The organism is Aggregatibacter sp. oral taxon 513, assembly GCF_018128305.1.
Classification (GTDB): domain Bacteria; phylum Pseudomonadota; class Gammaproteobacteria; order Enterobacterales; family Pasteurellaceae; genus Aggregatibacter; species Aggregatibacter segnis_A.
This window is the reverse complement of record NZ_CP072381.1, coordinates 459,123-516,793: the sequence shown is the minus strand read 5'-3', so window position 1 is coordinate 516,793 and position 57,671 is coordinate 459,123. Positions and strand designations below refer to the sequence as shown.

The window sequence follows — 57,671 nt, the reverse complement described above, 5'->3', positions numbered from 1 at the left end:
CTGCGGCATCGGTTTTACCATGTCGATGTTCCTAGCAGGTCTTGCTTTCGGTGAAGCGGCATATAACAGCTTTGATACGCTATCTCGATTAGGGATTTTATTGGGATCAGGTGTGTCCGCTGTTGTTGGCTATGTTTTATTAAGAAAAACAACCGCTCAAGCTTAAGCGGCAAAAAGAAAGCCTTGCTAATCAGCAAGGCTTTTTTATATCGATGAACTATCTGCGACAAACATTTTCACAAGGAATCCCATCATTATCCCGATCAAGACGCCCCTCACCACAGACATTAAAGTGGTATTTCGCTTCAGCACAAGAACGCATTTCTTTGCAATACTTCCGCTCATCACAACTGAACTCCTCATGATGATTTGATTTCGCAACGGCAAACTGTACCAGACCAAGTGCAACAAAAATGAAAAATATCTTCTGCATAATAAATTCCTTTATTAGGATTTTAAGATGAAATCAGAATACAGACTCAATTAAAATCAGTGACTGCAAGCACAATTATAGGTAAATCACTTCAGAAAGGAAATTTTAGAAAAGGAGAAAAAAGAAAACCTAGCATTTCTGCTAGGTTCTGTTTTTGGTGCTCTGAGCGAGACTTGAACTCGCACGACCTACGGTCACTACCCCCTCAAGATAGCGTGTCTACCAATTCCACCACCAGAGCTTAATTTGATAAATTTTATTGTTGAGGAATATCGCTATTTTTTGTGTCTAACACAGCAGGTGCTTTTTGCTGTTGTTGCTGAATTTGTTCAGCAGTTCCGGATAAGTCATCAAATGCGCCCTGTTTTGCATTGTTTTTGTGCGAATTGATGTTACCGATAACGATACTAATAACAAAGAAAATAATCGCTAAAACAGCTGTTGTTCTAGAAAGGAAGTTACCTGCACCGGCAGAACCAAAAACGGTACCGGATGCGCCACCACCGAAAGATGCACCGGCATCCGCACCTTTACCTTGTTGTAACAGGATAAAAGCGATAAGGGCAATGGAAACGACCAAATAAATGATTAACAACGCTGAGTACATTTTATCTTCTCTGATTTAGCAAATTCTAATGAAAAATAACGGCGCAGATATTAGCGGATATCTCGGCGCTCCGCAAGTTGTTTTATGTATTTTTACGCTGTTTGGTGCAAATTCGATCAGTAAAAAAACATTTTGAAAAACGACCGCACTTTTAGGCCTCATTAACTTTTCTTTGCCCTCGGTACGGTCTTGTTCACACCTGGATTATGCCGACTCAACTCGCGTAAAGCGGAAAAATTAATGTAGTGCAATAATTCAGGCAAAAGCTGGGTGAGGTTTTGCATGAATTGCTGATAACTTGCTTGTTTACGGCTAATGCCATCAAGCTGTGACTCCCAATGTGCCGTCATGTCAGGCTGCGTTGCCATATCTGGTAAGGCGTTAATTAAAATTCGTCCCGCCTCGGTGCTGTGAATATTACGGCCTTTTTTATAGAGAAAACCACGCTTAAACAATAATTCAATAATTCCTGCACGCGTCGCTTCCGTGCCTAACCCATCGGTTTCACGCAAAATTTTTTTCAATTCTTTGTCTTGCACGAAACGAGCAATGCCTGTCATTGCAGAAAGCAAGGTCGCATCTGTAAAAGGTTTTGGCGGTTGCGTTTTTTTACTGATAATTTCACCCTTTTCGCAATGCAACATTTGCCCTTTTTTGACGACCGGCAGCAGCGTATCTTGCTGTTCATCGTCGCTGTCTTCTTTACCCCAAAGCTGTTTCCAACCGGCAATTTGCAAATTACGCGCCTGCGCGATAAAAGTTCCTCCGGCAATATTCAAGGTGATTTTACATTTACGGTATTCTGCATCCGGGCAGAACTGCATGAGGTATTGTCGAGCAATCAGAAAATAAATATTTTGTTCCGCCGGAGTCAAACTCACCGGGCGGTTCTTTGCCGTCGGGATGATGGCATGGTGCGCTTCGACTTTTTTATCATTCCAACAACGATTTTTTTGTTCAGGATCAATAATTTCCGGCAAAGGTTGAAATTGCGTTAAATGGGTAGAAATAGCATTCATCACCGCCATGCGATCCGTAAAATGTTCTTTTGGCAAATAACGACAATCAGAACGTGGGTAAGTGATCAATTTATGGGTTTCATACAAACGTTGACAGGTATCCAGCACTTCCTGTGCGGACATCCCGAACCGCTTGGCAGCATCAATTTGCAACGCTGACAAGGAATAGGGCAACGGTGCTGTTTCTTTTTCCTGTTTATCCGAATAATCCGTCACTTCCGCCGGTTGGTCGGTAATGCGCTTCACCACATTTTCTGCCAGTGCATGAGATAATACGCGCCCATCCTCGTCCAGATAATCTTCACAGGCTTTGCTCGGCTGCCACAACGCAGAAAAAAGTGCGGTCGATTTCTTCGGTGTTTTTTCCTCTTTTGGGTCACGCAACCAAGCCAACACCTCAAAGAAATCCTTTGGTTGGAAATGTTCAATTTCCAAATCACGGCGTACGATAAGGCCAAGTACGGGCGTTTGTACCCGCCCAACGGAAAGCACGCCGTTATAACCAGCCTGTCTGCCTCGAATGGTATAAGCCCGTGTCATGTTAATGCCATAGAGCCAATCGGCGCGCGCACGTGCCAACGCGGAGGTGGCAAGTGGCACAAAATCACGATTCGGTTGCAATTTTTTGATGGCTTTTTCTACCGCACTTGGGTTCAAGTCGCTGATTAAACAACGCTGAATCGCATTGCGCTTTTCTGCTGGTAAATTGAGATAACTGAATACTTCGTCCACCAGCAACTGCCCTTCACGATCCGGGTCACCTGCGTTAACGAGGATGTCCGCTTGTTGCACCAACTTTTCAACGGTTTTTAGCTGTTTATAGGTTTCTTTTTTCGGGATCAACTGCCACTTTTGCGGCACGATAGGCAAATCCTCTAAGCGCCATTGTTTGAAACGCGCATCATAGGCATCGGGTTCTACCTGTTCCAGCAAATGCCCCACGCACCATGTTACGCAATCATTATCGCCACATTTGATAAAGCCATCACCACGTTGGTGCGGTTTCGGCAAAACATCCGCAATCGCACGCCCAAGGCTCGGTTTTTCTGCTATAAAAAGTCGCATAAACAAGAAAATGCAGAAGAGAAAAGATTAGCCGATTTCGCGGCGGCCTAAGAAAGAATGGGTCAGTGTGGTGCCATCCACCATTTCCAACTCGCCGCCTACCGGAATGCCGTGGGCAATACGGCTGACTTTGACGTTTTGTTGCAAACACAATTCTGCAATGTAATTCGCCGTGGCATCGCCTTCAACAGTGGGATTGGTCGCCAAAATCACTTCCTTGAAGGATTCTGTTTGTAAGCGTTTTTGCAATAAATCCAAGCCGATCTCCCGTGGGCCAATGCCGTCCAATGGCGACAAATGCCCCATAAGCACAAAATAACGCCCGGAAAATTGCCCGGTTTGCTCAATGGCAAGAATATCTGCCGGCATTTCCACCACACAAAGCAACCCCGAATTTTGACGGCGAGGATTGTTGCAAATATGGCAAACCTCTTCTTCCGTGAACGTACGGCAATGTTCGCAATGGCCTATTTTCGACATTGCTTCAGTCAGCCCTTGTGCCAAACGCATACCACCACTACGGTTACGTTGCAATAAATGATACGCCATACGTTGTGCAGATTTAGGGCCAACGCCCGGTAATACACGTAAGCTTTCGATCAAATTTTCTAACAAGGGACTGGTTTGCATAAGGTTCTCGGTGAATTGACTGAAAAAATAAACCGCACTTTAGTCATAAAGTGCGGTAAGTTTTACGGATGTTTTTTTAGAATGGCATTTTGAAGCCCGGCGGCAATGGCATGCCGGCGGTAACAGACGCCATTTTTTCTTTTTGTAATTCTTCAGCACGGCGTACTGCATCATTAAATGCCGCGGCGATTAAGTCTTCCAGCATTTCTTTGTCGTCTTCCATTAAAGAAGGATCAATGTCAATACGACGGCAGTTATGCGCACCGTTAATCGTGATTTTCACCAGCCCTGCGCCTGACTCGCCGGTCACTTCTAATTGTGCAATTTCTTCTTGCATTTTTTGCATACGATCTTGCATTTGCTGGGCTTGTTTCATCAAGTTGCCCAAACCGCCTTTTCCGAACATAAATTTTCTTCCGTTATTAAAAAGTTGAGTAAAAAAAGTGTGGGCATTTTAGCGAAAAAATTGCCGATTGGGAACGATCAATTTACCGTGCCGTTGCGCGGCGCCTTTATCCATATTATTATCCGAGCCCTCTCCTCTTCTGATAAAAAAGCACTGCTTTTTGAAGATGAACGCACAATAAAACAACCGCACTTTTAACAGAAAAATTATGGAAACCCGACACTACATCACCATGACCGTTGCCGTGCTAGCCTTACAATTCATGTTATTCGGTTTTAGTCGTACGCTCGGCTGGCTTTTTAATCTCAACCAAAAAACACGCACCAAGCTGAGCATCATCCTCTTTTTGCTCTTCAATATTTTGGTTTCTACCGCGCCATTGCGTCTTTATGCCGAAAGTTTTCGAGTAAGCGCCTTGCTTCTTACTCTATTGTTATTTTCAACATTTAGCAGCCTGATTGTGGCTTTTCTTTATCTGCTTCGCAAACAATGGCGTAATCAAATAAAATGGCTTTATCCTGTGATTTTTCTCAGTTTCATCGCTACCGCCTGTTACAACGCTTATGTGCCTACCATTCACCATTTTCAGGTGAAATTAGATAAACCAATGCAACCTTTACGCATTGGCATGGCAAGCGATTTGCATTTAGGGCGTTTGTTTGGCTCAACACAGTTAGATACGTTAGCTGACATCATGCGGCAGGAAAAAGTGGATATTATTTTGCTCCCCGGCGACATTATGGATGATAACGTCAACGCCTATTTAGCAGAAAAAATGCAACCGCACTTTGCCAAACTGCAAGCCCCACTTGGCGTGTATGCCACACTGGGAAACCACGATTTCTTTGGCGATCAACAACGCATTGAAGCGGAAATGCGCAAAGCGGGGATCATTCCCGTGATGGATGAAAGTGTCGTGATTGATGGACGTTTTACCCTCATTGGGCGCAATGACGACCTCGTGAAAAACAGACCAACGACGGCGCAGTTACTGAAAGGCGTCAACACTGCATTACCAGTGATTCTAATGGATCATCGTCCAACAGAGATTGAACAACACGCCAATTTGCCGATTGATATTCAGCTTTCCGGTCATGCCCATAATGGACAAATTTTCCCGGCAAATTTTGTTGTAAAACTGATTTATCGCTTAAGTTACGGCTATGAAAAAATCAATCAAGGGCATTTTTTTGTCACATCAGGTTATGGCTTTTGGGGCGTGCCGATGCGATTAGGGTCGCAATCGGAAGTGATGATTATCGACCTGGTCGGACATTAAAAAAGAACTATTCTCAATACCGATCCCTGTGTATAATTTACCCCATTACACTTATGTTTTTATGATGACAGAGGACTCGAAAATGAAAAAATTAGTCAAAGCAACCCTTACTTCTCTTTTTCTTATGACTTCTGTGACGGCAAGTGCTGTGACCGTCAAAGATGCTAAAGGTGAATTCACTATAGATAAAACCCCAAGTCGTATTGTCGCGTTAGAATATTCTTTCGTTGATGCCCTTGCTCAAGTTGGTGTTAGCCCGGTCGGCGTTGCCGATGACAACGATAAAACCCGTATTTTGCAGGAAGTGCGCGATAAGATTCAACCTTGGGAATCTGTCGGTACCCGTTCGCAACCAAGTCTTGAAGCGATTGCCGCATTAAAACCCGATTTAATTATCGCGGATCCTTCTCGTCACACAGCAGTGTATGAAGAATTAAAAAAAATCGCCCCGACCATGATGTTTGACTCCCGCCATGAAAGCTATCAGGAGAATCTTGATACGGCACAAAAAATCGGCGATGTTGTCGGTAAAGGCAGTGAAATGAAATTGCAAATTGATAAACACAATAAAATTATCGAAAGCATTGCGCAAAATATCAATGTGAAAGGCAAAAAAGGGATTTTCGGCACCTCTCGCGAAGATAAATTCAATTTACAAAATGACAGTGGTTATGTTGCCAGCTTCCTTGGTGTTCTGGGGTTTAACTCGCCAAAATTACCCAACGCCACTCAAGCCTTTGCTGAAATCAATCTTGAGCAACTCGTGATGGAAAAACCGGACTATATGTTTATCGCCCACTATCGTCAAGAAAGTATCGCCCGCAAATGGGAGGCAGAACCTTTATGGCAAGCCATTCCTGCCGTAAAAGCCAAGCATGTATTTAGCGTCAATGCCGATATGTGGGCGCGCGGACGCGGCATTACGGCTAGTGAGATCATGGCAAAACAAGTTGAACAATTCGTTAATCAAAAATAATGTTTGGCACAGCTTTTCGTTGGGGTTTTCCCCTGCTAGGACTGGCTTTCCTGTTATGGGGAAGCCTGTTTTTATACTACCCTATTGAAATTTCACCATTAGATGCGCTAAACGCCTTTTTCCCTAATGGCGATGAATTAGCCAAGATCACCGTGGTCGATTTACGCTTTCCGCGGGCATTAGTGGCGATCGCATTAGGCGCCAATTTGGCGGTAGCCGGGGCATTATTACAGACCATCACCCGCAACCCACTGGCCTCACCAACGCTATTAAGCGTTAATTCCGGCGCAAGTTTGGCCATGGTAACGGCGAGTGCCATTAGCCCTGCCTTATTATCAGGCTACAGCATTGCCTTGGTGGCAAGTATCGGTGGTGGAATCAGTTGGTTGGTTGTAATGTTGATCAGCAACGCGTGGAAAGACAGTAGTGGCGATCGCAGTCGCGTGATTTTGGCGGGGATTGCCGTGTCGTTATTGTGTACTGCTCTCACCAAGTTAGTGTTAATTATGTCGGAAGATCATGCCTTTGGCGTAATGAGTTGGCTTGCCGGCGGCATTTCTCACGCCCGTTGGAACGAATGGCACGCTATTTGGCCGTTTCTGCTATCGAGCGCGCTCTTTTGCCTCTTCTTTGCCAGCCGTTTAAATTTACTCAATTTGAGCGACGAATCCGCTCAATCCTTGGGAATTAACCTGTTCCGTCTGCGTTGGTATGCCAATATCATAGCATTATTAATTGTGGGTTCAGCCGTTAGCGTAGCCGGCCCGGTCGCCTTTATCGGTTTGTTAATTCCACACTTAGCGCGTTATTGGATAGGCTATGATCTACGAAAATCATTACCCATGTCCATGTTATTAGGCGCTATTTTAATGTTGGCGGCGGATACCGTTGCCCGTGCTGTTGATTTCCCAAGTGAAGTGCCTGCCGGTGCCATTTTGGCCTTAATCGGTGCGCCAATCTTTGTATTATTTGCCAGAGGAAAACACTAATGCGCCGTTCTCATTCAGGATTCCGTGCAATCGGCTTTTACTTATCGGCACTCTGTACGGTCGCGCTATTATTTGTATTAAGCATTCGTTACGGCACTTACACGCTATCCATTGGTGAAATTAGCCAGGCTTTTCACCCTGACGATAAAAACTATTTCACTTTAATGGAATACCGTCTGCCACGCGCGCTACTCGCCATTATTATCGGCGGTGCATTGGCCATTTCTGGGGTATTGGTGCAAAGTGTCGTGCGTAATCCGTTGGCCTCTCCTGATATTTTAGGAATCAATAACGCCGCCGGTTTAGTCGCCGTCACCGTATTAATCTTCCTACCGAATTTAGCCTTTTACTGGCTACCGATTTTCGCCTTTATCGGCGGTGTCCTGTCTTTCATTTTGTTATGGGTGATATGTGGTTTTAACTTCCGCCCAATCAAAATGGCCATTATCGGCGTAGCGCTTTCTGCCCTATGGGCGGCAATCAGCCATTATTTAATGCTAACCAATCCGGTAGAAATCAACACGGCTATGCTTTGGCTCACCGGAAGTTTGTGGGGCAGAAGTTGGGCTTATGTCGATGTCGTTTTGCCTTGGTTGTTGGTGTTATTGCCGTTACCGTTTATTTTCTGTCGAGATTTGGACACTTTAGGTTTAGGTGAAAACAAAGCAGCCACCTTGGGAGTAAGCGTAAATAAAACGCAGATCTTGGTATTAGTGTTGGCTGTTGCGCTTTCCACCACAGCTGTCGCCATTTGTGGCCCCATCGCATTTCTCGGTTTAGTTGCACCGCACTTAGCACGCAAATTGGTCGGTGGACGTCACCGCACATTATTGCCGGCGGCCATGCTAATCGGCACGCTGTTGTTACAAATTTCCGATATTTTAGCGCGGGTTATCGATCCCCCGACAGAACTGCCCGCCGGTATTATCACCGCCATTATCGGCGCCCCTTACTTCTTCTATTTATTGATGAGAACGAAATAATGAGCATTGAAATCAATAAGTTACAATTAGGCTATCAAGATAAAACTATCGTACGGGATTTATCTCTCACCTTTCCGAGCAATCAAATTATTGCCTTAATTGGCCCGAACGGATGTGGCAAATCCACAACACTGAAAGCCGTGGCTCGTTTGCTCAAGCCTCGCCTAGGAACAATTACTCACAAAGGCAAAGATATTTGGCAAAGCACCCCAAAAGAATACGCCAAACAATTAGCGTTCTTGCCACAACAACATTTGGTGCCGGAAGGCATTAAAGTACGCGAATTAATTGCTTACGGCCGTTCGCCTTATTTGAATTTGTGGGGTAAATTAAGTGATAAAGATGAGCAATTAGTGGCTTGGGCTATGGAACAAACCCACACCACAGAATTAGCGGAACATTTGGTATCGGATTTATCCGGCGGGCAACAACAACGGGTTTTCCTAGCCATGACATTAGCGCAAGATGCAGAGCTTGTTCTGTTAGATGAGCCAACCACTTATTTGGATCTCAACCGACAGGCGGAACTCATGGGCATGATGCGTCAAATGCAACAAAACGGCAAAACCGTCATTACGGTACTCCATGATTTAAATCAGGCTTGTCGTTATTGTGATTATTTAATCGTTCTCAAAGACGGCAACCTTATGGCCCAAGGGACCCCTGACGAAGTGATGACAGAGCGGCTGTTAAAAGAGGTGTTTGATTTAGAGGTGGTGATTCACCGCGATCCGATTAGCCAAACACCAATGTTTATTTTGAAGTAAACAAAAAGTGCGGTCATAAAAAACATTTTATTTTTCGACCGCACTTTTAGCATTTAAAAAATATCGCCATTTATGACCGCACTTTACGCATTGTCTATCGCAAAGGAAATCACCTCTTTAATACTCTCCGCATCCATGGCAATCATGAGCAAGCGATCCACACCGAGAGCGACGCCCGAACAATCCGGGATTCCAGCTTGTAACGCTCCCAACAAACGTTTATCAATATCACGCACCGGCAGACCGGCTTTTTCCCGTTGACGATTATCCAACTCGAAGCGATGTAATTGTTCCCGCACATCCGCCAATTCATGGAAACCATTAGCAAGCTCTAGCCCTTTGTAATAAAACTCAAAACGCTCTGCAACGCGCAGATCCTCCGAGCTAATTTGTGCCAACGCTGCTTGGCTTGCCGGGAAATGATATACCACGACTGGGCTGTCATGCCCAATTTGTGGTTCCACCACCGCACTAAAAAGAAATTGCAACAACGTATCGCGATTCTCTTTTTCAGCATCAACCAACTGATATTTTTTCGCTTTTTCCACAAGTTCGGATAATTCCGCCGACAACGGATCCAATCCGACATATTGTTGAAAAGCGAACTGATAACTCATGCTTTCTGCCGGCGGACATTCCAATATTTGTTGTAATAAATCATCTACTTCATTGATTAAGCGGTACATATCAAAGTGTGGTCGATACCACTCCAACATCGTAAACTCCGGATTATGGCGATTACCCGCTTCTTCGTTACGAAACACTTTGCCAATTTGAAATATCGGACCACTGCCGGCGGCCAATAAACGCTTCATGTGATATTCCGGACTGGTGGAAAGCCACAATGTTTTAGATTGCTCTCCGAAAGGAGAAACAAATTCAGTGCTGAATGTGGCAAGATGAAGATCTGTCACGCCAAATTCGCTTAACACCGGCGTTTCCACTTCCAACAAACCGCGATCAGTAAAAAATCGACGAATTTCTGCAATTAATTTCGCTCGGTCAAGTAAGTTTTTGATGGATGCCGTTGGTTGCCATGCTTCTTGTTCAAACATAAATATGCCTTTTCTGAAGATAATTTGAAAAATTTGCGACTTATTCTAAAACAAGTGAATCAAAATTCATAAATGAATCCTTTTTCCACCGCACTTTTATGCACTTTTTAGTTAATTCAACGTTAATGACTTGTTAACAATAAGACAAAATGTAAACAACTGGTTCTGTTTGTTAACTTTTTTGAGGTAGATCACGAAATCGCGACAAAGTTTGAGAAAAAAGGTTCTAATCACAAAAAATAATGGCAAAATGACTTCACCCTAACAGTACCAAAAGTCTATTTGGTGTTTTTATTATCATCCCTTTACTTGGAGGAATATCGTGCAAACTGTTAACGTCGATATCGCTATTGTTGGCGCAGGTGGCGGTGGTTTACGTGCGGCGATTGCTGCAGCCCAAGCTAATCCAAATCTTAAAATTGCTTTAGTATCAAAAGTTTATCCAATGCGCAGTCATACTGTTGCGGCTGAAGGTGGTGCTGCGGCAGTGATTAAAGAAGAAGACTCCTACGATAAACACTTCCACGATACCGTTGCCGGTGGCGACTGGTTGTGTGAGCAAGATGTCGTGGAATATTTCGTGGAACACTCTCCGGTGGAAATGACTCAACTTGAACGCTGGGGTTGCCCTTGGAGTCGTAAAACTGATGGCGATGTAAACGTACGTCGTTTCGGTGGGATGAAAATCGAACGTACTTGGTTCGCTGCCGATAAAACCGGTTTCCACTTACTTCACACGTTATTCCAAACCTCCATTCAATACCCACAAATCATTCGTTTCGATGAACACTTTGTATTAGATATTTTAGTAGATGATGGTCATGCACGTGGTATGGTTGCCATGAACATGATGGAAGGTTCTTTAATACAAATTAACGCTAATGCCGTTGTTATCGCAACTGGTGGTGGTTGCCGCGCTTTCCGTTTTAACACGAATGGTGGCATTGTAACCGGAGACGGTTTATCAATGGCGTATCGTCATGGTGTGCCATTGCGTGATATGGAATTCGTGCAATATCACCCAACCGGTTTACCAAACACCGGTATCTTAATGACCGAAGGTTGCCGTGGTGAAGGTGGCATTTTAGTCAATAAAGATGGCTATCGCTATTTACAAGACTACGGTTTGGGACCGGAAACACCAATCGGCAAACCGGAAAACAAATACATGGAATTAGGCCCTCGTGATAAAGTATCACAAGCATTCTGGCAAGAATGGCGTAAAGGCAATACATTAAAAACAGCTAAAGGCGTTGATGTCGTGCACCTAGACTTACGTCACCTTGGTGAAAAATACTTACACGAACGTTTACCATTCATTTGTGAATTAGCGAAAGCCTATGAAGGTGTCGATCCGGCGAAAGCGCCAATTCCCGTACGCCCGGTAGTTCACTACACCATGGGAGGAATTGAAGTTGACTTCAACAGTGAAACTCGTATTAAAGGTTTATTTGCGGTAGGCGAATGCGCTTCTTCCGGTTTACATGGCGCGAACCGCTTAGGTTCCAACTCCTTGGCTGAATTAGTCGTATTAGGCCGAGTTGCGGGTGAATATGCTGCACAACGTGCACTTGAAGCCCCCCCGGCTAACCAAACTGCGCTTGATGCTCAGGCACAAGATGTTGTAAAACGTTTGACTGACCTCTATAGCCAGGAAGGTACTGAGTCTTGGTCTGAAATTCGCGACGAGATGGGGCAAGCTATGGAAGAAGGTTGCGGTATCTATCGTACCCAAGAAAGTATGCAACAAGCCGTTGATAAAATTGCAGAACTTAAAGAGCGCTACAAACACATTCGTATTACTGACCGCTCTAGCGTATTTAATACAAACTTATTATATACCGTTGAATTGGGTTACATTTTAGATGTAGCACAGTCTATTGCGAACTCTGCGATTGAACGTAAAGAGTCTCGTGGTGCGCACCAACGTTTAGATTACACCGAACGTGATGATGTGAACTACTTGAAACATACCTTGGCGTTCTATAATGAAAACGGTGCACCACGCATTGAATACAGCCCGGTGAAAATCACTAAATCACAACCGGCAAAACGTGTTTACGGTGCAGAAGCAGAAGCTGCAGAAGCCGCCGCAAAGGCAAAAGAACAAGCGGGTAAGGAGTAATTATATGGCCGAACAATCAATCATGAACGTTGAAATTCTACGTTACAATCCGGAAGTTGACAAAGAGCCACACTTGAAAACTTATCAAGTGCCTTATGACAGCCAAACCTCCTTACTTGATGCGTTAGGTTACATTAAAGACAAGCTTGAACCGGAACTTTCTTATCGTTGGTCATGCCGTATGGCAATCTGCGGTTCTTGCGGCATGATGGTAAACAACATTCCAAAATTGGCGTGCAAAACTTTCTTACGTGACTACAGTGGCCACATGCGTATTGAAGCCTTAGCCAACTTCCCGATTGAACGGGATTTAATTGTGGACTTAAGCCATTTCATCGAAAGCTTAGAAGCCATCAAACCTTATGTTATCGGCAACCAAGCACCTGAGTTAGATGGCAAGCCACATCCGTCTAAAGAATTAGCGAAAAGCCGTACCAAACAAACACCGGCGCAATTGGAAAAATACCGCCAGTTCTCTATGTGTATCAACTGTGGCCTATGCTATGCCGCCTGCCCACAATTCGGTTTAAACCCGGAATTCGTTGGCCCGGCCGTATTAACTTTAGGTCATCGTTATAACTTAGATAACCGCGATCACGGTAAAGCAGAACGAATGAAAATCATGAATGGCAAAAATGGGGTTTGGTCTTGTACCTTCGTAGGTGCCTGCTCTGAAGTATGTCCAAAACACGTAGGCCCTGCCACCGCCATTAACCAGGGCAAATTAGAAAGCGCCAAAGATTACCTCATTTCCATGCTTAAACCGAAGGCGTAAGGGGAAAGATTATGACTACAACAGTAAGTAAACGTAAAAAATACGTTCGTGAAATTACGCCGACTTGGTGGAAAAGTTGGGATTTCTACAAATTCTATATGCTACGTGAAGCCACAGCCGTGCCAACGGTTTGGTTCAGCTTAGTATTGCTTTACGGTGTGATTTGTTTAGGCAAGGCAGAGGGATTTGTCATGAATTTCATTCCGTTCCTACAAAATCCAATTGTCGTGATTCTTAACATTATCTCACTGGCCGCTTTATTGCTCCACGCTGTCACATTATTCGACATGACAGGCGAAGTGATGTCAGGCACCACCGGTTTGCCGGCAAAACTCATTAAAAATGCTTTACGTGGCGCATTTGTCGCCGTCACCGTATTGGCTTTAGTGTTAGTCTTTATCTAGGGGGAAGTTATGGTTAATCAAAATCCAAAACGTTCAAACGAACCACCTGTCTGGTTAATGTTCAGTGCAGGCGGCATGGTAAGTGCTTTGGCTTTCCCTGTGTTAATTCTTATTCTCGGCTTCCTATTGCCTTTCGGTATCATTAGTCCGGAGAATATCATTGCCTTTGCACACCATTGGCTAGGGAAATTAGTTATTCTCGTTCTCACAATTTTTCCAATGTGGGGAGGCTTACACCGCGTTCATCACGGTATGCATGATATTAAAGTTCATGTACCGGCCGGCGGATTTATTTTCTACGGTTTGGCAACACTTTATAGCATTATCGTGTTATTTGCCGTGTGCAATCTATAATCTCCCATCACGAATAAAAAACTCCCTCACTGTAGGGAGTTTTTTTATTTCCAGCTTCTCTTTCAGTATATAAAACATTCAATTCGTACATATTACGAACAACAAAACCTTATTTTTTATGTGACTTCAATCACAGTTCATCAAAAAAATCATTTACTAATAAACACTCCATCTATATTTTGTTAACAATTATATAACAAAAGGAGGTTTTATCATGCAATTCACACTATCAAAACAATATAGTCCTATTCGCCAAGCGATCACTGCAAACTATCGTTTAGATGAGAAAAGTGCGGTCGATTCTTTAGTGAAAACATTAGATTTTTCTCCAGAACAAGAACAACGCATCACAGACAATGCTATTAAGTTAATTAAAAAATTACGCCAACTTAAACAAAAACAATATGGCGCAGATGCCTTAATGCAAGAGTTTTCATTAAGCAGTGAAGAGGGAGTGGCGTTAATGTGTTTGGCAGAAGCCTTGTTACGTATTCCTGATGCACAAACTCGTGATGATTTGATTTATGAGAAATTACAGGAAGGGAACTGGAAATCTCACATTGGCAATTCCAATTCATTCTTCATCAATGCAGCCAGTTATGGCCTACTGTTTGGTAAAAAAATTAGCGAAAGCCTGGATGAAAACAGTTTATCGAATGCGCTCACCCGTAGTTTCTCCCGTTTGTCTGCGCCCATTATGCGTATGGCAATTATCAAATCTATGCAGATTTTGGGTAAACAATTCGTCACCGGCGTGACCATGCAAGAGGCGCTACAAAACATCAAACCACGCTACGAAAAAGGGTTTACCTTCTCTTTTGATATGTTGGGCGAAGCTGCCATGACAGAAGCCGATGCACAACGCTATTTTAATGACTATTTACACGCCATTGAAGAAGTGGGCAAAGACGCAGCCGGCAGAACCATTTATAACGGCAACAGTGTTTCCGTTAAACTTTCTGCGATTCATCCAAAATATAGCCGTTCCAAATACGATCGCACCATCAATGAACTTTACCCTCGCTTAAAAGAACTCTTCTTATTAGCGAAAAAATACAACATCAGTATCAATATTGATGCGGAAGAGGCCAATCGTTTAGAGCTTTCCCTCGATCTTGTGGAAAAATTATTAGATGAACCGGAATTACAAGGCTACAAAGGCATTGGTTTCGTAGTACAGGCTTACTCCAAACGTTGTCCATTTGTGTTGGATTATTTGATTAATTTAGCTCGAGAAAAACAAGGCTATTTGATGATTCGTCTTGTTAAAGGGGCTTATTGGGACAGCGAAATCAAATGGGCACAAGCAGATGGTTTGGACGGTTTCCCACTTTACACACGTAAAAATCACACCGATATTTCTTATATTGCTTGTGCAAAAAAATTATTTGCCGCGCAAGATGTCATTTATCCGCAATTTGCCACCCATAACGTGCAAACCATGTGCACGATTCACGAATTAGGACAAGGTAAAAACTTTGAATTCCAATGTTTACACGGCATGGGAGAATCCCTTTATGACAATATTGTGGGGAAAGACAATCTGAATCGACAAGTGCGTGTCTATGCACCGGTGGGTACACACGCTACCTTGTTAGCCTATTTAGTCCGCCGCCTCTTAGAAAACGGTGCAAACTCCTCTTTCGTTCACCAGCTGGTTGATGAAAACATTCCGGTCGAACAACTTGTGACACCACCATGGAAGCTTTATGCCAAATCTCATGGCGAGCCGAATAAGTCGGTTCTCAAACCGTTAGAATTATTTAAAAACCGTAAAAACTCTGCCGGTTTCGATCTGAGTAATGAATTGGAATTAGCAAAATTAGAACAAGCGCTGAATGCGGCAACCATCGAAAACGCTACCTCTTTAGTCGCATTTGACAATGCTGAAAATGCGCCTGCACATCAAGTCACCAATCCGGCCAATCTCAATGAAACTGTCGCAGAAGTCGCCTTTTTAGCCGTAAATCAAGCGGAAAAAGCGTTTACCGCTGCCGACAATACCCAATGGAAAGCTAAAAGTGCGGTGGAAAAAGCCAATGTTTTACGCAATGCTGCCGACTTATATGAAGAACATTTCGGCTTATTGATGAAACTCGCTGTGGTTGAAGCGGGTAAAACCTTGCCAAACGCCATTGCCGAATTGCGTGAAGCCGTGGATTTCTTACGTTATTACGCCGTTCAATTAGAACAACTGGCAACACAAAATCACCTTGCCGAGCCCCGTGGAAAAGTGCTTTGTATTTCTCCATGGAACTTCCCATTAGCCATCTTTACCGGCCAAATTGCCGCCTCTTTAGCGGCTGGCAATGCTGTGATTGCAAAACCGGCTGAACAAACCTCATTAATTGCGTATGCCGCAGTGAAACTCTTACACCAAGCCGGTATCCCGAAAGAAACCCTACAACTGGTGTTAGGTGCCGGAGATTTAGGAGCAGCGTTAGTCCAACAAGCTTTTGATGGCGTCGTATTTACCGGCTCAACCGAAGTGGCCAAACTCATTGAGCAACGTCTGACATTAGCAGATAACGATCCTGTGTTGATTGCGGAAACTGGCGGTCAAAACGTGCTTGTTGTTGATTCTTCAGCCTTACCGGAACAAGTCGTTGCTGATGTTCTCAGCTCCGCCTTTGACTCGGCAGGTCAACGTTGTTCCGCATTACGCATCTTATTATTACAAGAAGATGTGGCAGATCATTATTACAAAATGATCACGGAAGCCATTAAAGAATTAAGTTTAGGCGACCCACGTCTATTGGCTACCGACATCGGTCCTGTGATTGATGAAGAAGCTAAACAAAATCTAGAAAACCACAAGGCAGCCATGCGCAAAGTCGCCCGCGCTTATGCGGAAATCGACACGCCGACTCAAGGGCATTTTGTGGCACCAAGTGTGTATCTGTTGGATAACCTCGATCAAGTACAGCGTGAAGTCTTCGGTCCGATTCTACACATCGTACGTTATAAAAAAGATAACTTACTCAATGTCCTCAAAGCGGTAAATGAAAAAGGTTATGCGCTGACCGGTGGTTGCCATACCCGTATCCGCAAACATATGGATATTGTGGAACGCCACTTAAACTGCGGCAACTTCTATATCAACCGTAATATTGTAGGCGCGGTAGTTGGTGTTCAACCGTTCGGCGGACATGGATTATCCGGCACAGGGCCGAAAGCCGGCGGTGAGTTCTATTTGCAACGTTTAACCCGTACGCCTCGCTATTACAGCCAATTTGGCGATGAAAATACGCTAGGCACAACCAAACCGGTATTAGAAAGTATCACCGGTGAACACAACTCCTTAGCTTATCTGCCTTGTGAAGTAGCCATTCTCAACGGCGACTTAGCGGCAGCAGAAAAAGCGGCAGAAAAATTGCTTGCCAAAGGTTTTAGCATTTTGGTGGAACCACAGCATCCATTAGCCGCCAAAGCCAAACCGGGCATTCGTGTGGATACGAAGTTAGGTTATTGTCAAAAAGGCATTTATTTGACCGCACTTGATAAAGCTAAACGTCAATGGTTGGCTGAAAACAGTCAAGCTATTTTCAAATGTTACGACTGGCAAGATACCCAAGATTTACTGCCATTGTATGATGAGTTTTCTCGCAGTTATAACACCACTGCGGCAGGTGGAAACACCTCATTAATGTCCTCTCAAGAAGAATAAAAGGAGTGTTTTATGCAAATCTACATCACCTTTGGCCTCTATTTGGCAATTATTTTAGGCATTGGGTTATACGCCTATCGTTCCACCAAAAATTTTGATGATTACATTTTGGGTGGACGAAAAATGGGAAGTTTCGTGACCGCCATGTCAGCCGGTGCTTCCGACATGTCCGGTTGGCTATTAATGGGGTTACCCGGCGCGATTTTCTTATCAGGCCTTTCCGAAGCATGGATTGCTGTCGGCTTAACCGTTGGCGCCTATCTGAACTATCGCGTTGTGGCAGGACGCTTGCGGATTTTCACTGAGAAATATAGCAATGCGCTGACCTTACCTGAATTTTTTGCACAACGTTTTCCGCGTCAGAAAAAAGCGTTAAAGATTATTTCTTCAGGCATTATTCTCTTCTTCTTTACCATTTACTGCGCTTCCGGCGTGGTAGCGGGAGCGAAGTTATTCCAAAGCTTATTGGGCTTAGAATATTCCACCGCACTTTGGTTAGGGGCATTAGCGACCATTACGTATACCTTTATCGGTGGCTATTTAGCGGTTTCATGGAGCGACACCATCCAAGCCTCATTAATGATTTTCGCCTTGATTTTGGCACCGGTCATGGTATTGCTCAACATCAGCTGGGATGAAATCACGATGTCTTTGGAAGCCAAATCTGCTGTCACCGGCATTCCTTACAGCAACTGGCTGCACAATGTTTCCGGTATCGGCGTTGTCTCTGCGTTGGCTTGGGGCTTGGGTTATTTCGGACAGCCACACATTCTTGCCCGTTTCATGGCAGCAGACTCTGTCGCCTCTCTCGAAAAAGCCCGTCAAATCGGAATTTCTTGGATGTTCCTCTGTCTTGGCGGCGCCGTTGCAGTAGGGTATTTCGGATTGGCCTATTTCACCACCCAAAATATTCAACTATACAATGCAGAAGCGGTTTTCATTGAGTTAAGTAAAGCAATGTTTAACCCTTGGATTGTCGGTATCGTTTTATCCGCGATCTTAGCAGCGGTGATGAGTACCTTGTCCGCCCAATTATTAATGTGTTCCGCAGCAATTACAGAAGATTTCTATAAAGGTTTCTTCCGTAAAGGCGCTTCCAGCCTTGAATTGGTCTGGGTCGGTCGTTTAATGGTATTGTTAATCTCGGTGGTTGCCATCGCTATCGCACAAGATCCAAACTCTAAAGTAATGGGCTTGGTTTCCTATGCATGGGCGGGCTTTGGTGCCGCATTCGGTCCGGTTGTTATCCTCTCTTTATTCAACCGCAATATTAGCTCCAAAGCGGCATTATGGGGAATGTTATCCGGCGCTATCACCGTGGTGGTCTGGAGTCCACTAATGAAATACTTGGGCTGGGAAGATTTGTCTCACCTCTATGAAATCGTCCCAGGTTTCTTGGTATGTTCTTTCATCACCATTACCTCTTCCGTGTTCGCACCGGTACATCCGAAAGTGATGGAACAATTCGATGCTGCTTTAGCTGAATTTGAAGCAAGACGCTAAAAAAGTGCGGTCATTTTTAAATGTAAAATAGGGCGGAATTTCCGCCCTTATCTTTTTCTATTCTCTTTAGGTTATTCCTATCTAAATAGCATTGCTTAATTTATAGCCATCATTTTCCCCTTTATATTTACTCACTATTCGGTAATATACTGCCTCTTTAAATCCGATATAATTAGTCGGGTATTTTACTTTCAATCGTAAAATCTGAATGTGTTTGACACAAATAATTAAGTTATCTACCTCTAATTTTCTCAAGGAGTGATCAAATGGGACAATATAAGAAGTTCTGGTACCTATTAGTCGCCGTATTAATAGGGGCGTTCTCTATTCTCGGCTACTATGGCTTTGAAATCTATCGTGAAGCACCGCCAATTCCAAAACAATACGTGACGGAAAAAGGCGAACCTGTTATCACACATGACAATATTTTACACGGTCAAACCGCTTGGCAAACTACTGGTGGTATGCAGTTAGGTTCCGTCTGGGGCCATGGCGCATATCAAGCACCGGACTGGACCGCCGACTGGTTACACCGCGAATTAACCAACTGGTTAGACATTGTTGCAAATCAAGAATACGGCAAAAACTTCGTCGATTTAAATGATGACCAACAAACCATCTTAAAAAGCCGTTTAACCAAAGAATACCGCGGCAGTAAAGTTGACGAAAACGGCACAGTAGTGCTTTCCGCCAACCGTTTAGCGGCAATCGATAAAACAGCACAATACTATATTTCTTTATATGGTGATGATCCGGCGAGCAAAGCAACGCGTGAACACTTCGCCATGAAAGACAATACCTTGCCGAGCTTAGAAGCCCGTCAAGATTTAGCAAAATTCTTCTTCTGGACAGCATGGACTGCCTCCGCAGAGCGTCCGAATACCCATGCCACTTACACTAACAACTGGCCGCATGAGCCGTTAATCAATAACGTCCCGACACCGGAAAACGTCATGTGGTCTATCGCCAGTATCGTCTTCCTCATTGCCGGTATTGGTTTCGTGGTGTGGATTTGGTCATTTAAACATCGTGAAGATGAAAAAGATCCGATTTCCCCGGAAGTTGATCCGCTAACCAAATTGCAATTAACGCCATCACAAAAAGCCTTAGGTAAATATTTATTTACCGTACTTGCGCTTTTCTTCGTGCAAGTGAACTTAGGTGCCGTTGTGGCGCACTACACGGTTGAAGGTCAGGAATTTTATGGTTTGGATATTTCCCAATATCTTCCATATTCTTTAGTACGTACATGGCACATTCAAGCGGCATTATTCTGGATCGCCATGGCATTCTTGGCCGGTGGTTTATTCCTTGCACCGATTATCAACGGTGGTAAAGATCCGAAATACCAAAAACTTGGCGTAGATGTTCTCTTCTGGGCGTTAGTCGTCTTGGTTGTTGGCTCCTTCACCGGTAGCTATTTGGCCATCGCGCATATCATCCCTGAAGAATGGAGCTTCTTGTTCGGTCACCAAGGTTATGAATTCATCGACTTAGGTCGTTTCTGGCAAGCAGTTAAATTCGCCGGTATCTTGTTCTGGTTGGTATTAATGCTACGCGGCACCGTGAATGCGTTCAAACAACCGGGCGACAAAAACTTACTTGCCTTGTTCTTCGCCTCCGTTATCGCCATCGGCTTATTCTATGGTCCGGCATTATTCTACGGCGAACATACACACTTATCCGTGATGGAGTACTGGCGTTGGTGGGTAGTTCACCTTTGGGTAGAAGGCTTCTTTGAAGTATTCTCCGTGGCGGCACTATCCTTCATCTTCGTAAGTTTAGGTTTAGTTTCCCGTCGCACAGCGACTGTGGCGACCATCACCGAAGCGGCATTGTTCTTAATCGGCGGTATTCCGGGAACCTTCCACCACCTATACTTCGCCGGTGCGACAACCCCAATTATCGCTGTGGGTGCATCCTTCTCCGCGCTTGAAGTTGTGCCATTAGTTTTACTTGGTCATGAAGCCTGGGAACACTGGGAAATGAAACAAAAAGCGCCGTGGATGGATCGCTTAAAATGGCCTATTTACTGCTTCGTTGCCGTTGCCTTCTGGAATATGTTGGGTGCGGGTGTGTTTGGTTTCTTAATCAACCCACCGATTTCCCTCTACTACATCCAAGGACTAAATACCACCGCAGTACACGCCCACGCAGCATTGTTCGGGGTATATGGTTTCTTGGCATTAGGTTTCGTGTTCTTAATTGCACGTTACTTACGACCAAACACACCATTCAACGACAAATTGATGAAATGGGGCTTCTGGTTGCTTAACGGCGGGTTGGTCTTAATGATTGCCTCCAGCCTATTACCAATCGGTATCATTCAAGGTTACGCGAGTATCTCTGAAGGCTTATGGTATGCCCGCAGCGAAGAATTCATGCAACAACCGTTATTCGACACCTTACGCTGGGTGCGTTTAGTCGGTGACGTTGTATTCATCTTTGGTGCGCTTGCATTCTTCTGGCAAATTTTCACCATGGTTTTCTTCAAACCAAAACATATTGCCAATTAAGTAAATTGAGCAAAAAACAAAGCTGCTGATTTTAAATCAGCAGCTTTTCATATAAAGATATACAAAAACAGGGCGAAATTTCCGCCCTGTTTTGTTTTCTTATTTCAACGTCACCAGCCAACAATTATGAATTTGCTTATTGCGTTCAAAGTCCAACGGCAAGGTTTTGTGAGAAATTTCCACCGCACTTAAACCTAATTCTTCCAACTTAGCAAAATCCATTTTGAAACCGCGTTTGTTGTTAGAGAACACAATGGTGCTGTTCGGGCGCAGAATGCGTTTTAAATTCGTCATTAACTTAATATGATCCCGCTGTACGTCCCAACTGTCTTCCATACGTTTGGAGTTAGAGAATGTCGGCGGATCAACAAAAATCAAATCAAACTGCCGATCGCATTTTTCTAACCACTGCAGGCAATCTGCTTGAATCAGTTTATGTTGTTTGCCTTCAATGTCGTTCAACAACAAATTCTGTTCCGCCCAGTTGAGATAGGTATTTGACATATCCACGGTAGTGGTAGATTTTGCCTTACCCAACGCTGCATGTACCGTTGCCGAACCGGTGTAAGCAAACAAATTGAGGAAATCCTTACCTTGCGCCATTTCACCCAACATTTTACGGGTCAGGCGGTGATCCAAAAACAAGCCGGTATCCAAATAATCCGTTAAATTCACCCACAACTTCGCGCCGTATTCGTTCACATAAAAATACTCGCCTTTGTTTGCCAATTTTTCATATTGATTAGTGCCTTTTTGTTTTTGGCGCACTTTCAGAATCAACTTATTGGTTTCAATGCCGGTCACTTGCAAGGTAGCATTCACCGCATCCAACAACCGTTGGCGGGCTTTATTTTCATCAATATTTTTCGGCGCGGCATATTCCTGCACCACAATGTGATCGGCATAACGATCCACTGCCAAATTGTATTCCGGCAAATCCGCATCATATAAGCGATAAGCGTCTAGCCCTTGCTGCTTCGCCCATTTCTCAATTTTCTTGATATTTTTTTGCAGGCGATTAGCGAAATCCACCGCGACTTCAGACGTTACCGAAGAAGTGCGATCAAATTCTAGGGCATTTTCTACCGCACTTTGCTCTGTGCGCTCGGCAATTTGATAATTTTTCTGGACACAATCTAACGGGCCGTTTTTCGCTTTAAACTGACGGTGAGAACGTAAACGCAAGCAATCTAATAGACTTGGTTCACCGCTAAAAATGGACGCATTCCAGCCGGCAAATTGTTGTTTCAAGCGTTGCCCAAACACAGAATATAAGGCAATCAGCGCCGGTGTTGTGCCTAAACGTTCGCCGTACGGCGGGTTACAAATCACCGTGCCTGCTACGTTCGGACTTGGATTTTTTATCGCCGCCACATCGCCCTGTTGCCATTGCATCAGATGCGCCACGCCCGCATTTTTGGCGTTTTGTTTGGCTTTTTGCAATACACGATGATCCAAATCGAAACCATAAAAGTGCGGTGGGTTTTCACGTTGTTTTTCGGCTTCCGCCAAGGCTAAAGCCTCTTCTTTCACCTTTTCCCACGCTGCCTGATTATGCCCTTGCCAAAAATCAAAGCCCCAATGCAGACGATATAATTGCGGTGCAATTTGCGCTTCCATCTGTGCGGCTTCAATCAATAGTGTACCCGAACCACACATCGGATCCACCAACGGCGTACCTTTTTGCCAACCGGAACGCAACACAATCGCGGCAGCCAAGGTTTCACGCAACGGCGCTTTGCCCGTGTCTTCACGATAGCCTCGCATGTGCAACGCATCGCCGCTCAAATCAAGCGACAGCACCACATCATCACGATTCAAATACGCATGAATACGAATATCCGGTTGCTCTTTATCCACGTTAGGACGGGCGCGACCATGACGCTCAAAATAATCCACAATACCGTCTTTCACACGCATCGCGCCAAATTGGGTATGGCGAATTTCTTGGTTCGTACCATTAAAATCCACGAAAAAATGGACTTTTTCATCAAAATAATCCAACCAATTCACACCCACCACAGCAGAATATAAATCCAAATCGCTAAAGACTTTCGCTTGCACGATAGGCAATAAAATGCGTGAACTCAAACGGCTCCAAAGCAAAGTGCGATATAGGGTTTCGTCATCCGCCCAATAATGCACGCCGCCTTGCGCGACTTTAGCATCCTGTGCGCCTAATTCGGTCAATTCGGATTTCAAAAGCTCTTCAAACCCACGGGCTGTCGTGGCAAAAAGTTGTTTCATAAGGTCTCAATGGTTGGAAAAAATTGGCGGGAATTATAGCAGTTTTAAACGACCAAGTGCGTTGAAGTGCGGTGGATTCTAATAAAAAATAAAGGGGATAAAAAATCCCCTTTAAAAAATGACCGCACTTTTCAACAATTAATAACCTTCAACCTGCATATTCGGTAAAAAGGATGCCTGTTGAATACGTTTTACACGGGTTTCAATATGCCCGTCAGCATGTAAATCAATTTCGCGCCAGCCGGGTTGTGCAACATCCAGTGCAAAAGTGTTGCTGTCCGCTTTAAATTGGATACACGTAGAAGGCGTTGCCATCACTTGATAACCAAGCCATTCACTATCCACTTGTTGGTGAATGTGTCCGTATAGTAAGGCTTTGACATGCTTAAATGGCGCTAATACTTCCACCAATTCATTGGCATTACGTAAGTTATGTTGATCCAACCAAGCAGAACCGGTGGAAAGAAGATGATGATGCAATACAACCAAAGAATAGCGTTCAGGATATTCCTGCAATTTTAGCTTTAACCAATCCAGCTCTTCCGCTTCTAATTGTCCGTGTGGCACGCCCTGCACTTGGCTATCCAAAAGCAAAATTTGCCACTTATCCCCTAACAAAATATGTTTTTTCGCGCTGACAGTCTCTTCCTTTAGAATTTCAAACATTTTCGGCTGAAAATCATGATTCCCGGGGATCCAAAAGACCATTTTGTTGTTGAGCGCTTTCACGTCTTGACGAAAACGCAAGTAGCCCTCATCACTATTATCCTGTACTAAATCGCCTGTTGCTAACACAAGATCATAGTCGTATTGCTGTTGTTGAATTTCACTTAAAACTTGGGAAAAACTTGCTTGCGTATTGATGCCCAACAATTCACCATTAGTGTCTTTAAAAAGATGCGGATCCGTAATTTGAACAATACGGAACACGTCTTGTTGGGTGTTATATTGATAGGTATTTAACAAAGTAAACTCCTACTACTTAATATGAAACTTAGTCTAAATTACCTATGTCGTCAGATAATAAAATGCTTACAGCCATTGCTCTTTCAATTTTCGGTAATTTAACTCTAGCCATTGTAATCCGATTACCGCAATGCCATTATCAATCTTACCCTCACAAAGCCATTGATATGCTGTTTCCCTACTCACGACATGAACACGAATATCTTCATTCTCTTCTGCCAAACCGTGTAATCCGCCGACTGTGGTGCTATCCACTTTACCGACAAAAACGTGAATACGCTCAAGCACGCCACCCGGGCTATCCCATACGCTCAAACAATGTTGCATATGAGAAATTTTCGCGCCGGCTTCTTCTTCACTTTCTCGTAATGCCACAGATTCCGGGGTTTCACCTTCCTCCACCATGCCGGCAATAAGTTCTAAAAGCCAAGGTGATTGAGTTGACGTTGGATCATAAGCACCGATACGCACCTGCTCTACCAACACCACGTTATCTAACACGGGGTCGTAGGCCACCATGGCAGATGCAGCACCTTTGATGAGCAACTCACGGGTCACCGTACCGCTCCAACCGCCGGCAAAAAGTTTATGTTTGAATTGAACTTTATTTAGCTTAAAAAAACCTTGATAAATCGTTTCATTCTTCAAAATTTCAATATCTTTTTGAGTAAACTGCTGAAACTGATACATCTTTATCTCCCTAAATTACAGCTAGCGAGTAGGATACTTTCATTCAGTGCAAAAAAAAATGTAATTCTTTGTAAAATTTCCGGATTTTTGAAGTAGCTCACAAAAGTCTAAGAGAAGAAAAGAGAAGAAAAGAGAAGAAAAGAGAAGAAAAGAGAAGAAAAGAGAAGAAAAGAGATGTGATAGAAATGTAACAACACATAAATCCAAAAAGTGCGGTGTGTTTTTAACGTATTTTTCACTGCTGAAAAGTTCACTAAAAACACACCGTACTTTTTAATCAATCTATACAAAATACTGTTCAAAAATTTGAGGAAAATGCTGCTGTAATGTAGCCTTGCCAGCAATTTCTTCTTTTTCCCATGCCTGTAGCAACAACTCTGCGGAAAAAAGTTGTTTTGCTTTCTCCGCCAATGGTATGTAGCTGATATGCCAAGGTTCACGCCCGATTTTTTTCTCTGCCGGCATTTGCATAAAAGGCAAACTAAAATCAAAGTGCGGTAGATTTTCAGTGAGAAATTCACTCAGTTCAAAGAAATAACCGCCTTTTTCATATTCCCAAGGCTCAAGCTGCAAGGATTGACCTTGAGGCAAAAGATCAGGATCGAAAATGTCAATTTCCGTGCCCCAATGATGGCGACTTGCCCCCGGTAGCGCCGACCAACGTAAAATAGCTCGCGCTTTTTGCCAATCGTCCAAGTGGGTCAAATCTAACGCATTGCCTGCATCATCATGCACTTTACGTTCACCGTTAAATTTGCCGTTCCAGATAAGTTGTTGGCGCGCAAAATCACGAAAGCTGCTGGCGGGTTGTAAATTAAAGCCATTTTTGGCCGCACTTTGTTGCAGCCCTTGAAAGGCGTTCATTGCCTGCGCCTGCAAAAAATGATGAGGCGAATGCGGTGTCGGCAAATTCACCAAATGTTCTCGCGATTTGCCGGTCAAGATGTCAGGGGTTAATTTCATCTTATTTGCCCAATAAATTGACTAACATTTGATGATAAATCTGACCGCACTTGGCGAGATCCTCTACGTTCACACACTCATTGACTTTATGAATGGTCGCGTTAAGCGGCCCAAACTCCACCACTTCTGCGCCCATCAACGCAATAAAGCGCCCATCAGAGGTGCCACCACCGGTTTCCGTTTCTGGCGTAATGCCTGTGGTTTGCTCGATAGCTGCGGTTAACGCATCTAATAATTTACCCGGTTTGGTTAAAAACGGTTTGCCGGAAAGATTCCACTCAATGCGATATTTCAATCCCTGTTTTTCCAGCATTTCAGCGACTTTCTGTTTGATGATTTCATCGGTAACTTCCGTGCAATAACGCAAATTAAATTGCACGTAAAGCTCGCCCGGAATCACGTTATTACTGCCCGTACCGGCATGAATATTGGCGATTTGCAAGCTGGTTGGCGGGAAAAATTCATTGCCGTTATCCCACTGATAGGTTGTCAACTCTTGTAGGAATGGCGCGGCTTTATGAATCGGATTTTCCGCTAAATGCGGATATGCCACATGGCCTTGAACGCCTTGAATATAGAGGTTGCCTGTAATCGAACCGCGACGACCATTTTTGACCACATCGCCCAAAGTTTTCGAACTGGACGGTTCGCCCACCATGCAATACGTGATTTTCTCACCGCGCGCCATTAAGCTTTCTACCACACGTACCGTGCCATCTTTCGCTGTAGCCTCCTCATCGGAGGTAATCAATAAGGCAATCGTACCGTCGTGATTTGGATTGGCTTTCACATATTCTTCCGCTGCTACAATCATCGCTGCCAGCGATCCTTTCATATCGGCAGCACCGCGACCATAAAGCATATCATCTACAATTTCTGCAGAAAACGGCGGATAAGCCCATTGGCTTTCATCCCCTGTTGGCACCACATCCGTATGCCCGGCAAAGACAATCACAGGCTCACCAGAACCATGCTTTGCCCATAAATTTAAGGTGTCGTTAAAAGGCATCCATTCAATTTGAAAGCCTAATTTTTCTAAACGTTCGGCAATGAGTTGCTGACAGCCTTCGTCACTCGGACTGATGGAAGGACGGCGGATAAGCGATTGAGATAATTGAATAATATGGTGTTTCATAGTATTGAGGAAATTGGCAGAATAAGTAAAAGTGCGGTGTAATTTAACAAAATTTCTTTTTTATTTAAATCTTATTGAACAAAAAATGGATAGCTTGGCTATCCATTTTGTTATTTTTGCAACATCAAAATTGCACTTGTAATCGCATCCAATATTGGCGACCAGGTTCATTTACCCGCGTGGTTTGTACCCCTGCAGAAGGATCGGCACCTTTGCTGACGAATTCGGCATAGGATTTATCAAAGAGATTATCAATACCACCCTGTAAAGTCACATATTTGTTAATCTTCCATCCTGCGTTTAAGGACAATGTGCCAAATCCGGCTGATGGGCCAATGTCTTGCCCGACAATATTACCTTGTCCTTCGGCATAACGTTTTTGGGCAGAAACCAAGCGCCATAACAAACCTGCGCTCAAGGTATCGTTATCCCAAGTTAATGAGTTTTTCCATTCTAACGGAGGCGTTTGAGCCAGCGGGCGATCATCAGTACGGTTTTTACCGTAGGTGTAGGCCAGGCTGCTGCCAATTTCCCAGTGTTCGGCAAATTTCCATTTACCTTCAACCTCACCGCCTAAACGGGTCGCTTTCACATTGCGGGCTGTCGCATTGTTATTTATGCTTTCTAACATAATAAAATTATGCACATCACTGCCAAAAAACGAGAGGGAAAGATCAAAAACATCATTTTTCCAAATCAGTCCCGTATCAATTTGACGGTTCTGTTCTTTATTCAACACTTGGCTTACACGACGCTCCCAATAATCCGGCGCACGCTCGGCAACGCCTAAACCGGCATAATATTTAATGCCATTGATTTCTTCTTCCCAACGGAAGAAACCCGCATGTAAATCATAGGTGCGTTTTTTATTCGGATGATTTACCATCAAGGTGTCGTATTCCGCCTTCACTTCATCATAACGATAACCTGCTATGAACTTACGGCTATCATTAACCGTCCATGCCCCTTCTGCAAATCCGCCCCATTGGGTAAAGTTTTGTTGCGGCTGATAAGGTTTATGCGTATAGCCTTCACCGCGCATTTCCATACGAGCAAGGTGTTTGTCACGCATATAATCAATTCCGGTCTGCAAATTAATATCCGCCCAATCAAAGGTCGCTTTTAGGTGTCCGGTGTCTGTTTCACGTTTTGGATTCATTGCTTTTTTGACTTGATTTCCCATCATACGCAAATAGCGCAGGCTATAAGTATCCATCACATGATCGATCTTGCTTTGACCGTAGCGCAACTCAAGCTCGGTAAACCATGGCGCAATATTACGTTGCACAAAACGCACATTCCATGCATCGCGGTCAAACTTCCTACCGTCCATCATACGATCCGCATAAGCCGCCTCACCACGGCTACGCTCATAGGTTCCTGTCAGCAATGTATTTTCTGTCGGAGTAAGGCCAAGTTGTAACATTTGGTTACGGCGTTCAAACGAAGAATGAATGCGATTACCGTCGCCATCTTTGTAATTGCCGGCTTCATTATGTGACACACTAGTACGTAAATAACCGTATTTACCGCCGGCCATCGCATCAAAATAAGCATCATGACGTTTATTTCCGCCAAGCGTTAGGCTGCCGTTTAAATACGTGTTTTGTGTATCAAATTCAGGCTCTTTTCGCACAAAACGCACCGCGCCGGCAACCAACCCCGTACCTTGCGTCACCGTTTGTGGTCCTTTAGTCACCACCACTTCGTCGTAAGCCGATGGGAAAATATATGCTGTAGGTGGATCCATTCGGTTGCTACAACCGCCATGAATAAATTGATCATCCGCCTGAATACTCAAACGGGAGCCACCCAATCCACGAAATAAAGGATCGCCTGAACTCCCGCCTTTACGAATCACACTCATATTTGCAACGGATTGCAATAAATCGGCCCCATCACCGGCCGGCAACGGTTGAAGCGTCGTTTTAGGGTTAAGTTTTACCGTATTCGCACTCTTTTGCGACACGCCGGTCACTACAATCGGAGCAAGTGAGGTGGTAGATTGAGGCTCCTCCGCAAACGCATTGGATAAAAAGAACGGAAGAGGAAGAAGGGCAAAATAAGATTTGTTATTCATAAGCAATCCTTTGTTTCTTTAATTCACGAAAATGGATTCCAAAATCCAAGCATATTAAATATTCCAAACAACTAAGCCACATGAAACATTTATCACACCAGTAATTAACATTTGCAACAATATGATAATAAATCTTATTCCCATTAATAACAAAAAGCAAGGTGATAAAACGCCTGCAAAAATAACCGCACTTTCGGCCAAGCAAATCCCTACCACAAAAAAAGTGGGCGACAATGCCACAATCAAAGTAATAATTACAACAGCTATAAACGGTTAAAAATAGATTTTCTTCGGGTCACATTATTTAAACGCGGATTCATACTCTTTTGCATCAAAACCAATTAACGTTTTGCCGTCCTGCAAAATAATCGGGCGTTTAATTAAGGTCGGATTGTCTGCTAACACAGAAAGTGCGGTGGCTTTTGACAATGTTTTTTTGACGTTTTCATCGAGATTGCGCCAAGTCGTGCTACGTTTATTGACTAAATTTTCCCAACCGAATTGCGCTTCGGCTTGCTGTAAAAAAGCGGTATCTAAACCGTCCACTCGATAATCATGGAGTTTATGTTCGATGTTGTGATCCGCAAGCCATTTCAAGGCTTTTTTCACGGTGTCACAGTTTTTAATGCCGTAAACGGTAATCATATTTTCACCTCAAAAAAATAAAAAAATCCTCAATCTTATTCAGACTGAGGATTTTAACCATTACATTAATCAATCACAAATAGATTAACCCAATAACTTATTGATGCGCTTAATAAACGCCGCCGGATTTTCTAATGAACCGCGCTCTGCAAGCATGGCTTGCTCTAGCAACAATTCCACCCAATCGGCAAATTCCGCTTCATCGGCAATATCAGCAGCTTTTTTCACCAAATGATGTTCCGGGTTAAGTTCAAAGGTGTATTTCACTTCCGGCACAGGTTGACCTGCCGCAGCAAAAAGTTTTGCCATTTGTGTGGTCATTTGGTCATTACCGGTAGAAACTACTGCCGGTGTATCCGTTAAACGGTGAGTTAAACGTACCTCTTTCACGCGTTCGCCCAGCAAGTTTTTTACGCGCTCAATAAAACTATCAAAGGCTTTATCTTGTTCTTTTTGCGCTTCGGTTTCTTCTTTGTCCGCCAAATCGCCTAAATCCAAATCCGCTTTCGTAATAGTTTGGAGCGCTTTGCCATCAAATTCCGTTAAGTAACTTAACATCCATTCATCAATACGATCGGAAAGCAATAAGACTTCAATGCCTTTTTTATTGAACAATTCCAAGTGTGGGCTGTTTTTCGCCGCCACATAGCTGTCTGCTGTGATGTAATAGATGGCTTTTTGCCCTTCTTTCATGCGGGCAACATAGTCTTCTAATGACACGGTTTGTTCACTGCTGTCATTGTGGGTAGAGGCAAAACGCAATAATTTCGCAATGGCTTCTTTATTGCCAAAATCTTCTGCCGGACCTTCTTTTAACACTAAGCCAAATTCTTTCCAGAACTGCTGATATTTGTCGGCATCCTCTTTCGCCAATTTCTCTAACATTTGCAACGAACGTTTGGTTAAAGCTTTGCGTAGCGCTGCTGTAGTTTTGTTATCCTGCAAAATTTCACGGGATACGTTTAACGGCAAATCATTGCTATCAATTAACCCACGCATAAAACGCAGATAATTCGGCATGAATTGCTCCGCATCATCCATAATAAACACGCGTTGTACATAGAGTTTCAAGCCGTGTTTGTGTTCACGGTTGAATAAATCCCAAGGCGCTTTCGACGGCACATAAAGCAAACTGGTGTACTCTTGGTTACCTTCCACTTTGTTGTGCGCCCACAATAACGGATCCCCAAAATCATGGCTTAAATGTTTATAAAACTCTTTGTATTCCTCATCGGAGATGTCGTTTTTAGAACGTGTCCAAAGGGCATCCGATTTATTGATTTTTTCCCATTTTTCACCAATTTCTTTGCCTTCGTCATCATATTCTTTGGTGAGCATTTCCACCGGCAAACCAATATGATCGGAATATTTTCCGATAATTTCACGCAAACGCCATTCGTTTAAGTATTCTTTTTCATCCTCACGTAAATGTAAAATCACGTCAGTGCCACGGGATTTTTTCTCAATATCCGCCACGGAATACTCGCCTTCCCCGGCAGATTCCCAAAGCACGCCTTTATCAGGCGCCTCACCTGCCGCACGGGTTTTCACCGTCACTTTATCGGCAACGATAAACGCCGAATAGAAGCCCACACCGAATTGACCGATGAGCTGACTATCTTTCGCTTGATCTTGTCCAAGTGCGGTCAAAAATTCTTTTGTTCCAGATTTGGCAATCGTACCTAAATGATCGATCACTTGTTCACGAGTCATCCCAATCCCGTTATCGCTGATGGTGAGAGTGCCTTTATCCGCATCAAAACTGACGCGCACACGCAATTCGCCGTCACCTTCATATAAAGCCGGATTAGAAAGGGCTTTGAAACGCAGTTTATCTGCCGCATCGGAGGCATTTGAAATCAGCTCACGCAAGAAAATTTCTTTATTAGAATATAAAGAATGGATCATTAATTGGAGAAGTTGTTTGACTTCCGATTGGAAGCCACGGGTTTCTTGATTTGTACTCATACTCTTCCTACTTATATTGAATAAATTGAAAACGTTATGGATATAAGTGCGGAAGGTGAAATTTCAAGAGCAGGAAAGAAGAAAAGTGCGGTGGAAAATTTATCTGTTTTTCCACCGCACTTTCTTTAGATATTTATTTCGGCAAAGCTGTTGGCTTCACAATTTCGCTGGGGTAACAGCCAAGAATTTTGAGATAATGACTAAATTGTTTTAATTCTTCCAACGCCGATTGCGTATCAGGATGATGAATATTGGCTTCAATTTCCAAATAAAACATCTCCTCCCAAGGCTTGCCATAAATCGGACGTGATTCCAATTTTGTCATGTTGATATGGTGTTTTTTAAATACCAACAACGCATCGACCAAAGCGCCCGCCTGTTGCCCCGTACTCATTAACAATAGGGTTTTTGTATGGATCTGCGGTGAAACACTGTGCGGCTTTTTGGCAATGACAATAAAGCGTGTAATATTATTTTCCTGATTGGCAACATTACGCTTCAGCACGTTCAAACCATATAACTTGCCACCATCCTCATTGCCCAAAGCGGCAATATTCGGTTTATTCAAGCCTGCAACTAATTGCATGGCGTGCGAGCTACTTTTGCAATATTCAATATGCACACGTTCTAAGCCGTGAATAAAGTGGCTGCATTGCTGAATCACTTGGGGATGACTGTATAACGTATCGATTTTACTTAAATCATCTTGCCCATTCACCAAGACACAATGTTGAATGGGGTAAGCCAATTCACCTACCAAAAACAAATCGGTGTGCTGCAATAGGTCATAAACTTCGTTTATGGCACCGGATGTCGTATTTTCTAATGGAAGAACCCCATAATCGGCTTCCGCGTTTTGTACTTTAGCAAAAACCTCATCAAAACTGGCACAACTTATTTCCACTAATTCTTCTTGGTATCGAGTGGCATAATTACGCGCTGCCAAATGAGAATAAGATCCTCGCTTACCTAAAAAGGCGATATGAATATTCTGTTCACGTTGCGCATTCAGTTTTTTCTGCAAATACACTTGTTGCGTCAGCACCGAATCTTCAATAATTTTTTGGAAAATTGAGGTGATGTATTGCGGTTCTAATTGGTAATTTTCATTTTCGGCAAATTGCACCAACTCTTGTAGTAATTGCTCCTCACGCTCTGCATCACGCAACGGTTTCTGGGTAAGTTCCTTGCTACGAACAACATCAAATGCTAAACGATGACGCTCAGAAAGAAGCTTTAACAAACGGCGATCAATTTGGGTAATTTGTTGTCGAATTTCACTTAAATCCAATGACATAAGCTTTCCTTTATTTAAATACTAAGACATCTTTCTCTATTCACATTTAGTGATGTCAATAAAGCCCGTATTCATTCATAAACGACTTATTTATTCTGAAATGGGCATAGGAAACATTGCTATTTTTAACCGCACTTTAAGCCTGTTATTGATGCATTAGGCTCTCAATATTTTCAGGCACGTCCCTACCATCTGCGGAAAACTCCATCAACATGGAAGAAATCGTTTCTTTTTTACATTGATAACGTTTAATCAATTTTCCACTCTGATCTTGACGAATATCCAAAGAAACGTTGGTATAGCCTGTTTTATCCGAAGCATCTTCCCTAACCAGAAACCAACGATTATCACCGGACTTAGGAGGAAAATATATTGTACTTTGCGTTGCATAGGGTTGAAGGTAAATCTTATCTATTGTTGTTTCAACCACTACGGCATTATCAAGAGATAAACTAAACAACTGACTTTCCGGAGCAAAAATAAGTTTTAAATCCTTCCCCTCAAATGTCCTGCAAGTAACGGCATCAACAATCACATCACTTGCTGCAAAAGTCACATTGGATAAGCTTAATAGAAATAGAAAGAAGAATTTTTTCATTTGGATTTCTCTGTTAGGTTATGGATTATTGGTATTCATTAAATCAAAAGACAAATAAAAACATTTTAATTTCTGACCGCACTTTTTATAAGCCACACTAATAAAATGCCTTTTAAAGGATAAAAAAAAGCTATATTTCATTGAAATATAGCTTTTAAGAAAATATTTTTTAAATCAAAACTTGAGCAGGAGCAACATAACCTTGCGGAACTTGTTGTTTGTCTTCAAAGGTGACAAATTCCCAAGCCTCTTGATTATCTAATACCGCTCTTAATAATTTATTATTCAAACCATGACCTGATTTATAGGCTTTGAAATCACCAATGATGTTATAACCACACATATATAAATCGCCGATAGCATCTAACATTTTGTGACGAACCAATTCATCTTTAAAACGTAAACCATCTTCATTCAAAATGCGGTAATCATCAAGCACGATGGCATTATCTAAACTTCCGCCCAACGCCAAACCTTGTGATTGAAGATATTCGATATCCTTCATGAAACCAAAGGTTCTAGCACGACTAATTTGTTGAACAAAAGCCTGCGCAGAAAAATCCATCACATAGTTACGTACATTTTTACTAATTGCCGGATGGTTGAAATCAATAGTGAAATCTAAACGGAAACCGTTATAAGGGGAGAACTCAGCCCATTTATCACCGTCTTCTACACGCACTTTTTGCTTAATACGAATGAATTTCTTCGGTACATTCTGTTCTTCAATGCCGGCATCAAGCAATAAATAAATAAATGGACTTGCACTACCATCCATAATTGGAATTTCAGGTGCATCAACCTCAATAATTACATTATCAATACCCAAACCTGCTAATGCCGCGTTTAGGTGTTCAACTGTTGAAATGCGCACACCTTGTTCATTCACTAAGCAAGTGCAAAGCATAGTATCGCGCACCGAATTAGCATTCGCAGGGAATGTAACAGGCGGATTCAAATCAGTACGGCAATAAACAACACCAGTATTTGGCATTGCAGGACGTAAAATCAATGTCACCTTATTGCCACTGTGTAATCCCACACCTGTTACTTTTATGCTTTGTTTTAAGGTTCTTTGCTTAATCATAATCTGTCTCTTAACGTATTGTTACACAACAAAATAATTGTCATTATTTGTCGTTATTACGCATAAATCCTTGAACGTTAAATAAATTCGTATCTTTCAAGCGTTCAGTAATTGGGGTATCTAAATCATCTCTACGATGATTTTGAACATTCTGTTGATGATTTTCATCTTGGGAGTTTTGACTATAACTTTGCGGTCGAGTTCCTAAACCACCAAAAGAAGTATTTACCGGTTGAAGTCCTGGTTGTGAATTTTGTACAACTTGTGGTCGTGGTGAAATTTGAATTTCAGGTGCATCAGGCTCACCAATACCAGTTGCTACAATAGTTACTCGAATTTCATCGACCATATCCGGTACGAGCGTTGTACCAATAACAACCGTCGCCTCTTCAGATGCAAACGCTTTAACCGTATCACCAACAGCGTAAAACTCAGATAATCCTAAATCCATTCCAGCGGTAATATTTACTAATACGCCTCTTGCCCCGGACAAGTCAACGCGTTCTAATAAATCACTTTTCACAGCAATCTTAGCTGCATCTTCTGCACGACCTTCTCCAGGCGCACTTTTGGCGGAACCGAAACCAATCATAGCCTGTCCCATCTCAGACATGACGGTTCGCACGTCAGCAAAGTCCACGTTAATTAACCCCGGGGAAGTAATCATATCTGAGATGCCAGTAACGGAATTGCGTAGAACATCATTTGCAGCAGAAAAGGCTTGCATGAGCGTTGCATTTTTAGGCATAACCTTAGCTAACTGCTCATTCGGAATGATAATCAAGGAGTCTACATGTTTTGATAATTCTTTAATTCCCATTTCAGCGAACATCATTCGTTTTTTACCTTCAAAGGAAAACGGTTTTGTTACGACTGCAACAGTAAGAATACCTAATTCTTTTGCAATTTGAGCAACAATTGGAGCGGCACCAGTACCTGTACCACCACCCATACCGGCAGCGATAAATACCATGTCGGCACCCTCTAGCATCTTACGAATAGCATCTTGGTCATCTTCAGCCGCTTTACGTCCAACATTAGGGTTTGCACCTGCCCCCAGCCCTTTTGTCGTTTCTGCTCCAATCTGAACTGTTTGCTGGGCTTGGCTTTTACGAAGAGCTTGAGCATCAGTATTTACTGAATAAAATTCAATCTTGCCATGTTCATCCGTATTTATGATGGATTCATCAATTAGAGTACCGCCAACTTCTTTTTCTAAAACACTGGCGACCATGTGGTTAATAGCATTACCACCGCCACCACCAACACCGACAACTTTAATCAGCGCGCCACTCATTTCACCAAGATCGTACTCTACTGGCTCAAACATAATTATCTATTCTCCGTTAATGCCGACATACCATCAGCATAAATTAAAGCCCAAATTTTGCATATTGTAGATGAAAAATCAAAATTCTCAAAATTCTGACCGCACTTTATTAAAGATTTTTTTCAGTACATTACCGCAGGAATTTAGGAAATTACTTCCAGAATTTTCCTCATGAATCAATCCATCATCTTCATTGCTATGTTCATACTGAAGCAAACCAATAACAGTTGAATATTGCGGTTTATTTACATAATCCGTCAAACCGGTAATATTTAACGGACTACCTATTCTTACTTGATGATTAGAACCAAAAACCTCTTCGGCACATTCTTTTAAGTCTTCAATTTGAGCACCACCACCAGTAATAACAACTCCTGCGATAAGCTCACATTTCATATTTTTGGATTCTAAATCTGCTTTTAAACGCAACCATTCATTTTTAACTAAACCAAGCAATTCTTTATAACGCGCTGATGTTACAAATGACAGTTGTTCTTTTGTTAATACGCGAGGCCCGCGACCACCAATGCCTGAAACTTCAATTTTCTTATCTGCATGATATTTTGGTGGCATTAATGCACTACCATGGTTAACTTTAATACTTTCCGCTTCCATTCTGGAAGCAGCACAAGCATAGGCAATATCATCGGTAACGCGATTTCCAGCGTAAGGAATCACCTTGCTAAAGCGCAAAGCACCATTGATATACACCATGATATCCATCGTACCCGCACCAAAATCGACTAAACAAACCCCTAAGTCTTTTTCATCCTCTGTTAATACAGAATAACTTGAAGCCAAACCGGAGAACACAATTTTATCGACTTTTAATTTACAGCGTTCTACCGCTTTTTTCAGGTTATTCAACCAATCCTGATGACAAGCAATCAAATGAGTTTGTGCTTTCAAACGAACACCTTGTAATCCCAATGGATTTTTAATATTCATTTGTTTATCAACGGCAAATTCTTGCGGAATAATATGCAACAAAGACAACCCTTCCGGCATTTTAACCGAACTTGCCGTATGAATCGCAGAATCAATTTCATCTTGCGTCACTTCGCCTTCTGCAATAGGCACAAAACCATTTTCATTAAGGCTCTGAATATGCTCTCCAGTAATGGCTAAGGTCACGCTCATAATGCGACAGTCAGCGACTGACTCTGCTGCTTCAATTGCACGTTGAATAGAGGTAACTACCGCATTTAAATCAGTAATACTTCCTTTATCAATCCCCTTTGAAGGACAACTGCCGACGCCAAGGACATTTACCACACCGTCAGGCAATACCTCACCAACGACTGCAACAACTTTAGAAGTGCCCACTTCTAAACCAACAATGGTCTTTGATTCCACAATTTTAGACATATTCTAACTTCACACTTAATAATTAATTTAAATCAACCATACCCACTGTAGCACCGGAGGCATAACGCAAATCGACATAGGAGATTTTCTTATTTTCAGGCACTTCAATTTGGGGATAAATTGTGACAAAACGATCCAGTTTTGTTTTCCATTCACCACGCCCCAACTTCAGCACCACATCATTATCCAGCACGACTTGCCAAGCACCACGTGCATCAATGGCTACCGCTTTAAGCGTTAAACCTTTCTGTTTTAAATCAGCATAAATTCTATTCCATGCATCCAACACTTTTTCACTTTGGAAGTCAGGGCCGGCTAAACGAGGTAAATGAGTTTCTTTTAACTTACTCATTGGCAATTGGAAAACTGCACCATCCTCGGACAAAAAGTCGCTTTCATTCCAAATAGCAATCGGTTTATATTCGGTCACCCAAATGCTCAATCTGTTCGGCCACATTTTGCGAACAACCGCCCCTTTTACCCAAGGCATTGTTTCAATTTGTTCACGAATGGCATCAATATCTTGACCAAAAAAGCCTTTTAAATCGCCCATTTTTAATAAAGCATCACGCACATCGGCATCTGTCGTGAAATTGGGCGAGCCAACCAACGCAAAAGCACTGATAGGCTTACTATCTAATTTTTCTAGGAAATTTTGCCAATTTGAATAAGAATAGAACAATATCCCAACGCATAATAGCACAAGTAATAATTTAATTTGCACAAAAACTTTGGGTTTCGGCTCACCATATCTTATATTTTGTGTGGTTTTGCGTTTTAGTAAATTCATTCCGCACTCAACTCTAAAATTCTCTCAACCAACTGCTCAAAAGAGTAACCGACTGTTGCCGCTGATTTTGGGAATAAACTATGGCTAGTCATACCAGGATTCGTGTTGACTTCCACTAAACGGAAGTTTCCTTCCGCATCCGCAATCACATCAATACGGCTCCAACCACGGCACCCCACCACATCATAGGCCTGCTTAACTAAATGGCGAAGCTCTTGCTCACGTTCATCACTTAACCCAGCCGGACAAAAATACTGTGTATTATCAGAAATGTATTTTGCATCATAATCATAGAACTCACCTTCAGGCACGATTTTAATGGAAGGTAACACTTCGTTATCCAGTACCGGCACAGTGAATTCATCACCGGCAAGCCATTCTTCAATGAGTACGGTGCGATCAAATTTAAGTGCAAAATCCACCGCACTTTCCAACTCTTCAATCGCTTTCACTTTGGTTAACCCCACACTAGACCCTTCTAAAGAGGGTTTCACCATCAACGGTAAGCCGAGTTTTTTGACCACTGACTCAGGGGTTAAGTTTGCTCTATTTTCCACGGTAACAATTTCCATTTCAGCAACCGGCAAACCAAAGGCTTTCCACAACATTTTGGTACGCATTTTGTCCATGGTAAGCGCAGAAGTCATCACGCCACAGCCGGTATAAGGAATGCCGATTTGCTCCAGCAACCCTTGCATCGTGCCGTCTTCACCACCGCGGCCATGCAAAATATTAAAGACACGATCAAACCCTTGCTCTTTTAATGTCGCCACCGGAAATTCTTTCGGATCAATTGGGTGAGCGTCATACCCTTGTTTACGCAATGCATTTAATACTGCAGTTCCTGAATTTAAAGACACCTCACGTTCGGCTGAGGTTCCGCCCAATAATACGGCGATTTTTTCTTGTTTTAATGTTTTACTCATCTTGCTATCCACTTATTCTTTTGTCCAACGTTCGACTAACTGGCGTGAAAGCTTACTCACGCTGCCGGCGCCTTGCGCCAAAATTAAATCTCCATCTTGAATGAGATGATCAAGCACCTCACCTAACTGCGCTGTATCAGACACCAAAACCGGGTCCACTTTGCCAAGATTGCGAATAGAACGACATAATGCTTTACTATCAGCACCCACAATAGGCGCCTCACCGGCGGGATACACATCCAACATAATCAAGGCATCGACTTGAGACAATACTTGCACAAAATCATCAAATAAATCACGGGTGCGGGAATAGCGGTGTGGTTGGAAAATCATCACAATCCGCTTATTTTCCCAGCCCTGACGAGCAGCTTGAATAGTGACGCCCACTTCTGTCGGATGGTGACCATAATCGTCCACCAACATCACTTTACCGTTCGGGCGAATAAATTGTCCTAACTGATCGAAACGACGCCCTGCACCTTGGAAATCGGCTAACGCAGCTAAAATCGCTTCATTTGTAATACCTTCTTCTTTGGCTACAACCAATGCTGCCGTTGCATTTAAGGCATTATGGCGTCCCGGCACATTCAGCAATACATCAATCCGTTCACCACTCGGGCAAATCACCGTGTAATGACCTTGGAAACCGGTTTGTTGATAATCTTCAATACGATAATCGGCATTCTCACTGAAACCGTAAGTAATCACCTGACGCCCAACTTGTGACACCAAGCTCATTAAATCGGCATCATCGGCACATAACACGGCTAGCCCATAAAATGGCAAATTATGTAAGAAATTCACATAGGTTTGCTTCATTTCATCAAAATCACCGTGATAGGTATCCATATGATCCGGCTCAATATTCGTCACGATAGAAATCATCGGTTGCAAATGCAAGAAAGAGGCATCACTTTCATCAGCTTCGGCAATCAAATAACGGCTACGCCCTAAATGTGCATTCGTCCCGGCCGATTTCACCAAACCACCATTCACAAAAGTCGGATCCAAACCTGCTTCCGCATAAATCATAGAAACCATCGCGGTGGTCGTCGTTTTACCGTGCGTACCGGCAACCGCAATGCCATGACGAAAACGCATTAATTCCGCCAACATTTGCGCACGTTGAATCACCGGAATACGCGCTTCTTTTGCCGCCACCACTTCAGGGTTATCATCACGAATCGCAGAAGAAATCACCACCACACTGGCACCGGTAATATTTTCTGCTTTATGCCCAATAAAAACTTTGGCGCCGGCACAAGCTAAACGCTGAGTCACCGCACTTTCCGCAATATCAGAACCGGAAATATGATATCCCTCATTCAATAAAATTTCGGCAATACCACACATCCCCGCGCCACCGATACCGATAAAATGAATTTGCTTCACTCGGCGCATTTCCGGAATGATGTCTCTAATCTGTTGATGATAGTTATCCATGAATATGTCCTTTTTACTCAGTCGTTCAAAACAGTTGAAAAAACGACCGCACTTATAATTTAATTTGCCACGTCTTCAATCACGTCAGCGACCCGCTTAGCCGCTAACGGTGTTGCCTTACTTTTTGCCTTTAACGCCATGGCTAATAATGTTTCACGATCTGCCAACAGCGGGGTTAACGCATTCAACAGACGCTCTTCCGTAAATTCCGGCTGTTCAATGATCAGCGCAGCCCCCGCATCCGCTAAATATTTGGCATTCAAAAATTGCTGACGGTCTTTATGTTGGAAAGGCACGAAGATGGCCGGTACACCTACTGCCGCCAACTCGCACACCGTCAATGCGCCCGAGCGACAAATCACAATGTCCGCCCAAGCATAAGCTTCTGCCATGTCATCAATAAATTCAGTCGCCACGCCATTTTGATTTGCCTGATAGATTTCCTCAATGCCGGCTAAATTGCCCTTACCTACTTGGTGACGCACATAAATCTCCAAACCTTGGACACTGAGTTTCTCTGCAACTTTTGGCACAGTTTGATTTAACACGCGCGCCCCTTGGCTACCGCCGACCACTAAAATACGCAAGGTTTTATCACGCGTGGCAAAACGTGTTTCTGGGGATTCGGTTTGGAATAAATCACGACGTACGGGATTTCCTACCACTTCAGCATGAGAAAAGGCATTTGGAAAGGCTTGCAACACCCGCGCAGCAATTTTAGATAACCAATTATTGGTTAACCCCGCAATGGCATTTTGTTCATGCAATACCACCGGCACGCCGCAAAGTTTTGCCGCGATACCACCCGGGCCCGAAACATAGCCCCCCATGCCTAATACCGCATTAGGTTGGTATTGTTGAATAATTTTACGCGCCTGACACACCGCGCGCAAAATAGCAAAAGGCGCCAATAATAAACTCTTGATGCCCTTGCCACGTAAACCTGAGATTTGGATAAATTCAATGGGAATGCCATGTTTTGGTACGAGTTGGGCTTCCATACGATCTTTGGTGCCCAGCCAGCGAATTTCCCAACCTTGCTGTTGTAATTCTTGTGCAACGGCAATGGCAGGAAAAACATGTCCGCCTGTTCCACCTGCCATCACTAATAATTTTTTACCCATATCTTTTCTCTAAAAATACTCAAAAAACCGACCGCACTTTAGGCTTTAATCGTCTCGCAATCTCGCTTGACCACCACGCATTAAACGATTTTCATGGTCAATGCGCAATAATATGCCGACAGTGACCGACATAATGATAATACTCGAACCACCGTAACTGATCAGCGGGAAGGTTAAGCCTTTCGTTGGCAACATGCCGAGAGCCATACCAAGGTTTACAAAACCTTGGAAGAAAATCCAAAAGCTAATACCGAAAGCCAAAAAGCCTTTAAAACGTTGCTCTAATATTAGGGATTCTCGTCCAATTTTCATGGCGCGGAAAACCAATAAACCAAGCAAAATAATAATCACTAAAATGCCGAAAAAGCCAAATTCTTCACCCACGATTGCCATAACAAAGTCAGTGTGCGCTTCCGGTAAATATTCTAGTTTCAGTACGGAATTGCCTAACCCTTCTCCGAAAAATCCGCCTCGACCGAATGCCATTAAAGAGTTGGATAATTGGAAACCGGTGCCATAAGGGTCTTTGAAGGGGTCCATAAAGCCGGTGATACGTTTAAGACGATAAGCAGAAGAAAGTACCAGCCACACGAACATCAATGCAGCAAAACCAAATAAAAGAAGGAATTGTCCAAATTTTGCACCGATAATAAATAGCAAACCGAAGGTAATGACAAATAAAACGACGGTGCTACCTAAGTCTGGTTGCATCAATAAGAAACAACCTAACAATCCCATCACCAAAAATGGCTTAACCGCACTTAACTTGCGACTACGCACCTCATCATAACGACGGGTAAAATAACTGGCGAGGAAACAAGTTAAGGCTAACTTGGCAAATTCCGCCGGTTGAAAATTGAATAAAACCATTGGGATCCAACGACGGGCACCATTCACCTCTCGCCCAATACCAGGGATCATCACAAGGAAAAGCAAAACCAACGCAATGCCAAACAATCTAACATGCCATTTTTCCCATTTATCCATGGAAATTTGCAAAGTGAAATAACAGGTTACGCAGGAAAGAAAAATATAAATCATATCCCGCTTGGCAAAATAAAACGGATCGCCATGTAAACGTGTTCCTACCGGAATGGAAGCGGAAGACACCGCCAGTAAACCAATAAGCAATAGCACGAGATACAACCACAATAACGCACGATCATATAATAAACTCGCCGGTGTAATCGTCGTTGTTTGTTGCCAAGTTGTTTTCAGTTTAGCCCAAAATTCCATGAATAAAATCCGTCTTTAACTTAAACGAGCCAAACGCGTGAACTCATCGCCACGTGCTTCAAAACAAGGGAATTGGTCCAAGCTTGCACAGGCCGGGGATAACAATACCATGTCCCCCGCTTGTAACTGCGGACGAATTGCTGCAATGGCCTGCTCCATGGTGTCGAATAATTGACTTTGTGACGAAAGTGCAGCTAACTGTTTACCATCCTGCCCAAAGCAATAACAAAAAATATGCGGTTGATTAATTAATGTCGCCAATTCAGAAAAATCTGCGCCTTTGCCATCACCACCGAGTAATAAATAGAGTTTCCCGGCGACCTGTAAACCGGTTAATGCAGCAACCGTACTACCGACATTGGTTGCTTTTGAATCATTAATCCAACGCACGCCGTGCGCCATATACGCCACTTGGAAACGGTGTTCCAAGCCACCGAACTCGCGAAGTGCGGTCTGAATTCCCAACAAATTAATACCGGCGGCTTGTGCTAAGGCAATTGCAGCCAAGGCATTCATGTAATTATGACGACCGGTTAATTTCATTTCATCACAAGCTAAAATCGCCTCATCACGCGCCATTAAATAGGTTTTCTGGTTTTCGTTTTTCAGCCAATAATCCGCATGATGTTCCGCAAAACTCACTTGTTTTTCCGGGTGTTGAGTGGTTGGCAGAGTGAGCGGGTCTTCTCCGTTAACCACGGCCGTTTGGCAATTGTCGTAGATTTTTAATTTCGCATGGCGATAATCCTGTAAATCCACGTAACGATTCATATGATCTTCGGTGACATTCAACACCGTTGCCGCCACGGTTTTTAGCGAATAGGTGGTTTCTAACTGGAAGCTAGAAAGCTCCAAAACGTAAATATCATGTGATTGATTTAATAGAGAAAGCGCAGGAATACCGATATTACCGCCCATGCCAACGCTCAAACCGGCGGCTTTTGCCATTTCTGCAACCAATGTGGTCACAGTACTTTTCCCATTAGAACCGGTAATGGCCACAATCGGTTTATCCGCTTCTCGACAGAACAGCTCAATATCGCCGACGACTTCGACACCGGCTTGAAGTGCGGTCTGAATTTCTGGCGTTTTTACCGCAAGCCCCGGGCTAATCACAATCAAATCACTTTCTAAGAGCCATTGCTGGTTTAAACCGCCGGTATGCAGAGGAATGGCTTTATCAAGTTGTTCTGCCCCTGCCGGTGCGTTACGCGTATCAATGACACGAACATCAGCATGTTTAGCACGCAGAAAATCAACACAGGATAACCCTGTTTTGCCAAGTCCGATAACAGTGACTTTTTTATCTTGATATTGCATGAAATTCTCTCTCAAAAATGACCGCTCTTTTTGGGGTGATTAACGTAGTTTTAAGGTCACTAAACCAATTAATACCAGCATTAAGGAAATGATCCAGAAACGCACAATAACACGAGGCTCCGGCCAGCCTTTTTTCTCGAAATGGTGATGAATCGGTGCCATCAGGAAAATGCGTTGTTTGTTACGCAATTTGTAGGAACCCACTTGTAAGATCACGGACAGGGTTTCCATGACGAACACGCCGCCCATGATCAGTAATAAAAATTCTTGGCGCACCAATACGGCAATCACACCTAACGCGCCGCCCAACGCTAATGAGCCGACATCGCCCATAAACACTTGCGCAGGGTAAGTGTTAAACCACAAGAAACCAAGACCCGCGCCGACAATCGCCGTACAGAACACAGTCAGTTCCGCGCTGAATTTCAGGTATGGAATGTGCAAGTATTCTGCAAAATTGATGTTACCTGTCGCCCATGCCACCAATGCAAATGCACCGGCCACCATCACGGTCGGCACAATCGCCAGCCCATCTAAACCGTCCGTTAAATTCACGGCATTACTGGAACCGACAATAACAAAGTAAGCCAATACAATATAAAAAATGCCCAGTTGCGGCATAAATTCCTTAAAGAATGGCACAACCAAGCGGGTTGCATCGGTGTCTTTACCGATCGCATACATACCGAAAATCGCCACTAAGGCAATAACGGAAAGCCAAAAATATTTCCAGCGGGCAATTAAACCGTCTGTACTTTTACGGGTAATTTTGCGGTAATCGTCCACGAAGCCAACAGCGCCGTAGCCGAATAAAACGAACAAGCTAAACCAAACATATGGATTGGTTAAATCCGCCCATAATAATGTGCTCACACCGATGGCGAAAAGAATCATGACACCGCCCATCGTCGGTGTACCTTTTTTGGCGAAGTGACTTTCAGGGCCGTCATTGCGTACGACTTGGCCAAACTTCAATAGTTGTAAACGACGAATGACTTTCGGTCCAATCCATAAGGACAATAAAAGTGCCGTGAGCAACGCTAAAATAGCACGCACGGTAATATAGGAAATCACATGGAAATCAGAATTGTATTTGGTGAGAAACTCAGCAATCCAAACTAACATAAAAAATTACCCTTTAATAAATCGATCACGTCTTCCATTTTCATACTGCGTGACCCCTTCACCAAAACAACGACTTTTTGTTGTGTTAATTGTTGTTTAATAATTGGCGTTAAATAAGCGACAAGTTCTGTTTTATCAGTAAAATGGCGTCCAAAATTGACCGCACTTATCACGGAGCTGGAATGTCCAAACGAAATCACCAAATCCAATTTGGCTGCCTGGGCAAACTCACCCACCTCTTGATGACAAAGCGGTGTATTATCGCCTAATTCGCCCATATCACCAACAATAAAGACGCGAAAAGCCGGATATTTTTGCAACACGGAAATCGCGGATTTCATGGAGCCTACATTGGCATTATAGGTGTCGTCTAGTAATAAAAGATTGTCGCAAGGATGAATTGGGAATAAACGCCCTTTCACCAAGGATGGCGTTTCCAATCCTTTTTTTACCTGCGCTAACGTTGCGCCCACATTCATTGCCAGCGCAGTCGCGGCTAAGGCATTAGATACGTTATGTTCGCCTAAATACGGTGAATCAATCTGCACATTGCCTTGTGGCGTGTGCAATACAAAAGACGCCCCTTGTTCGGAGAAGTGAATAGCATCCGCATAAAAATCAGCTTGTGGATTGTCATAGGCAAAATATTGAACGGCATGTTGCCCAATCTCTTTTTGCCATTTTTGTTGATAGTTATGCGCTTGGTTGATGATGGCAACGCCATGATGAGTTAATCCGCGGAAAATTTCGCCTTTCGCTGTTGCAACGCCGTCAAGAGAACCAAAACCTTCTAAATGTGCGGCCATGACATTATTGACTAACGCCACATCAGGCTGCGCCAAGGCGGTGGTATAGGCAATTTCACCAATATGATTGGCACCAAGTTCAATCACTGCAAATTTATGTTTTTCGGTTAAACGTAATAACGTCAGCGGAACACCGATGTCGTTATTAAAATTACCTTGGGTAAATAAAACGTCGTCAAAATCGACCGCACTTTGTTGCAAGATAGAGGCCGTCATTTCTTTTACCGTGGTTTTGCCCGATGACCCTGTCATCGCCACCACTTTCGGATTAATTTTCTCACGCAACCATTTGGCAAGCTGCCCTAAGGCAAGACGGCTGTCTTTCACAATTAATTGGGCAATATTGCCCTCTGTCGGATGTTCAACCACGGCGGCAACACAGCCTTGCTCAGCCGCTTTAACAACGTAGCCGTGAGCGTCAAAATTTTCCCCTTTCAGCGCAAAAAACAAGCCATTGCTCACGTTTTTGCGGCTGTCCGTACTCACGTTTTCAACAATCAAGTTGCCATCACCGATAAGCTGTGCCTCTAAAATGGAGGCGATTTGAGAGAGAGATAATGTAATCATATTTTTTGTTACTGAGATAAATAATGACGGGCAACTTCCTGATCGGAAAAATGATGCTTCGTTTTGCCAATAATTTGGTAGTCTTCATGCCCTTTTCCGGCAATTAAAATCACGTCATTTTCCACTGCACTTTGAATCGCAGTGGCAATGGCCTCTTCACGTTGGTGTATCACTTGCACGGCTTGCGGATGAATAAACCCTTTTAAAATATCCGCCATAATTTGCGTATGATCTTCTGTACGGGGATTATCATCCGTAGCAATGACCTTATCCGCCAACTGTTCGGCAATTTTCGCCATAAGTGGACGTTTACCACTATCGCGATCGCCACCGCAGCCGAAAATACACCAAAGCTTACCATGGCAATGTAACCGTGCTGCCTGTAACGCTTTTTCCAACGCATCCGGTGTATGAGCGTAATCCACGATAACGGTCGGTTTATGCGGAGCATGCAGCATTTCCATCCGACCGCATACGCCAGTTAATTTATGTGCACTACGAATGAGTTTGGCTAAGTCATAACCAAGTGCCAACAAGGTTGCCATGACCAACAATAAATTACTGACGTTGAATGCACCGATAAGTGCGCTTTGTAATTCACCGTTGCCCCAAGAGGATTCAAATTGAATACTAGCGCCTTTGTGATTAAAGGAGACGTTTACCGCCTTCAACCATTTGGCTTGTTGTGGAACAAAATCTGCCTTGCTACTGACCGCAACCGCCTCCGGCATCTCACTTAACCATGCTGCCCCAACAAGATCATCCGCATCAATGATGTGATGGCGGCTATCCAATTCGCTGAATAAACGTTTTTTTGCTGCGGCATAATTTTCCATCGTATGATGATAATCCAAATGATCACGACTTAAATTAGTAAATACCGCCGCACTGAAATGCACAGACTCTACGCGATGTTGTACCAAGCCGTGAGATGACACTTCAATCGCCGCAAAATCTGCGCCTTGTGCTATAAACTCCGCTAGTGATGCTTGGATTTCCACCGCAGAACCTGTGGTATTCGTTGCTTCTTTGACTCGGCCGAATAATCCATTACCGATGGTGCCCATCACGGCGCTGGTATGCCCTAAAATCTGTGTCCACTGTGCCAATAATTGCGCGGTTGTTGTTTTGCCATTCGTACCGGTAACCCCAACCAAGGTTAAACGCTTGGAAGGCTGCTCATAAAACACATCGGCAAGATGTGATAGATGTTCGCTTAAGCGGTAAAAAGCAATCAGCGGAACCTGTTGTTCGTAGCGCACCTGAAGATGTTGCGCCTCAGAATCAGCCTCAAAAATGACCGCACTTACGCCATTTTGCAACGCTTGCGGAATATATTGACGACCGTCGGTTTGATGCCCTTTAATTGCAACAAAAAGACAGCCGGCCTTTGCAGTTCGACTGTCTAATGTCATTTCGGTGAGATTCACATTTTCTGGCATGTGAATCCCGAGAAGATGAGTTAATCGATACATAATGTTTTCTCAATGAATGAGTGAAAAACGCTTTATTTACGCACCGCACTTTATGTCTAATTTAGTTGACTTCACTTGATTTTTTGCTACTCAAACGAACAGTGCGTTTTGTTGTTTTATCCGTTTCAACGCCATCCGGCGGTACATTATTGCTACGCAACGCATAGCTCATGATGCTGGAAAATACCGGTGCGGAAATTGCACCACCATAGTACTGCCCTGCTTTCGGATCATTAATCAGCACCACCAAAGCATAACGTGGGTCGGTAATGGGTGCGATACCTGCGGTATAAGCCACATATTTATCTACATAGCGACCATTTTCCAATTTCTTCGCTGTACCGGTTTTGATGCCTACACGATAGCCTTCGACCATCGCACGGCCATTTTTAATCGCAACTTTTTCCATCATGTTGACGACTTCACGCGTGATTTTTTCAGAGAACACACGTTGTCCCACGACCGGTGGATCCACTTTAGTAATAGAAAGCGGGCGATAAATACCAAAGCTGCCTAAAGTGACATAAGCACGAGCAATTTGTAATGGCGTTGCATTCAAACCGTAACCATAAGCGACGTTAGCACGCTCAATATCAGACCAACGAGCACGGTTAGCATTCAACAAACCGGATTGCTCCCCAATCAAACCTAAATCTGTCGGTTTGCCTAAACCGGCATTTTGATAGGTTTCCATTAAAGCACTCGGCGGCATACGTAACGCTAAACGGCTCACACCGCGGTTACTGGAGTTTTCTAAAATGCCATCTAAACTTAACTGATCACGTGGTGCGACGTCTTTTACTTCATGGCCGTTCAAGATGAGCGGGCCAGTATTAATAATTTCATCACGACGTACTGCCCCACGTTGAAGTGCGGTCAAAACCACGAACGGTTTTACAGTAGAACCCGGCTCAAAGGTATCGGTAATCGCGCGGTTACGCATTAACTCGGATTTTACTCCCACTCGATTATTTGGGTTATAAGAAGGAGCATTGGCCATTGCTAATACTTCACCGGTACGCACATCCACTAATACGGCCGTGCCGGATTCCGCTTTATTCTCGGCAACCGCTTTCTTAATTTCACGGTAAACCATGGATTGTAATTTTTCATCAATGCTCAATGTCACGTCTTGTGCATCATATTTCTTCACATCAGAAATATTTTCAACAATGTTACCGAATCGGTCTTTACGATATGTCATGGAACCGGATTTACCCACTAACATGGAATCAAAGCTTTTTTCAATGCCTTCAATACCTGCGCCATCAATATTGGTATAACCAATCAAATGGGCTGTTTCTTCCACGCGAGGATAAAAGCGGCGCGCTTCCATTTTTAGGATAATGCCGGTAATTTTTAATTCTTTAACATACTGTGCAAGCGTTGGTGAAATTTGACGAGATAAATAGACAAAACGGGATTTCGGATCTTTTTCAACGCGCTTAACCAAATTGCTATAAGAAATCCCTAACGCTTCCGCCAATTTTTGCCAACGTTCTTTGTCTTTTAACGAATTTTCATCAAAAATAAATTTTGGATCCGCTACCACAGAATACATCGGCACACTCACCGATAACAGTTGGCCATTACGATCTAGAATAGAACCGCGAACAAATTGAATTTCTTGTGTGCGTAAAGAACGTTTATCCGCCTCCCCCATCAAAGAGTCAGCATTGATAATTTGCATATAAGCCGCTTGAGCAACCAATGCCATCAAGCCCAAGAAAACACTGGTTAACGCCCACAAATAACGCCCTTTTAAGAAACTTCTTTCATAAACCATTTTAGGCTTATTCGGTTTTACCGAAGAAGTATTTTGTGCCGACGGTTTAGGGTTATTCTTTTTCGCTTGTATCGGCTTAATTGATTTATTAAATTTAACCATATTTGTGATTTCCGCGTTTATTCAAGAATAACAACTTCTTGTTCTGGGGTTGCTCGTTGCATGCCGAATTGCTTGGCAATAGCTTCTATGCGTGTATTATCGCTGAGGGTTGCTTCTTCTAATCTTAAATTAAGATATTCATTTTCAAGCGCTTGATGTTGTAAAACCAAATCACCTTTCTCTGCCACTAATCCACGCGTTTGATGAGTAAGCCAAACCGTTCCTAATGCACTTAGCGTAATCGCCAGTAATAAAATCAACACCAATTTGTTTGATGTAAATAAATCTTCGAGAATAATGTTTCGCAAAGGGAATCTATCGTTATTTTCTAACATTAGCTTAATCTCTCCGCAATTCTTAAGACGGCACTACGTGCTCTTGGGTTTTGGGCAATTTCCTCATCACTTGGCATAATCGCTTTGCCAATCACTTTTAAGGTTTGATTACGTTGAATTTGGTCTTCGCGCAGTGGCAAACCTTTAGGAATATCTTCGCCTTGGCTTTGCTTACGCATAAAATGCTTCACCATGCGATCTTCCAATGAATGGAAACTGATAATTGATAAACGCCCGCCCGGGGCTAACACAGTTAATGCGGACTGCAAGACTTTTTCCAGCTCATCTAACTCTGAATTAATAAAAATACGAATGGCCTGAAAGCTTCGTGTAGCAGGATGTTTATGTTTATCTTTAAATGGCACAGTCTGTGCAATTAATTCAGCGAGTTGTAACGTACGTGTTAAACATTCGCCGCCATTTTGCACCGCACTTTTATTATAATTCACGATGGCCGAGGCAATTTTCTTTGCAAAACGCTCTTCACCAAACGTTTTTAAAACCCACGCCAAATCTTGTTCAGAAACATATTGTAACCATTCCGCTGCGGACATGCCTTTACTATCATCCATTCGCATATCCAACGGGCCGTCTTTCATAAAACTAAAACCGCGCTCAGCATCATCCAATTGCGGAGATGACACACCAAGATCAAGTAAAATACCATCAATCTTGCCGACTAAATTTAACTTCTCACAAATAGGTAAAATATCTGAAAATGCGCTGTGTTCGATATGAAATCGTGAATCTTGAATTTTTTGGGCTTCAGCCACAGCTTTAGGGTCTCGGTCAATGGCAATTAATCTACCGTTAGCCGATAACTTAGAAAGGATTAATCGGGAATGCCCCCCGCGACCAAACGTACCGTCAATATAAATGCCGTTTTCTTTTAAAGCCAAGCCATCAACGGTTTCATGTAACAAAACCGTCGCATGTTCAACTGATGAAAATGCATTTAAATGACTCATAAATTATTACCGGTGATATTTAAAAATAAAAATATAATTTAAAGATAAGATAGAGCGGCATAATTGCCGCTTATCTTTTGCTAGTGCCGCTGTTCGGTGAGTTTTACTCTTATAATGACAGCGTTTTTAATTCTTCTGACAGTGCAAAGCTATCTGTTGCACCTAATGCCATGTCTTTTTCAATTTGAGCCTGCCACTCGGCCTCGCTCCAAATTTCAAATTTATTTAATTGTCCAACAAGCATGATGGATTTTTCTAATTTAGCGTGCTGGCGTAAAGGACTACTAATTAAAATTCGTCCAGCACTGTCCAATTCACACTCAGTGGCATAACCCAGCATCACTCGTTGTAAGGTACGTTGTAATGGATCAAAATTAGAAAGCCCGAGCAATTTTTGCTCAATAGTTTCCCATTCTTTTAACGGATAAAGCAATAAGCAAGGTTGACGAATATCTACGGTACAAACCATTTGTCCCTGGTTCTGTTCCAAAAGCTCGGCACGATAACGGGTAGGAATAGAAATTCTTCCCTTCACATCCAAATTAATCGTTGCCGCACCACGAAACATTTTTTCTCACCTTAGTTGTTCTGTTTATTTCAATTTGGGAGTTCAACCCCAAAATTTTCCACAAAAAAACACTTTTTACCACTTTTGATTAATTTTATTATTTGTGTGTATAAGTTGCAAGCAATTTAATGAGATGTATCAGGAAAGTTTTATCTATTTTTAAGTTGAATATACATTTAGATATGAAGGAATCATCAGATAAAAAATACCCTGTTAATCTTCATCAACAGGGTATTTTATTTTTAGTCTTTACCGCTAAAAGTGCGGTCAATATTTTTGCTATTTCGCAAGGCTATCTACTAAAGATTCCGGGTCAGCTTCATTAGAACGTTTAACTAAAGCGAAGAACAACGCGACACAAACAATTGTTGTCGCAAAGCCTAGGTAAACTGACAATTGATAGTCTAAACCGAAACCGATTTTGTTGTAATACAAATAGGTTGCACAGACAGTAGTAATAAACCATGCAGGGATAGATGCCACCCAGTGGAATTTATGATAGCGGTATAAATAAGCTGCCGCTGTCCATAACATTACCATTGCAGTCATTTGGTTTGCCCAAGTGAAGTAACGCCATAATACGCTGAAGTCGATGGTTGAAACAAAATAACCTAATACGAACAATGGCACTGCAATTAATAAACGTTTAGGAAGTGAACGTTGATCAATTTTGAAAATTTCCGCTAATTGTAAACGTGCTGCACGGAATGCCGTATCCCCAGAAGTAATTGGAAGTACAACAACACCTAATACCGCAAAGATACCACCAATGAAACCTAAGAAGTGTAATGAGCTGTCATATACTACTTTAGATGGTGAACCTGCGGCGATCGCATCTTGTAACGCTTGCGGGTTCTCATAGAATGCAAGACCTACCATACACCATATTAATGCAATAATACCTTCAGTAATCATCGCTCCGTAGAAAATGAAACGACCTTCTTTTTCATTTTCAGCACAACGCGCCATTAATGGGGTTTGTGTTGCGTGGAAACCGGATAATGCACCACAAGAAATGGTTAAGAACAATAATGGCCAAATTGGCACATCACCTTTCACTTGGAAGTTTTGAGTGAATTTCTCTAATGTTAAACCTTGACCGTCTGCATCAACCGTACGGAAGAATTCGATAGGATCTACCGCACTGAAATGCGCGGATACTAAACCGTACACCATACCTACAGACATAAAGAGTAATAACGCACCAAAGAGTGGGTAAATACGGCCGATAATTTTGTCAATTGGTAACAAGGTTGCAAGAATATAGTAAGCAAAAATAATCGCAGTCCATACGGAAACCACTGTTGCTTTATCCATTCCCCATACGGTTAAACCACCGGCTTCAACAGCTTTATGAACCGCTTCGGCATCACCTAATTGCAATGCGCCTTGAGATGCACCCATGACGTCCATAGTGATCGTACCCATTAATTGAGCCGGGCTTGCAACGAAAACAACGCCAACTAATAAAAGAAGAACAAGCGCTAAAACGTTGATAAAGACTTTTACTGGACGACCTAAGAATTTACCGGCTAAGTAAGGCATGGTTGCACCACCATGACGAATACTTAACATACCGCAGAAATAGTCATGTACCGCACCGGCAAAAATACATCCGATAACAATCCACAACATCGCCACAGGTCCGTATAAGGCACCAAGAATCGGACCAAAAATCGGACCGGTACCGGCAATGTTTAATAATTGAATTAACCAAATTTTGGTTTTAGACATCGGCATGTAGTCCACACCGTCATTGACTTGGTAGGCAGGTGTTTGACGTTTAGGGTTAATGACAAAGATTTTTTCAATAATTTTGCCATAAACTGCATAACCTAAAATCAACACCAGAACACAGAAGAAGAACCACAACATATGAAAATCCTATGGAAAGAACACATAACGTGTTCGGGTTAATATTTAACTATTACTCCTATATGAGTAAAGCCGCGCTATTTTAGGCTTCTGCTACAATGAAGTAAATAAACGACAATCTATCGATTCAGAATATCTTTGCAAAATGTGATATCAGTCACGTTTTTAAATTGAACTAAAAAGTGCTGTATAAATTTCTTGCGTTTTAAACAAAAATCACTACATTGTGCTTTTCTTAAAATTTGATCTCATCGGAGAAGTCATGTTACACCGTTGCCCGGAATGCCGTAAAAAAATCAGCGAAAGTGCAGAATCCTGCCCAAACTGCGGTTTTTCCTTTAAACCGGAGAATCTTGAAACTTACAAGAAAAAACTGGAAGAACGCCGTTTGCAGAATGAAGAAATTAATCGCAAGAGCGTGAAGCTACACTTAGTTTGGGCCGCAATTTTTGCGGTGGTTTTACTCGTAGCAAGCTGGATAACAAACCATGCATAAAAAATCCCAAATAAATTTGGGATTTCAAAACATTCGAAAAAATAACCGCACTTAATTCTAGCTGCGCATATCCAACCGTTCAAAAGCAAGCACTTGGTTTTCCAGCTTACGCAATAACAACGTCGCAATACCGGTAATCACGAGATAAATACCACCTGCAATGCCATAAATGGTGAGCGCATCATATTCTGTGCCGTAAAGCTGACGAGCGTAACCCATGATGTCCATAATAGTAATCGTGGAAGCGAGAGCCGTTCCTTTAAACACTAAAATGATCTCATTAGAGTATGAAGGCAAGGCCCGTTTTAATGCATATGGAAGTAAAATTTTCAAGGTTTGCAAACGGCTTAGCCCAAGTGCTTCACAACTTTCCCATTGGCCTTTAGAAATCGCTTTAACCGCGCCATGGAATAATTGGGTAGAATAGGCCGCACTATTTAACGCCAATGCTAACGCAGCACAGAACCAAGCATTCGAAAACAGCAACCACAACGGGCTGTCCACAATCCACTGAAATTGGCCCGGACCAGCATAAATGAGGAAAAACTGCACCAATAAAGGTGTGCCGGTAAATAAAGTAAGATATAAATTGACCGCACTTTTCACCACTTTATTACCAATAGAAAGTAGTATGGTAAACAACAGTGCCAACGTAAAAGCAATTGCCAATGAAACAACCGTTAATAGCAAGCTGGTAGGAATACCTTGTGCAATCACGCTTAAATATTCTTGAAACATAATTACACTTCCCTTTCAAAACGAGTAAAACGCAGTTCTAATTTACGAATACCGACTTGACTCACTAATGTCACTAAAAGATAAATCAACGCGGCAATACCATACCAAGTGAAAGGTTGGTGTGTATTCGTATTAATCAGCTGTGCTTGACGCATCAGATCATCTACACCAATTAAAGAAATCAACGCTGTGTCTTTCAACAATACCAACCATTGATTGCTCAACCCCGGCAATGCATGGCGCCACACTTGTGGCATGATAATATGAAGGAAAGTGTAGCCTTTACTCAATCCTAATGCTGTTCCAGACTCCCACTGACCTTTAGCAATCGCCTGAATAGCGCCACGGAGTGTTTGTGAAGCATAGGCTGCAAAAATTAAGGACAATGCGAATACACCGCAACCGAATGCACCGAATTCGACGTATTCGCCGGTGAGCAATTCAACCAATTCGCTAGAACCAAAATAAACCAACAACACGACCAGAATTTCCGGTAAGCCTCGCAATAAAGCAATAAATACCGCTGTAGGTTTACCAACGAAACGATTAGCTTCTAACACGGCAAATAGCATGCCTAAAAAAAGCCCTAACACTAACGAACAAACCGCAAGCCCTAAGGTCATCAGGGCCGCGGTCAACATTAAAGAAAAATAATCAGAAAACATAGGATTATTTGGTCATCCATTTATCGTAGATTTTTTGATATTCGCCATTGGCTTTAATTGCCGCTAAACCTTTATTGAAGCTTTCTGCTAATTCTTTGCTAGATTTATTCAATGCAATACCAAAGCCATTACCAAAATATTTTTTATTATTCACCTTATCGCCAATAAACTGGACGTTATCTTCTTTGGAAATCATATCCGCAAGCACTGCTGTATCACCAAAGATAATATCAATACGCCCATTTTTTAGATCCAGTACCGCATCTTGTAAGCTGGCATAGGATTTCACGCTGTATTGTTTTGTTTCCGCTACTGTATATTGCTGATAGGTCGTCCCATTTTGTACACCAACATTTTTCGCATTTTCTAAAGTAGCTTTGCCTTTTAATGCAACATAGCTGGCTGTGCTGTCGTAGTATGGGTCAGAGAATAATACTTGTTTACCACGAGCCTCAGTAATATCCATCGCAGAAATAACCGCATCAAAACGTTTTGATCTTAAATTAGTAATCAAAGAATCAAATGCCTCGCCTTTAAAATGGCAGGTAGCTTGAATTTCTTTACAGATAGCGTTGGCAATATCCACATCAAAACCGATGATTTCACCTTTTTCATTGGTGGATTCAAAAGGCGGATAACTTGGCTCCATAGCAAAAGTTAAGTCTTGTGCATTAGCCGCCATGGCGGAGCCTAATAAAATTGCGCTTAAAAGTAATTTTTTCATTCTATTTTCTCCTTTCAGATTAAATGTTGTGTGAGAGATATTGTTTAAAACGTTCTGTTTGTGGTTGTTCAAAGCAGGTGCTGTCACCGGTTTCGATAATATGCCCCTGTTCCATATACACCACTTTGGTCGCTACTTTCTTCGCCACATTCACTTCGTGAGTAACAATAACCTGAGTAATTCCGGTTTGTTGCAATTCTTCAATAATAGAAACGATCTGAGCAGTAATTTCCGGATCTAATGCAGCAGTTGGTTCGTCAAATAACAATACTTGCGGTTTCATCATTAACGCGCGAGCAATCGCCACCCGCTGTTGTTGACCGCCGGATAAATGTAGCGGGAAACGCTCCGCGTGTTCTTCCAAACGCAAACGTTGCAATAATTCCATCGCCTGTTGTTTGGCTTCTGTCTCGCCCACACCGAGAATTTTCATCGGTGCTTCAATGAGGTTTTCCAACACCGTCATGTGCGGCCATAAATGATACTGTTGAAACACCATACCCACATCACGACGCAATTGGCGAATTTGTTTCGGATCAGTATTGGCAGACAAATCAAATTGATTATTGGCAATACTCAATTCGCCCGATTGTGGCACTTCTAATAAATTTAATGTTCGAATCAACGTACTTTTGCCCGCACCACTAGGCCCCAGTAATACCAATACATCACCAT

General features: G+C 42.9%; 52 protein-coding genes and 1 tRNA gene (2 of these 53 cut by a window edge). 15 read left to right on the top strand and 38 right to left on the bottom strand.

The annotated features are described in order from the left end of the window. A protein-coding gene (gene nhaA / locus J5A60_RS02650; RefSeq protein ID WP_006717385.1) for a Na+/H+ antiporter NhaA crosses the window boundary here: on the top strand, positions 1–166 show its end. The gene continues 1,001 nt to the left of window position 1, outside the view; only the last 166 of its 1,167 coding nucleotides appear in the window; its start codon lies off the left edge, out of view; the stop codon is at positions 164–166. A 51-nt stretch (positions 167–217) separates the two neighbouring features. On the opposite strand, the gene J5A60_RS02645 is transcribed toward nhaA, so the two are convergent. From J5A60_RS02645 to J5A60_RS02620, 6 genes are all read right to left on the bottom strand, one after another. Then, positions 218–433 carry an excalibur calcium-binding domain-containing protein gene (locus tag J5A60_RS02645; protein WP_111296584.1) on the bottom strand — a complete coding sequence of 72 codons (216 nt, stop codon included), beginning with the start codon at positions 431–433 and terminating at the stop codon, positions 218–220. 155 nt (positions 434–588) lie between these two features. Continuing rightward, positions 589–674, bottom strand: a tRNA-Leu gene (locus J5A60_RS02640). Between the two features lie 15 nt (positions 675–689). Beyond that, on the bottom strand, positions 690–1,040 hold the full coding sequence (secG, locus tag J5A60_RS02635) for a preprotein translocase subunit SecG (RefSeq protein WP_006717383.1): 351 nt from the start codon (positions 1,038–1,040) through the stop codon (positions 690–692). Positions 1,041–1,201: 161 nt separating this feature from the next. Further along, the gene (locus J5A60_RS02630) at positions 1,202–3,124 is read right to left on the bottom strand and encodes a DNA topoisomerase III (RefSeq protein WP_212510486.1); all 1,923 of its coding nucleotides are present in this window, start codon (positions 3,122–3,124) and stop codon (positions 1,202–1,204) included. Positions 3,125–3,151: 27 nt separating this feature from the next. After that, positions 3,152–3,754, bottom strand: coding sequence for a recombination mediator RecR (gene recR, locus J5A60_RS02625; protein ID WP_021615662.1), 603 nt, complete (start codon positions 3,752–3,754; stop codon positions 3,152–3,154). 76 nt (positions 3,755–3,830) lie between these two features. Continuing rightward, on the bottom strand, positions 3,831–4,160 hold the full coding sequence (locus tag J5A60_RS02620) for a YbaB/EbfC family nucleoid-associated protein (protein WP_006717376.1): 330 nt from the start codon (positions 4,158–4,160) through the stop codon (positions 3,831–3,833). Positions 4,161–4,184: 24 nt separating this feature from the next. Between J5A60_RS02620 and J5A60_RS02615 the strand changes: the two genes are divergently transcribed. The 6 genes from J5A60_RS02615 to fecE all read left to right on the top strand — a co-directional run bounded on the left by J5A60_RS02615 (position 4,185) and on the right by fecE (position 9,154). Beyond that, complete coding sequence (locus J5A60_RS02615; protein ID WP_212510485.1) at positions 4,185–4,358, top strand: hypothetical protein; 174 nt, start codon at positions 4,185–4,187, stop codon at positions 4,356–4,358. A 10-nt stretch (positions 4,359–4,368) separates the two neighbouring features. After that, a complete protein-coding gene (locus tag J5A60_RS02610; protein ID WP_212510484.1) occupies positions 4,369–5,439 on the top strand; it encodes a metallophosphoesterase in 1,071 nt (356 codons plus the stop codon). Positions 5,440–5,521: 82 nt separating this feature from the next. Beyond that, complete coding sequence (locus J5A60_RS02605; RefSeq protein WP_212510483.1) at positions 5,522–6,415, top strand: Fe(3+) dicitrate ABC transporter substrate-binding protein FecB; 894 nt, start codon at positions 5,522–5,524, stop codon at positions 6,413–6,415. Beyond that, the gene (gene fecC, locus J5A60_RS02600; protein WP_209363073.1) at positions 6,415–7,404 is read left to right on the top strand and encodes an iron-dicitrate ABC transporter permease FecC; all 990 of its coding nucleotides are present in this window, start codon (positions 6,415–6,417) and stop codon (positions 7,402–7,404) included. Before J5A60_RS02605 ends, fecC begins: the two co-directional genes overlap by 1 nt. Continuing rightward, entirely contained in the window at positions 7,404–8,387 is a 984-nt protein-coding gene (gene fecD, locus J5A60_RS02595) for a Fe(3+) dicitrate ABC transporter permease subunit FecD (RefSeq protein ID WP_212510482.1), read from the top strand. The genes fecC and fecD overlap by 1 nt, the downstream gene beginning before the upstream one ends. Further along, positions 8,387–9,154, top strand: coding sequence for a Fe(3+) dicitrate ABC transporter ATP-binding protein FecE (gene fecE / locus J5A60_RS02590; RefSeq protein ID WP_083014887.1), 768 nt, complete (start codon positions 8,387–8,389; stop codon positions 9,152–9,154). The genes fecD and fecE overlap by 1 nt, the downstream gene beginning before the upstream one ends. A gap of 83 nt (positions 9,155–9,237) precedes the next feature. Here fecE and epmA read toward each other — a convergent pair whose 3' ends face one another. Then, positions 9,238–10,209, bottom strand: a complete 972-nt coding sequence (gene epmA / locus J5A60_RS02585; RefSeq protein ID WP_212510481.1) for an elongation factor P--(R)-beta-lysine ligase — start codon at positions 10,207–10,209, stop codon at positions 9,238–9,240. Positions 10,210–10,531: 322 nt separating this feature from the next. Between epmA and frdA the strand changes: the two genes are divergently transcribed. The 7 genes from frdA to J5A60_RS02550 all read left to right on the top strand — a co-directional run bounded on the left by frdA (position 10,532) and on the right by J5A60_RS02550 (position 21,553). After that, complete coding sequence (gene frdA, locus J5A60_RS02580; RefSeq protein ID WP_212510480.1) at positions 10,532–12,334, top strand: fumarate reductase (quinol) flavoprotein subunit; 1,803 nt, start codon at positions 10,532–10,534, stop codon at positions 12,332–12,334. A gap of 4 nt (positions 12,335–12,338) precedes the next feature. Continuing rightward, positions 12,339–13,109, top strand: coding sequence for a succinate dehydrogenase/fumarate reductase iron-sulfur subunit (locus J5A60_RS02575; protein WP_212510479.1), 771 nt, complete (start codon positions 12,339–12,341; stop codon positions 13,107–13,109). An 11-nt stretch (positions 13,110–13,120) separates the two neighbouring features. Beyond that, positions 13,121–13,513, top strand: a complete 393-nt coding sequence (gene frdC / locus J5A60_RS02570) for a fumarate reductase subunit FrdC (RefSeq protein WP_212510478.1) — start codon at positions 13,121–13,123, stop codon at positions 13,511–13,513. A 9-nt stretch (positions 13,514–13,522) separates the two neighbouring features. Continuing rightward, positions 13,523–13,867, top strand: a complete 345-nt coding sequence (frdD, locus tag J5A60_RS02565) for a fumarate reductase subunit FrdD (RefSeq protein ID WP_048748846.1) — start codon at positions 13,523–13,525, stop codon at positions 13,865–13,867. 214 nt (positions 13,868–14,081) lie between these two features. Next, positions 14,082–17,534, top strand: coding sequence for a bifunctional proline dehydrogenase/L-glutamate gamma-semialdehyde dehydrogenase PutA (putA, locus tag J5A60_RS02560; protein WP_212510477.1), 3,453 nt, complete (start codon positions 14,082–14,084; stop codon positions 17,532–17,534). Between the two features lie 12 nt (positions 17,535–17,546). Further along, entirely contained in the window at positions 17,547–19,037 is a 1,491-nt protein-coding gene (gene putP, locus J5A60_RS02555; protein ID WP_006717353.1) for a sodium/proline symporter PutP, read from the top strand. Positions 19,038–19,303: 266 nt separating this feature from the next. Continuing rightward, a complete protein-coding gene (locus tag J5A60_RS02550) occupies positions 19,304–21,553 on the top strand; it encodes a nitric-oxide reductase large subunit (RefSeq protein ID WP_212510476.1) in 2,250 nt (749 codons plus the stop codon). 99 nt (positions 21,554–21,652) lie between these two features. Here the strand turns inward: J5A60_RS02550 and rlmKL are convergent, their stop codons facing one another. The 27 genes from rlmKL to J5A60_RS02415 form a co-directional block, all read right to left on the bottom strand. Further along, positions 21,653–23,800 (bottom strand): bifunctional 23S rRNA (guanine(2069)-N(7))-methyltransferase RlmK/23S rRNA (guanine(2445)-N(2))-methyltransferase RlmL, encoded by a 2,148-nt coding sequence (gene rlmKL, locus J5A60_RS02545; RefSeq protein ID WP_212510475.1) that lies wholly within the window; start codon positions 23,798–23,800, stop codon positions 21,653–21,655. Positions 23,801–23,938: 138 nt separating this feature from the next. Beyond that, positions 23,939–24,766, bottom strand: a complete 828-nt coding sequence (gene cpdA / locus J5A60_RS02540) for a 3',5'-cyclic-AMP phosphodiesterase (RefSeq protein ID WP_212510474.1) — start codon at positions 24,764–24,766, stop codon at positions 23,939–23,941. Positions 24,767–24,832: 66 nt separating this feature from the next. Next, positions 24,833–25,456 carry an ADP-ribose diphosphatase gene (gene nudF, locus J5A60_RS02535; RefSeq protein WP_109103594.1) on the bottom strand — a complete coding sequence of 208 codons (624 nt, stop codon included), beginning with the start codon at positions 25,454–25,456 and terminating at the stop codon, positions 24,833–24,835. A gap of 282 nt (positions 25,457–25,738) precedes the next feature. After that, positions 25,739–26,419: a M15 family metallopeptidase gene (locus J5A60_RS02530; RefSeq protein ID WP_212510473.1), complete on the bottom strand. Its 681-nt coding sequence runs from the start codon at positions 26,417–26,419 to the stop codon at positions 25,739–25,741. Position 26,420: 1 nt separating this feature from the next. Further along, complete coding sequence (gene dapE / locus J5A60_RS02525; protein WP_212510472.1) at positions 26,421–27,554, bottom strand: succinyl-diaminopimelate desuccinylase; 1,134 nt, start codon at positions 27,552–27,554, stop codon at positions 26,421–26,423. Between the two features lie 124 nt (positions 27,555–27,678). Then, positions 27,679–29,634 (bottom strand): TonB-dependent copper receptor, encoded by a 1,956-nt coding sequence (locus J5A60_RS02520; RefSeq protein ID WP_212510471.1) that lies wholly within the window; start codon positions 29,632–29,634, stop codon positions 27,679–27,681. 300 nt (positions 29,635–29,934) lie between these two features. Then, positions 29,935–30,279 (bottom strand): ArsC family reductase, encoded by a 345-nt coding sequence (locus J5A60_RS02515; protein ID WP_212510470.1) that lies wholly within the window; start codon positions 30,277–30,279, stop codon positions 29,935–29,937. Positions 30,280–30,363: 84 nt separating this feature from the next. Further along, entirely contained in the window at positions 30,364–32,247 is a 1,884-nt protein-coding gene (gene htpG, locus J5A60_RS02510) for a molecular chaperone HtpG (RefSeq protein WP_212510469.1), read from the bottom strand. 133 nt (positions 32,248–32,380) lie between these two features. Further along, the gene (locus J5A60_RS02505; RefSeq protein WP_048750689.1) at positions 32,381–33,544 is read right to left on the bottom strand and encodes a chorismate mutase; all 1,164 of its coding nucleotides are present in this window, start codon (positions 33,542–33,544) and stop codon (positions 32,381–32,383) included. Between the two features lie 145 nt (positions 33,545–33,689). Further along, the gene (locus tag J5A60_RS02500; protein WP_212510770.1) at positions 33,690–34,142 is read right to left on the bottom strand and encodes a hypothetical protein; all 453 of its coding nucleotides are present in this window, start codon (positions 34,140–34,142) and stop codon (positions 33,690–33,692) included. A gap of 169 nt (positions 34,143–34,311) precedes the next feature. Further along, positions 34,312–35,229 carry a UDP-3-O-acyl-N-acetylglucosamine deacetylase gene (gene lpxC, locus J5A60_RS02495; RefSeq protein WP_212510468.1) on the bottom strand — a complete coding sequence of 306 codons (918 nt, stop codon included), beginning with the start codon at positions 35,227–35,229 and terminating at the stop codon, positions 34,312–34,314. A gap of 43 nt (positions 35,230–35,272) precedes the next feature. Next, a complete protein-coding gene (gene ftsZ, locus J5A60_RS02490) occupies positions 35,273–36,559 on the bottom strand; it encodes a cell division protein FtsZ (protein WP_212510467.1) in 1,287 nt (428 codons plus the stop codon). A gap of 87 nt (positions 36,560–36,646) precedes the next feature. Further along, a complete protein-coding gene (gene ftsA, locus J5A60_RS02485) occupies positions 36,647–37,927 on the bottom strand; it encodes a cell division protein FtsA (protein ID WP_048750686.1) in 1,281 nt (426 codons plus the stop codon). Positions 37,928–37,949: 22 nt separating this feature from the next. Continuing rightward, positions 37,950–38,717 carry a cell division protein FtsQ/DivIB gene (locus tag J5A60_RS02480; protein ID WP_006717319.1) on the bottom strand — a complete coding sequence of 256 codons (768 nt, stop codon included), beginning with the start codon at positions 38,715–38,717 and terminating at the stop codon, positions 37,950–37,952. Next, positions 38,714–39,643, bottom strand: coding sequence for a D-alanine--D-alanine ligase (locus tag J5A60_RS02475; RefSeq protein WP_212510466.1), 930 nt, complete (start codon positions 39,641–39,643; stop codon positions 38,714–38,716). The genes J5A60_RS02480 and J5A60_RS02475 overlap by 4 nt, the downstream gene beginning before the upstream one ends. 12 nt (positions 39,644–39,655) lie before the next feature. Next, complete coding sequence (gene murC, locus J5A60_RS02470; protein WP_212510465.1) at positions 39,656–41,086, bottom strand: UDP-N-acetylmuramate--L-alanine ligase; 1,431 nt, start codon at positions 41,084–41,086, stop codon at positions 39,656–39,658. Positions 41,087–41,145: 59 nt separating this feature from the next. After that, positions 41,146–42,210, bottom strand: coding sequence for an undecaprenyldiphospho-muramoylpentapeptide beta-N-acetylglucosaminyltransferase (gene murG / locus J5A60_RS02465; protein WP_212510464.1), 1,065 nt, complete (start codon positions 42,208–42,210; stop codon positions 41,146–41,148). A 45-nt stretch (positions 42,211–42,255) separates the two neighbouring features. Beyond that, complete coding sequence (gene ftsW / locus J5A60_RS02460; protein ID WP_109432794.1) at positions 42,256–43,446, bottom strand: putative lipid II flippase FtsW; 1,191 nt, start codon at positions 43,444–43,446, stop codon at positions 42,256–42,258. A 15-nt stretch (positions 43,447–43,461) separates the two neighbouring features. Then, the gene (murD, locus tag J5A60_RS02455; RefSeq protein ID WP_212510463.1) at positions 43,462–44,766 is read right to left on the bottom strand and encodes a UDP-N-acetylmuramoyl-L-alanine--D-glutamate ligase; all 1,305 of its coding nucleotides are present in this window, start codon (positions 44,764–44,766) and stop codon (positions 43,462–43,464) included. Positions 44,767–44,805: 39 nt separating this feature from the next. Continuing rightward, entirely contained in the window at positions 44,806–45,891 is a 1,086-nt protein-coding gene (gene mraY / locus J5A60_RS02450) for a phospho-N-acetylmuramoyl-pentapeptide-transferase (protein WP_006717305.1), read from the bottom strand. Then, entirely contained in the window at positions 45,885–47,264 is a 1,380-nt protein-coding gene (gene murF, locus J5A60_RS02445; RefSeq protein ID WP_212510462.1) for a UDP-N-acetylmuramoyl-tripeptide--D-alanyl-D-alanine ligase, read from the bottom strand. Before murF ends, mraY begins: the two co-directional genes overlap by 7 nt. Before the next feature lie 8 nt (positions 47,265–47,272). Further along, the gene (gene murE / locus J5A60_RS02440) at positions 47,273–48,739 is read right to left on the bottom strand and encodes a UDP-N-acetylmuramoyl-L-alanyl-D-glutamate--2,6-diaminopimelate ligase (RefSeq protein WP_212510461.1); all 1,467 of its coding nucleotides are present in this window, start codon (positions 48,737–48,739) and stop codon (positions 47,273–47,275) included. A gap of 61 nt (positions 48,740–48,800) precedes the next feature. Next, complete coding sequence (gene ftsI, locus J5A60_RS02435) at positions 48,801–50,627, bottom strand: peptidoglycan glycosyltransferase FtsI (protein ID WP_212510460.1); 1,827 nt, start codon at positions 50,625–50,627, stop codon at positions 48,801–48,803. 17 nt (positions 50,628–50,644) lie between these two features. Continuing rightward, on the bottom strand, positions 50,645–50,962 hold the full coding sequence (gene ftsL, locus J5A60_RS02430; RefSeq protein ID WP_006717295.1) for a cell division protein FtsL: 318 nt from the start codon (positions 50,960–50,962) through the stop codon (positions 50,645–50,647). After that, the gene (gene rsmH, locus J5A60_RS02425) at positions 50,962–51,930 is read right to left on the bottom strand and encodes a 16S rRNA (cytosine(1402)-N(4))-methyltransferase RsmH (protein WP_048750675.1); all 969 of its coding nucleotides are present in this window, start codon (positions 51,928–51,930) and stop codon (positions 50,962–50,964) included. Before rsmH ends, ftsL begins: the two co-directional genes overlap by 1 nt. Before the next feature lie 109 nt (positions 51,931–52,039). Beyond that, positions 52,040–52,498 carry a division/cell wall cluster transcriptional repressor MraZ gene (gene mraZ, locus J5A60_RS02420; RefSeq protein ID WP_048750674.1) on the bottom strand — a complete coding sequence of 153 codons (459 nt, stop codon included), beginning with the start codon at positions 52,496–52,498 and terminating at the stop codon, positions 52,040–52,042. A gap of 279 nt (positions 52,499–52,777) precedes the next feature. Next, entirely contained in the window at positions 52,778–54,373 is a 1,596-nt protein-coding gene (locus J5A60_RS02415; protein WP_212510459.1) for a carbon starvation protein A, read from the bottom strand. Positions 54,374–54,635: 262 nt separating this feature from the next. On the opposite strand from J5A60_RS02415, the gene J5A60_RS02410 reads away from it, so the two are divergent. Beyond that, the gene (locus tag J5A60_RS02410; protein WP_048750672.1) at positions 54,636–54,869 is read left to right on the top strand and encodes a zinc ribbon domain-containing protein; all 234 of its coding nucleotides are present in this window, start codon (positions 54,636–54,638) and stop codon (positions 54,867–54,869) included. A gap of 57 nt (positions 54,870–54,926) precedes the next feature. Here J5A60_RS02410 and artM read toward each other — a convergent pair whose 3' ends face one another. The 4 genes in view from artM to artP are tightly spaced (at most 19 nt apart) and all read right to left on the bottom strand, a layout consistent with a single transcriptional unit that may run on beyond the window. After that, positions 54,927–55,607 (bottom strand): arginine ABC transporter permease ArtM, encoded by a 681-nt coding sequence (artM, locus tag J5A60_RS02405; RefSeq protein WP_048750671.1) that lies wholly within the window; start codon positions 55,605–55,607, stop codon positions 54,927–54,929. Between the two features lie 2 nt (positions 55,608–55,609). After that, entirely contained in the window at positions 55,610–56,272 is a 663-nt protein-coding gene (gene artQ, locus J5A60_RS02400; RefSeq protein WP_109859166.1) for an arginine ABC transporter permease ArtQ, read from the bottom strand. 4 nt (positions 56,273–56,276) lie between these two features. Continuing rightward, positions 56,277–56,996: a lysine/arginine/ornithine ABC transporter substrate-binding protein gene (locus tag J5A60_RS02395; RefSeq protein ID WP_212510458.1), complete on the bottom strand. Its 720-nt coding sequence runs from the start codon at positions 56,994–56,996 to the stop codon at positions 56,277–56,279. A gap of 19 nt (positions 56,997–57,015) precedes the next feature. Continuing rightward, on the bottom strand, positions 57,016–57,671 hold the 3' portion of the coding sequence (gene artP, locus J5A60_RS02390) for an arginine ABC transporter ATP-binding protein ArtP (RefSeq protein ID WP_212510457.1). The gene runs 79 nt beyond the window's last position; only the last 656 of its 735 coding nucleotides appear in the window; its start codon lies off the right edge, out of view — the gene reads right to left on this strand; its stop codon occupies positions 57,016–57,018.

Bases quoted from the DNA above. Each gene is read 5' to 3' on its own strand.
- J5A60_RS02645 (WP_111296584.1), bottom strand. From the start codon at position 433: ATGCAGAAGATATTTTTCATTTTTGTTGCACTTGGTCTGGTACAGTTT.
- secG (WP_006717383.1), bottom strand. From the start codon at position 1,040: ATGTACTCAGCGTTGTTAATCATTTATTTGGTCGTTTCCATTGCCCTT.
- J5A60_RS02630 (WP_212510486.1), bottom strand. From the start codon at position 3,124: ATGCGACTTTTTATAGCAGAAAAACCGAGCCTTGGGCGTGCGATTGCG.
- recR (WP_021615662.1), bottom strand. From the start codon at position 3,754: ATGCAAACCAGTCCCTTGTTAGAAAATTTGATCGAAAGCTTACGTGTA.
- J5A60_RS02620 (WP_006717376.1), bottom strand. From the start codon at position 4,160: ATGTTCGGAAAAGGCGGTTTGGGCAACTTGATGAAACAAGCCCAGCAA.
- J5A60_RS02610 (WP_212510484.1), top strand. From the start codon at position 4,369: ATGGAAACCCGACACTACATCACCATGACCGTTGCCGTGCTAGCCTTA.
- J5A60_RS02605 (WP_212510483.1), top strand. From the start codon at position 5,522: ATGAAAAAATTAGTCAAAGCAACCCTTACTTCTCTTTTTCTTATGACT.
- fecC (WP_209363073.1), top strand. From the start codon at position 6,415: ATGTTTGGCACAGCTTTTCGTTGGGGTTTTCCCCTGCTAGGACTGGCT.
- fecD (WP_212510482.1), top strand. From the start codon at position 7,404: ATGCGCCGTTCTCATTCAGGATTCCGTGCAATCGGCTTTTACTTATCG.
- fecE (WP_083014887.1), top strand. From the start codon at position 8,387: ATGAGCATTGAAATCAATAAGTTACAATTAGGCTATCAAGATAAAACT.
- epmA (WP_212510481.1), bottom strand. From the start codon at position 10,209: ATGTTTGAACAAGAAGCATGGCAACCAACGGCATCCATCAAAAACTTA.
- J5A60_RS02575 (WP_212510479.1), top strand. From the start codon at position 12,339: ATGGCCGAACAATCAATCATGAACGTTGAAATTCTACGTTACAATCCG.
- frdC (WP_212510478.1), top strand. From the start codon at position 13,121: ATGACTACAACAGTAAGTAAACGTAAAAAATACGTTCGTGAAATTACG.
- frdD (WP_048748846.1), top strand. From the start codon at position 13,523: ATGGTTAATCAAAATCCAAAACGTTCAAACGAACCACCTGTCTGGTTA.
- putA (WP_212510477.1), top strand. From the start codon at position 14,082: ATGCAATTCACACTATCAAAACAATATAGTCCTATTCGCCAAGCGATC.
- putP (WP_006717353.1), top strand. From the start codon at position 17,547: ATGCAAATCTACATCACCTTTGGCCTCTATTTGGCAATTATTTTAGGC.
- J5A60_RS02550 (WP_212510476.1), top strand. From the start codon at position 19,304: ATGGGACAATATAAGAAGTTCTGGTACCTATTAGTCGCCGTATTAATA.
- rlmKL (WP_212510475.1), bottom strand. From the start codon at position 23,800: ATGAAACAACTTTTTGCCACGACAGCCCGTGGGTTTGAAGAGCTTTTG.
- nudF (WP_109103594.1), bottom strand. From the start codon at position 25,456: ATGTATCAGTTTCAGCAGTTTACTCAAAAAGATATTGAAATTTTGAAG.
- J5A60_RS02530 (WP_212510473.1), bottom strand. From the start codon at position 26,419: ATGAAATTAACCCCTGACATCTTGACCGGCAAATCGCGAGAACATTTG.
- dapE (WP_212510472.1), bottom strand. From the start codon at position 27,554: ATGAAACACCATATTATTCAATTATCTCAATCGCTTATCCGCCGTCCT.
- J5A60_RS02520 (WP_212510471.1), bottom strand. From the start codon at position 29,634: ATGAATAACAAATCTTATTTTGCCCTTCTTCCTCTTCCGTTCTTTTTA.
- J5A60_RS02515 (WP_212510470.1), bottom strand. From the start codon at position 30,279: ATGATTACCGTTTACGGCATTAAAAACTGTGACACCGTGAAAAAAGCC.
- htpG (WP_212510469.1), bottom strand. From the start codon at position 32,247: ATGAGTACAAATCAAGAAACCCGTGGCTTCCAATCGGAAGTCAAACAA.
- J5A60_RS02505 (WP_048750689.1), bottom strand. From the start codon at position 33,544: ATGTCATTGGATTTAAGTGAAATTCGACAACAAATTACCCAAATTGAT.
- J5A60_RS02500 (WP_212510770.1), bottom strand. From the start codon at position 34,142: ATGAAAAAATTCTTCTTTCTATTTCTATTAAGCTTATCCAATGTGACT.
- lpxC (WP_212510468.1), bottom strand. From the start codon at position 35,229: ATGATTAAGCAAAGAACCTTAAAACAAAGCATAAAAGTAACAGGTGTG.
- ftsZ (WP_212510467.1), bottom strand. From the start codon at position 36,559: ATGTTTGAGCCAGTAGAGTACGATCTTGGTGAAATGAGTGGCGCGCTG.
- ftsA (WP_048750686.1), bottom strand. From the start codon at position 37,927: ATGTCTAAAATTGTGGAATCAAAGACCATTGTTGGTTTAGAAGTGGGC.
- J5A60_RS02480 (WP_006717319.1), bottom strand. From the start codon at position 38,717: ATGAATTTACTAAAACGCAAAACCACACAAAATATAAGATATGGTGAG.
- J5A60_RS02475 (WP_212510466.1), bottom strand. From the start codon at position 39,643: ATGAGTAAAACATTAAAACAAGAAAAAATCGCCGTATTATTGGGCGGA.
- murC (WP_212510465.1), bottom strand. From the start codon at position 41,086: ATGGATAACTATCATCAACAGATTAGAGACATCATTCCGGAAATGCGC.
- murG (WP_212510464.1), bottom strand. From the start codon at position 42,210: ATGGGTAAAAAATTATTAGTGATGGCAGGTGGAACAGGCGGACATGTT.
- ftsW (WP_109432794.1), bottom strand. From the start codon at position 43,446: ATGGAATTTTGGGCTAAACTGAAAACAACTTGGCAACAAACAACGACG.
- murD (WP_212510463.1), bottom strand. From the start codon at position 44,766: ATGCAATATCAAGATAAAAAAGTCACTGTTATCGGACTTGGCAAAACA.
- mraY (WP_006717305.1), bottom strand. From the start codon at position 45,891: ATGTTAGTTTGGATTGCTGAGTTTCTCACCAAATACAATTCTGATTTC.
- murF (WP_212510462.1), bottom strand. From the start codon at position 47,264: ATGATTACATTATCTCTCTCTCAAATCGCCTCCATTTTAGAGGCACAG.
- murE (WP_212510461.1), bottom strand. From the start codon at position 48,739: ATGTATCGATTAACTCATCTTCTCGGGATTCACATGCCAGAAAATGTG.
- ftsI (WP_212510460.1), bottom strand. From the start codon at position 50,627: ATGGTTAAATTTAATAAATCAATTAAGCCGATACAAGCGAAAAAGAAT.
- ftsL (WP_006717295.1), bottom strand. From the start codon at position 50,962: ATGTTAGAAAATAACGATAGATTCCCTTTGCGAAACATTATTCTCGAA.
- rsmH (WP_048750675.1), bottom strand. From the start codon at position 51,930: ATGAGTCATTTAAATGCATTTTCATCAGTTGAACATGCGACGGTTTTG.
- mraZ (WP_048750674.1), bottom strand. From the start codon at position 52,498: ATGTTTCGTGGTGCGGCAACGATTAATTTGGATGTGAAGGGAAGAATT.
- J5A60_RS02415 (WP_212510459.1), bottom strand. From the start codon at position 54,373: ATGTTGTGGTTCTTCTTCTGTGTTCTGGTGTTGATTTTAGGTTATGCA.
- J5A60_RS02410 (WP_048750672.1), top strand. From the start codon at position 54,636: ATGTTACACCGTTGCCCGGAATGCCGTAAAAAAATCAGCGAAAGTGCA.
- artM (WP_048750671.1), bottom strand. From the start codon at position 55,607: ATGTTTCAAGAATATTTAAGCGTGATTGCACAAGGTATTCCTACCAGC.
- artQ (WP_109859166.1), bottom strand. From the start codon at position 56,272: ATGTTTTCTGATTATTTTTCTTTAATGTTGACCGCGGCCCTGATGACC.
- J5A60_RS02395 (WP_212510458.1), bottom strand. From the start codon at position 56,996: ATGAAAAAATTACTTTTAAGCGCAATTTTATTAGGCTCCGCCATGGCG.